The 57,671-nt window shown below is 71.0% G+C and carries 48 protein-coding genes (2 of these 48 running past the window's edge); 20 read left to right on the top strand and 28 right to left on the bottom strand.

Translation table 11 applies throughout. The features are described from left to right. From hemQ to hemE, 3 genes are all read right to left on the bottom strand, one after another. A protein-coding gene (gene hemQ / locus E1267_RS01070; protein WP_132328686.1) for a hydrogen peroxide-dependent heme synthase crosses the window boundary here: on the bottom strand, positions 1-680 show its 5' portion. It extends 31 nt beyond the left edge of the window; the window shows 680 of its 711 coding nt (coding positions 1-680); it begins with the start codon at positions 678-680; its stop codon lies off the left edge, out of view. Further along, a complete protein-coding gene (hemG, locus tag E1267_RS01075) occupies positions 677-2,080 on the bottom strand; it encodes a protoporphyrinogen oxidase (protein ID WP_246063321.1) in 1,404 nt (467 codons plus the stop codon). Before hemG ends, hemQ begins: the two co-directional genes overlap by 4 nt. Positions 2,081-2,456: 376 nt before the next feature. After that, positions 2,457-3,458, bottom strand: coding sequence for a uroporphyrinogen decarboxylase (hemE, locus tag E1267_RS01080; RefSeq protein WP_220449292.1), 1,002 nt, complete (start codon positions 3,456-3,458; stop codon positions 2,457-2,459). Positions 3,459-4,151: 693 nt separating this feature from the next. On the opposite strand from hemE, the gene E1267_RS01090 reads away from it, so the two are divergent. From E1267_RS01090 to E1267_RS01110, 5 genes are all read left to right on the top strand, one after another. Further along, a complete protein-coding gene (locus E1267_RS01090) occupies positions 4,152-4,733 on the top strand; it encodes a DUF3000 domain-containing protein (protein WP_132328692.1) in 582 nt (193 codons plus the stop codon). A gap of 111 nt (positions 4,734-4,844) precedes the next feature. After that, a complete protein-coding gene (locus E1267_RS01095; protein WP_132328694.1) occupies positions 4,845-6,071 on the top strand; it encodes a ribonuclease D in 1,227 nt (408 codons plus the stop codon). A 134-nt stretch (positions 6,072-6,205) separates the two neighbouring features. Then, complete coding sequence (locus tag E1267_RS01100; protein WP_132328696.1) at positions 6,206-7,351, top strand: Gfo/Idh/MocA family protein; 1,146 nt, start codon at positions 6,206-6,208, stop codon at positions 7,349-7,351. Then, positions 7,348-8,514 carry a dihydrodipicolinate synthase family protein gene (locus E1267_RS01105; RefSeq protein ID WP_132328698.1) on the top strand — a complete coding sequence of 389 codons (1,167 nt, stop codon included), beginning with the start codon at positions 7,348-7,350 and terminating at the stop codon, positions 8,512-8,514. The genes E1267_RS01100 and E1267_RS01105 overlap by 4 nt, the downstream gene beginning before the upstream one ends. After that, positions 8,511-9,479: a sugar phosphate isomerase/epimerase family protein gene (locus E1267_RS01110; RefSeq protein WP_132328700.1), complete on the top strand. Its 969-nt coding sequence runs from the start codon at positions 8,511-8,513 to the stop codon at positions 9,477-9,479. Before E1267_RS01105 ends, E1267_RS01110 begins: the two co-directional genes overlap by 4 nt. 18 nt (positions 9,480-9,497) lie before the next feature. Here E1267_RS01110 and E1267_RS01115 read toward each other — a convergent pair whose 3' ends face one another. The 5 genes from E1267_RS01115 to E1267_RS01135 form a co-directional block, all read right to left on the bottom strand. Beyond that, a complete protein-coding gene (locus E1267_RS01115; RefSeq protein ID WP_132328702.1) occupies positions 9,498-12,083 on the bottom strand; it encodes a PEP/pyruvate-binding domain-containing protein in 2,586 nt (861 codons plus the stop codon). Positions 12,084-12,162: 79 nt separating this feature from the next. Then, positions 12,163-13,083, bottom strand: coding sequence for an alkaline phosphatase family protein (locus E1267_RS01120; protein ID WP_132328704.1), 921 nt, complete (start codon positions 13,081-13,083; stop codon positions 12,163-12,165). Positions 13,084-13,091: 8 nt separating this feature from the next. Further along, positions 13,092-13,865, bottom strand: coding sequence for a sugar phosphate isomerase/epimerase family protein (locus E1267_RS01125; RefSeq protein WP_132328706.1), 774 nt, complete (start codon positions 13,863-13,865; stop codon positions 13,092-13,094). After that, on the bottom strand, positions 13,862-14,854 hold the full coding sequence (locus E1267_RS01130; protein ID WP_132328708.1) for a LacI family DNA-binding transcriptional regulator: 993 nt from the start codon (positions 14,852-14,854) through the stop codon (positions 13,862-13,864). Before E1267_RS01130 ends, E1267_RS01125 begins: the two co-directional genes overlap by 4 nt. A 116-nt stretch (positions 14,855-14,970) precedes the next feature. Beyond that, entirely contained in the window at positions 14,971-16,212 is a 1,242-nt protein-coding gene (locus E1267_RS01135) for a hypothetical protein (RefSeq protein WP_132328710.1), read from the bottom strand. A gap of 166 nt (positions 16,213-16,378) precedes the next feature. Here E1267_RS01135 and E1267_RS43985 point away from each other — a divergent pair, with 166 nt between their 5' ends. The 5 genes from E1267_RS43985 to E1267_RS01155 all read left to right on the top strand — a co-directional run bounded on the left by E1267_RS43985 (position 16,379) and on the right by E1267_RS01155 (position 21,098). Next, positions 16,379-16,528 (top strand): hypothetical protein, encoded by a 150-nt coding sequence (locus E1267_RS43985; protein ID WP_165959410.1) that lies wholly within the window; start codon positions 16,379-16,381, stop codon positions 16,526-16,528. 48 nt (positions 16,529-16,576) lie between these two features. Continuing rightward, a complete protein-coding gene (locus E1267_RS01140; protein WP_132328712.1) occupies positions 16,577-17,317 on the top strand; it encodes a hypothetical protein in 741 nt (246 codons plus the stop codon). A gap of 61 nt (positions 17,318-17,378) precedes the next feature. Further along, positions 17,379-18,542: a thiolase family protein gene (locus tag E1267_RS01145; RefSeq protein ID WP_220449294.1), complete on the top strand. Its 1,164-nt coding sequence runs from the start codon at positions 17,379-17,381 to the stop codon at positions 18,540-18,542. Beyond that, a complete protein-coding gene (locus E1267_RS01150) occupies positions 18,539-20,626 on the top strand; it encodes a 3-hydroxyacyl-CoA dehydrogenase NAD-binding domain-containing protein (protein WP_132328716.1) in 2,088 nt (695 codons plus the stop codon). Before E1267_RS01145 ends, E1267_RS01150 begins: the two co-directional genes overlap by 4 nt. Before the next feature lie 88 nt (positions 20,627-20,714). Then, positions 20,715-21,098: an SSI family serine proteinase inhibitor gene (locus E1267_RS01155; RefSeq protein WP_132328718.1), complete on the top strand. Its 384-nt coding sequence runs from the start codon at positions 20,715-20,717 to the stop codon at positions 21,096-21,098. Between the two features lie 41 nt (positions 21,099-21,139). Here E1267_RS01155 and E1267_RS01160 read toward each other — a convergent pair whose 3' ends face one another. Both E1267_RS01160 and dxs read right to left on the bottom strand, forming a co-directional pair. Further along, a complete protein-coding gene (locus E1267_RS01160; RefSeq protein ID WP_132328720.1) occupies positions 21,140-22,612 on the bottom strand; it encodes an amino acid permease in 1,473 nt (490 codons plus the stop codon). 62 nt (positions 22,613-22,674) lie between these two features. Further along, a complete protein-coding gene (dxs, locus tag E1267_RS01165; protein WP_425465057.1) occupies positions 22,675-24,588 on the bottom strand; it encodes a 1-deoxy-D-xylulose-5-phosphate synthase in 1,914 nt (637 codons plus the stop codon). A 159-nt stretch (positions 24,589-24,747) separates the two neighbouring features. Between dxs and E1267_RS01170 the strand changes: the two genes are divergently transcribed. Both E1267_RS01170 and E1267_RS01175 read left to right on the top strand, forming a co-directional pair. Continuing rightward, on the top strand, positions 24,748-25,599 hold the full coding sequence (locus E1267_RS01170; RefSeq protein WP_246063322.1) for a neutral zinc metallopeptidase: 852 nt from the start codon (positions 24,748-24,750) through the stop codon (positions 25,597-25,599). Positions 25,600-25,615: 16 nt separating this feature from the next. Further along, positions 25,616-26,365 (top strand): neutral zinc metallopeptidase, encoded by a 750-nt coding sequence (locus tag E1267_RS01175; RefSeq protein WP_132328724.1) that lies wholly within the window; start codon positions 25,616-25,618, stop codon positions 26,363-26,365. Between the two features lie 32 nt (positions 26,366-26,397). Here the strand turns inward: E1267_RS01175 and E1267_RS01180 are convergent, their stop codons facing one another. The 6 genes from E1267_RS01180 to E1267_RS47760 form a co-directional block, all read right to left on the bottom strand. Continuing rightward, entirely contained in the window at positions 26,398-27,600 is a 1,203-nt protein-coding gene (locus E1267_RS01180; protein WP_132328726.1) for an ROK family transcriptional regulator, read from the bottom strand. Positions 27,601-27,635: 35 nt separating this feature from the next. Beyond that, on the bottom strand, positions 27,636-28,898 hold the full coding sequence (locus tag E1267_RS01185) for a sugar ABC transporter permease (protein ID WP_132328728.1): 1,263 nt from the start codon (positions 28,896-28,898) through the stop codon (positions 27,636-27,638). After that, positions 28,895-29,659 carry an ATP-binding cassette domain-containing protein gene (locus E1267_RS01190; protein ID WP_132328730.1) on the bottom strand — a complete coding sequence of 255 codons (765 nt, stop codon included), beginning with the start codon at positions 29,657-29,659 and terminating at the stop codon, positions 28,895-28,897. Before E1267_RS01190 ends, E1267_RS01185 begins: the two co-directional genes overlap by 4 nt. A 56-nt stretch (positions 29,660-29,715) precedes the next feature. Further along, positions 29,716-30,828: a sugar ABC transporter substrate-binding protein gene (locus tag E1267_RS01195; RefSeq protein WP_132328732.1), complete on the bottom strand. Its 1,113-nt coding sequence runs from the start codon at positions 30,826-30,828 to the stop codon at positions 29,716-29,718. Between the two features lie 394 nt (positions 30,829-31,222). Beyond that, entirely contained in the window at positions 31,223-31,957 is a 735-nt protein-coding gene (locus E1267_RS01205) for a sulfite exporter TauE/SafE family protein (protein WP_246063323.1), read from the bottom strand. A gap of 19 nt (positions 31,958-31,976) precedes the next feature. Further along, positions 31,977-32,132, bottom strand: a complete 156-nt coding sequence (locus E1267_RS47760) for a type II toxin-antitoxin system PemK/MazF family toxin (RefSeq protein ID WP_132328734.1) — start codon at positions 32,130-32,132, stop codon at positions 31,977-31,979. A 63-nt stretch (positions 32,133-32,195) separates the two neighbouring features. Here E1267_RS47760 and E1267_RS01215 point away from each other — a divergent pair, with 63 nt between their 5' ends. Then, complete coding sequence (locus E1267_RS01215) at positions 32,196-32,603, top strand: neutral zinc metallopeptidase (protein WP_132328736.1); 408 nt, start codon at positions 32,196-32,198, stop codon at positions 32,601-32,603. A gap of 272 nt (positions 32,604-32,875) precedes the next feature. Here the strand turns inward: E1267_RS01215 and acnA are convergent, their stop codons facing one another. Continuing rightward, positions 32,876-35,605, bottom strand: coding sequence for an aconitate hydratase AcnA (gene acnA, locus E1267_RS01220; protein ID WP_132328738.1), 2,730 nt, complete (start codon positions 35,603-35,605; stop codon positions 32,876-32,878). A 233-nt stretch (positions 35,606-35,838) separates the two neighbouring features. After that, positions 35,839-36,567: a metal-dependent hydrolase gene (locus tag E1267_RS01225; RefSeq protein ID WP_132328740.1), complete on the bottom strand. Its 729-nt coding sequence runs from the start codon at positions 36,565-36,567 to the stop codon at positions 35,839-35,841. 310 nt (positions 36,568-36,877) lie between these two features. Here E1267_RS01225 and E1267_RS01230 point away from each other — a divergent pair, with 310 nt between their 5' ends. The 3 genes from E1267_RS01230 to E1267_RS01240 all read left to right on the top strand — a co-directional run bounded on the left by E1267_RS01230 (position 36,878) and on the right by E1267_RS01240 (position 39,238). After that, complete coding sequence (locus E1267_RS01230) at positions 36,878-37,603, top strand: PadR family transcriptional regulator (protein WP_132328742.1); 726 nt, start codon at positions 36,878-36,880, stop codon at positions 37,601-37,603. Positions 37,604-37,659: 56 nt separating this feature from the next. Then, the gene (locus tag E1267_RS01235; protein WP_165959411.1) at positions 37,660-38,136 is read left to right on the top strand and encodes a DUF1707 SHOCT-like domain-containing protein; all 477 of its coding nucleotides are present in this window, start codon (positions 37,660-37,662) and stop codon (positions 38,134-38,136) included. Positions 38,137-38,290: 154 nt separating this feature from the next. Then, on the top strand, positions 38,291-39,238 hold the full coding sequence (locus E1267_RS01240) for an NAD-dependent epimerase/dehydratase family protein (RefSeq protein WP_132328746.1): 948 nt from the start codon (positions 38,291-38,293) through the stop codon (positions 39,236-39,238). Here E1267_RS01240 and E1267_RS01245 read toward each other — a convergent pair. The 6 genes from E1267_RS01245 to E1267_RS01270 all read right to left on the bottom strand — a co-directional run bounded on the left by E1267_RS01245 (position 39,202) and on the right by E1267_RS01270 (position 47,157). Continuing rightward, entirely contained in the window at positions 39,202-41,622 is a 2,421-nt protein-coding gene (locus tag E1267_RS01245; RefSeq protein ID WP_132328748.1) for a glycoside hydrolase family 2 protein, read from the bottom strand. The genes E1267_RS01240 and E1267_RS01245 overlap by 37 nt on opposite strands. A 9-nt stretch (positions 41,623-41,631) precedes the next feature. After that, a complete protein-coding gene (locus tag E1267_RS01250) occupies positions 41,632-42,510 on the bottom strand; it encodes an ABC transporter ATP-binding protein (RefSeq protein WP_132328750.1) in 879 nt (292 codons plus the stop codon). Continuing rightward, positions 42,510-43,451: an ABC transporter ATP-binding protein gene (locus E1267_RS01255; protein WP_132328752.1), complete on the bottom strand. Its 942-nt coding sequence runs from the start codon at positions 43,449-43,451 to the stop codon at positions 42,510-42,512. Before E1267_RS01255 ends, E1267_RS01250 begins: the two co-directional genes overlap by 1 nt. Beyond that, positions 43,448-44,332 (bottom strand): ABC transporter permease, encoded by an 885-nt coding sequence (locus E1267_RS01260; protein WP_132328754.1) that lies wholly within the window; start codon positions 44,330-44,332, stop codon positions 43,448-43,450. Before E1267_RS01260 ends, E1267_RS01255 begins: the two co-directional genes overlap by 4 nt. Continuing rightward, complete coding sequence (locus E1267_RS01265) at positions 44,329-45,324, bottom strand: ABC transporter permease (RefSeq protein ID WP_132328756.1); 996 nt, start codon at positions 45,322-45,324, stop codon at positions 44,329-44,331. Before E1267_RS01265 ends, E1267_RS01260 begins: the two co-directional genes overlap by 4 nt. A gap of 75 nt (positions 45,325-45,399) precedes the next feature. After that, entirely contained in the window at positions 45,400-47,157 is a 1,758-nt protein-coding gene (locus E1267_RS01270; RefSeq protein WP_132328758.1) for an ABC transporter substrate-binding protein, read from the bottom strand. Between the two features lie 509 nt (positions 47,158-47,666). Between E1267_RS01270 and E1267_RS01275 the strand changes: the two genes are divergently transcribed. Further along, positions 47,667-48,479, top strand: coding sequence for a CAP domain-containing protein (locus tag E1267_RS01275; RefSeq protein ID WP_165959412.1), 813 nt, complete (start codon positions 47,667-47,669; stop codon positions 48,477-48,479). Positions 48,480-48,535: 56 nt separating this feature from the next. On the opposite strand, the gene E1267_RS01280 is transcribed toward E1267_RS01275, so the two are convergent. From E1267_RS01280 to E1267_RS01295, 4 genes are read right to left on the bottom strand one after another with little or no spacing between them, the layout of a single operon-like run. After that, positions 48,536-49,936: a sugar porter family MFS transporter gene (locus tag E1267_RS01280; RefSeq protein WP_132328762.1), complete on the bottom strand. Its 1,401-nt coding sequence runs from the start codon at positions 49,934-49,936 to the stop codon at positions 48,536-48,538. A gap of 55 nt (positions 49,937-49,991) precedes the next feature. Further along, positions 49,992-52,466, bottom strand: coding sequence for a polynucleotide kinase-phosphatase (locus tag E1267_RS01285; protein ID WP_132328764.1), 2,475 nt, complete (start codon positions 52,464-52,466; stop codon positions 49,992-49,994). After that, positions 52,450-54,024, bottom strand: a complete 1,575-nt coding sequence (locus E1267_RS01290; protein WP_132328766.1) for a 3' terminal RNA ribose 2'-O-methyltransferase Hen1 — start codon at positions 54,022-54,024, stop codon at positions 52,450-52,452. Before E1267_RS01290 ends, E1267_RS01285 begins: the two co-directional genes overlap by 17 nt. A 42-nt stretch (positions 54,025-54,066) precedes the next feature. Continuing rightward, the gene (locus E1267_RS01295) at positions 54,067-54,984 is read right to left on the bottom strand and encodes an LLM class F420-dependent oxidoreductase (RefSeq protein ID WP_132328768.1); all 918 of its coding nucleotides are present in this window, start codon (positions 54,982-54,984) and stop codon (positions 54,067-54,069) included. Positions 54,985-55,102: 118 nt separating this feature from the next. Between E1267_RS01295 and E1267_RS01300 the strand changes: the two genes are divergently transcribed. The 3 genes in view from E1267_RS01300 to E1267_RS01310 are tightly spaced (at most 48 nt apart) and all read left to right on the top strand, a layout consistent with a single transcriptional unit that may run on beyond the window. Continuing rightward, positions 55,103-56,107: a glycoside hydrolase family 18 protein gene (locus E1267_RS01300; RefSeq protein ID WP_132328770.1), complete on the top strand. Its 1,005-nt coding sequence runs from the start codon at positions 55,103-55,105 to the stop codon at positions 56,105-56,107. Between the two features lie 48 nt (positions 56,108-56,155). Then, positions 56,156-57,271 carry a sensor histidine kinase gene (locus E1267_RS01305; protein ID WP_132328771.1) on the top strand — a complete coding sequence of 372 codons (1,116 nt, stop codon included), beginning with the start codon at positions 56,156-56,158 and terminating at the stop codon, positions 57,269-57,271. Beyond that, positions 57,268-57,671 carry the start of a sensor histidine kinase gene (locus tag E1267_RS01310; RefSeq protein ID WP_132328773.1) on the top strand. It continues 700 nt past the right edge of the window, so the window shows 404 of its 1,104 coding nt (coding positions 1-404); its start codon is at positions 57,268-57,270; its stop codon lies off the right edge, out of view. Before E1267_RS01305 ends, E1267_RS01310 begins: the two co-directional genes overlap by 4 nt.

Here is a 57,671-nt window from a genome sequence, read left to right on the forward strand (position 1 = left end):
GGCTTGCGGGCCCCGGTGTAGAACGGGATCTCCACCCGGGTGTGCCTGCGGGCCTTCGCGCCGCGCAACGTGCGCATCAGGTCGACGATCCTGTGCAGTTCGTCGGCCTCGAACGCCAGCATCCACTCGTAGTCGTTGAGCGAGAAGCACGCCACCGTGTTGGCCCGCACGTCGGGATAGTCGCGCGCCATCCTGCCGTGCTCGGCCAGCATCGCCCGCCGCTCGGAGTCCTCCAGGAGATACCACTCGTACGAGCGGACGAACGGGTAGACGCTCACGTAGGCCCGCGGCTCCTCCTCGGCGAGGAAGGCCGGGATGTGCGACTTGTTGAACTCGGCCGGCCGGTGCAGCGCCATCGCCGACCAGACCGGCCTGCTGTGCCGGCCGAGCGCGGTGCGGCGGAACCCGGCGTAGACGTCCTGGAGGTCCTCGGGCGTGGGCGCGTGCCACCAGAACATGTAGTCGGCGTCGGCCCGGAAACCCGACACGTCGTAGACCCCCCTGGTCACGACGTCCTTCCCGGCCGCCTGGTCGAGCAGCTCGGTGACCTCGCGCGCGAGGCCGTCGCGGTCGCTCGGGCACGGCCCGGTCGCCTGGAAGACCGACCACATCGTGTAACGGATCACCTGGTTGAGATCGCGGGCCTTGAGCCGCGCGGCGCCCTCTGTCATGGTCCTCATTCTCCTCGCAGTGACAGGTGGTCCAGAATCTGGGCGGCCGCCGTACGCGCGGCGCCGACGCACGCCGGGACGCCGATGCCGTCGTAGGCCGCGCCGCACACGGCCAGCCCGGGCTGCACGGCCACCGCCGAGCGCACCCTGGCCACCCGGTCGAGGTGGCCCACGTTGTACTGCGGCAGCGCGCCTCCCCAGCGCGTCACCCGGCTGTCCACGGGCAGCCCGCGCACGCCCATCACGTCGCCCATCTCGGCCATGGCCAGCGACACCAGCTCGGTGTCCTCGCGCTGGAGCAGGTGCTCCTCGCCGATCCTGCCGATCGAGCAGCGCAGGATCACCAGGTCTCTCGCCAGGTGGGGCCACTTCACCGAGCTGAACGTGACCGCCTTGACCGGCCGGCCCTCCACGGGCGGCACCAGGTAGCCGCTGACGGCGGGCGGCTCGGGGAAGGCGTCGACCGGGTAGGCGAGCGTGACGACGGCCATGCTGGCGTAGTCGATCCTGGCCAGCTCGTTCGCCGCCTTGGGCGCCTCGTGCCCGAGCAGCCGGCTCGCCGCGGGCCCCGGCACGGCCACGATCACCGCGTCCGCCTCGATGGCCTCGGGCCTTGGCACGGGGCCCGTCACGAGCCGCCAGCCGTGCTCCGTCCTGTGCAGTTCGCGGGCGGTCACACCGGTCCTGACGTCGGCGCCGGACGCCTTCGCGACCGCCTCGGGCAGGCCGCCGACGCCGTTCTTGAGCGAGGTGAAGACGGGCCCCGCGTCCTTCGGCGCGTCCTCGACGAGCTGCCGGGCCGCGGACAACAGCGAGCGCTCAGAACGTGCCACGGCCGCCACGCGCGGCATCGTGGCCTCCAGCGACAACATGTCGGAACGGCCCGCGTACACGCCTCCGAGCAGCGGCTCCACCAGCCGCTCCACCACCTCCGAACCCATCCTGGCCCGGATGTAGGCGGCCACCGACACGTCGGTGCGCACCAGGGTGGGCGGCAGGAGTTGGTCGAGCGGCACGCGCAGCAGCCCGCCGGGCGAGACGATGCCGGACCTCGCCAGCTCGGCCAGGTCCGACGGCACGCCCATGACCTGGCCCTTCGGCAGGTGACGCAGCGTGCCCCTGGTGTAGACGGCCGAGCGCGTCGTGCCGGGGAACACCAGCTCCTCACCGAGCCCGACCGCCCTGGCCAGCTCGGCGCCCTCGGGCCGGCGGGCCAGCATGGCCTCCGCTCCCGCGTCGACGCTGACCCCGGCGACCTCCGAGGCGTACAGCTTGCCGCCGATGCGCGGCGAACCCTCGAGGACCGTCACCTTCACTTGCTCGCCGGCGCCCTGGCGGAGGTGCCAGGCGGCGGCCAGACCGGAGATCCCGCCACCGACCACGACCACGTGCGTCCTGTTCCCTTCCACGCCTCCCGACGCTACCGCCTGACGGCACCGCCCACCCGCCCGGGTAGGGGGACAACACAGCGAATCGGGGAGTGACGCCCCGGCCATGGGCTCCGCCCAGGCCCGGCCCGAGCAGCACGACGCCCGCCGGTCCCCAGAGCAGTCCACCGAGCGGTCCGGCTCGCAGGCGGACGGTGACGGCGTCGTCTCCGGCGTGACCGGTGCTGCCGTGGGTGGTCGCCCCGCTTCCGCTCGTCCTCCTGGTGGTCTATCTGGTACGCCGTGACCGCGCCGCGCGTACCCACGTCGTGTCCCCTCCCCGGGCCCGAAACCCGGCGGCCCGGACCCCACGGCCGCCTGAACAGCCGCCGGCTTGTCAGCTGTGGGGTGGGGCGGGTCAGGCCGCGCCGGATTCGTGGACGAGGTCGGTGAGGCGTCTGAGCTGGTGGGGGTCGGTCGAGGGCAGGACGCCGTGCCCGAGGTTGAACACGTGCCCCTCCGCCGCGCGCCCGCGCCGCAGCACGTCGCGGGCCTTGCGTTCGACGACGTCCCACGGCGCGAGCAGGATCGCGGGGTCGAGGTTGCCCTGCAGCGCCCTGCCGGGCCCGACCCGGCGGGCGGCCTCGTCGAGCGGCACCCGCCAGTCGACCCCCACCACGTCGGCCCCCGCCTCGCCCAGCACGCCCAGCAGCTCGCCGGTGCCCACGCCGAAGTGGATGCGGGGCACGTCCTGGACGCCTTCGAGAATGCGCCGGGTGTGCGGCAGGACGAACTCGCGGTAGTCGTCCGGCGCCACCGCCCCCACCCAGGAGTCGAAGAGCTGCACGGCCGAGGCGCCCGCCGCGATCTGGATGCGCAGGTGTTCCAGGACGATGACGGACAGGCGCTCCATGAGGGCGTGCCACAACTCGGGCGCGCCGTACATCATGGCCTTGGTCTTGTCGTGGTTCTTCGACGGGCCGCCCTCGATCAGGTAGGAGCCGAGGGTGAAGGGCGCGCCGGCGAAGCCGATCAGCGGCGTGCCGCCCAGTTCTCCGGTGAGCGCCTGGACGGCCTCGGTGACGTAGGGCACGTCGCCGGGCTCCAGCGGGCGCAGCGCGTCGAGGTCCTTGGCGTCGCGGACGGGGTCGGCCACGACGGGACCGACGCCCGGCTTGATGTCGAGGTCGATGCCGATGGCCTTGAGGGGGACGACGATGTCGCTGAAGAAGATGGCCGCGTCCACGCCGTAGCGGCGGACCGGCTGCATGGTGATCTCGACGATCAGCTCGGGCGTCGCGCACGCGGTGAGCATGGGCACGCCCTCGCGGACCTTGAGATATTCCGGCAGCGAGCGCCCGGCCTGGCGCATGTACCAGACCGGTGTGTGCGGGACGGGCTGACGGCGGCAGGCACGCAGGAACGCTGAGTCGGCGAGGTTCACCCCCCAAGCGTGCCACGACGGGGCACCGGTCCGGCCGGCAGGAGGGCGTACGGCGTGAGGCGGCGTACGGAGTGGTTCTGTGCCGGGTGACGGATTCCACGACACGACACGAAGCGACCGTGTCGGAAAAACATCCATTGGACCTAGCAAATCATGATCAGATAGCCAGATGAAGGTTTACCGGTCCGCTCGGCGCGGCATCCCACTCGGGTCGAACACACCCCATGCCCACCCAGAGAGCCGGTCTCGACTGAGCCAAATGTTCGCCAAGCAACCGCGCGGCATCGATTCAGCGACCACTTTCAGGACACGCCGAGCGCGTTGCGGGGAAATGTGAGCGGCTCGTGCCAACGTCGGAGCCACAACCCGAAGAAAGGCCCCGCTTCGATGACTCGTGCGATGCCCGCGTTGTGGAGTTTCCCAGAGCGCCGCAGTGAGTGTTGCCCGTCCTGTGCCGGTGTGCGCCCGTTCGAGCAGCCACCGTGTGCCGACGGGCACGAGCAGGGCGAGTGCCCCGAGTGGGCCTGCGCCGGGTGCGGCCACGCGATCCTGCTCGGCTCCGCCGAGTCCACCCGGCCCGTTCGCCAGCCTGTTACGGCAGCGGCTTGATCACTAAAGATGAGCACCCCCGTGGTCCCCTTCCGCCCGTCTTCGACCTACGCTTCGGCTATGACACTCGGTGACCAACCACCGCCCCCCGCCGAGTTCACGCGCGCGGCGGAGAGTCTGCGGCTGTGCGAGGTCCGGCCGGAGATCGAGCTCGAGGACCTGCCCGCGCCGCAGCGGCTGGCCCCCTACTCCGCCGCCATCGGCGCCTCGGTCTACCGCGACGACGACGAGCTCGCCGTGGGCCGACTGATCCTGCTCTACGACCCCGACGGCCAGCGCGGCTGGGAGGGCCCGTTCCGCCTGGTCGCCTACGTCAGGGCCGACATGGAGCCGGAGATCACCTCCGACCCGCTGCTCGGCCCCGTCGTCTGGAGCTGGCTGACCGAGGCGCTCGACGCCTACCAGGCCGGCTACTCCGCCGCCGGCGGCACGGTGACGCGAGCCGTGTCCGAGGGGTTCGGCAACAAGGCCGACGACCCGGTCACGACCGAGCTGGAGCTGCGGGCCTCGTGGTCGCCGGCGCAGGAGGACCTCTCCGGCCATGTCGCCGCCTGGTGCGACCTGATGTGCCTGGCTGCGGGAATGCCACCGCTCCCGCCCGACGTGGCCGCGCTGCCCCGCCGACATGACGACCAGACATGAGGCGCGCTCCGACGCCGGCCCGACCGGGCACGCACCACGTTTCCCCGCCTCGCTACGCTGGAATGCGCTTCCTCTCCGGCTGTGGGTCGGAGTAGCCACGGAAAAGGTCGAATGACAGAAGAACGCACAGTCGAGCCGCTGCTCGAACCCCGCGAAGGCATCCCGCCGGTCGTCGCGGACGCGGCCGGGCTGGCCACGGTCGTGGAGCGGTTCGCCGCGGGAGACGGCCCCGTCGCCGTCGACGCCGAGCGTGCCTCGGGCTACCGCTACGGCAACCGCGCCTACCTGGTGCAACTGCGCAGGGCCGGCGCCGGCACCGCGCTGATCGACCCGGTCGGCTGCCCGGACCTGTCCGCGCTCGATCGGGCCGTGGCCGACGCGGAGATCGTGTTGCACGCCGCCTCCCAGGACCTGCCGTGCCTCATGGAGCTGGGGTTCAGGCCGCGGGAGATGTTCGACACCGAGCTGGCCGGGCGGCTGCTCGGCTACGAGCGCGTGGGGCTCGGCACGATGGTCGAGACCGTGCTCGGGCTGCGGCTGGAGAAGGGCCATTCGGCGGCCGACTGGTCCACCAGGCCGTTGCCCGAAGACTGGCTGCGTTACGCGGCGCTCGACGTGGAGGTGCTGGTCGAGCTCCGCGACGTGCTCCACGAGCAGCTGGCGGAGAGCGGGAAGCTGGAGTGGGCGCGCGAGGAGTTCGCCGCCGTGCTCAACACCCCGCCGCCGGTGCCGCGGTCCGACCCGTGGCGCCGCACCTCGGGCATCCACAAGGTACGCAACGTACGCGCGCTGGCCATCGTGCGCGAGTTGTGGACCATGCGCGATCGCATCGCCCGCGAGGCCGACCTTGCGCCCGGCAGGGTGCTGCCCGACGCTGCGATCGTCACGGCGGCGCTCGAAGGACCCCGTACGAAGAAGGCATTGACCGAAATTTCGGCATTCACCGGGAGAAGTGCGCGACGGCACATGAGCGACTGGCTCGCCGCGGTGGCCAGGGCCCGCACGTTGCCCGACAGCCAGCTTCCCCAGCCCAGCACGCCGGGCGACGGGCCGCCGCCGCCCAACCGGTGGGCCGATCGCGATCCGGCCGCCGCCAAGCGGCTGGCGGCGGCGCGGGCGGTGGTTTCCACGCTGGCCGACGAGCTCCACATGCCGACGGAGAACCTGCTTCAGCCCGACGCCGTCCGCAGGCTGACCTGGGAACCGCCGGCCGAGATCACCGACGAGAGCGTGACCGCGCGGCTGCGAGAGCTCGGGGCGCGCGAGTGGCAGCTCTCACTCGCCGCCCACCCCATCGCCAAGGCGCTGGCCCGGCTGGAGCCGCGCGGCGAGCGCTGAGCACGGGCGGCTCCGAGCGGGGCCGCCGGCGGGCGTCCGGGCCTCCTGAGGGCCCGCGCCCCTTGACGCCTCGGGCCGCACAGCCGTACGGTTCGGGAAAGCGCTTTCCATCCGTTTGCCCTGAAGGGATCCTCATGAGCGTGCGCACCATAGGCGTCGTGATGAACGGCGTCACCGGACGAATGGGCTATCGCCAGCATTTGGTCCGCTCCGTTCTGGCCATCAACGAGCAGGGCGGTGTCGCGCTCTCGGACGGCGCAAAGGTCAGGCTCAAGCCCGTACTGGTCGGCCGTAATGCCGACAAACTTGCAGACATTGCTTCTAAACACAACATTTCGGATTTCACTACGGAACTGGATGCGGCCCTCGCCGACGACGACAACCTCATTTACTTCGACGCCCAGGTCACCAGCGCCCGCGTCAAGTCCGTGCTCAAGGCCATCGAGGCGGGCAAGCACATCTACGCGGAGAAGCCGACCGCCGAGTCGACCCAGGAGGCGCTCGCGCTGGCCGAGGCCGCCGCGGCCAAGGGCGTCAAGAACGGCGTCGTGCAGGACAAACTGTTCCTGCCGGGCCTGCTCAAGCTGAAGCGGCTGATCGACGGCGGCTTCTTCGGCCGGATCCTGTCGGTGCGCGGCGAATTCGGCTACTGGGTGTTCGAAGGCGACTGGCAGGAGGCGCAGCGGCCGTCGTGGAACTACCGGGCCGAGGAAGGCGGCGGCATCGTGCTCGACATGTTCCCGCACTGGCACTACGTGATGGAGAACCTGTTCGGCCGGGTCGAGTCGGTCTATGCCAGGGCGGTGACGCACATCCCCGCCCGCGTGGACGAGCAGGGCGCCACGTACCAGGCCACCGCCGACGACGCCGCGTACGGGATCTTCGAGCTTGCAGGCGGCGTCATCGCGCAGATCAACTCCTCATGGGCGGTCCGGGTGAACCGGGACGAGCTGGTCGAGTTCCAGGTGGACGGCACGCACGGCAGCGCCGTGGCGGGCCTGCGCAACTGCCGCGCGCAGCACCGCTCGGCCACCCCCAAACCCGTCTGGAACCCCGACCTGCCGGCCACGGCCCGCTTCCGCGACGGCTGGCAGGAGGTGCCGGACAACGCCGAGTTCGACAACGGGTTCAAGGTCCAGTGGGAGGCGTTCGTCCGGCACGTGGCGGAGGACGCGCCCTTCCCCAACGACTTCGCCTCGGGCGCCCGTGGCGTGCAGCTCGCCGAGCTGGGCATGCGTTCCAACGCCGAGGGCCGCAGGATCGAGGTGCCGCAACTGTGAGGATCGACCTGCCCGGCATCGGGGCGTACACCCTGAACGAGCGCACGTCCTGGCCGGCGCCGGACGCCCCGGCCACCAGCCGCGTCGTGTACGCCGCCGCGCACGTGGCGGCCGACCCGCTGGGCGACAACACGCCCGGCTCCCCCGCCGCCGTCGACTGGGAGGCCACCCTCCGCTTCCGCCACCACCTGTGGTCGTACGGAATGCGCGTCGCGGACGCCATGGACACCGCGCAGCGCAACATGGGCCTGGACTGGGCGGCCACCAAGGAGCTCATCCGCCGCAGCGCCGCCGAGGCGCGCACCGTCGGCGACCCCGCGACGCTGATCTCCTGCGGCGCGGGCACCGACCACGCGCCCCAGGCCACCGACCTCGGCACGATCACGGCCGCGTACGCCGAGCAGATCGAGACCGTGCAGTCCGCCGGTGCCGGTGTGATCATCATGGCCTCCCGGCAGCTCGCCCGCGCCGCGAGCGGCCCCCACGACTACCACCAGGTGTACGGCAAGCTGTTCGGCCTGGCGGACCGGCCGGTGATCCTGCACTGGCTGGGCGAGATGTTCGATCCGCAGCTGGCCGGCTACTGGGGCTCACGCGACGTGGCGGCGGCCACCGCGTCGTTCCTCGAACTCGTCCACGCGCACGCGCCCATGGTGGACGGCGTGAAGGTGTCGCTGCTGGACGAGGAGCACGAGGTGGGGTTGCGCGCCGCGCTGCCCGGCGGCGTCAGGCTGTACACCGGCGACGACTTCAACTACCCGTCGCTGATCAGGTCCGGCTCCCACGCGCTGCTGGGCATCTTCGACGCCATCGCCCCGGCGGCGGCGGCCGCGCTGCAGTCCCTCGACGCGGCCGCGGCCGCCCCTGACGACGCGGGCCGCGACCGGCTGCTGGCCTCGTACGACGAGATCCTGGCCCCCACCGTCCCGCTGTCCAGGAAGATCTTCGAGACGCCCACGTACCACTACAAGACCGGCATCGTCTTCCTGGCCTGGCTGAACGGTCACCAGGACGCGTTCGCCATGGTGAACGGCGCCCAGTCGGCGCGCTCGCTGCTCCACCTGTCGGAGGTGTTCCGCCTGGCCGACCAGGCGGGGCTGCTGACCGACCAGGAGCTGGCCGTACGCCGCATGAAGGCGCTGCTGGAGGTGAACGGACTGTGAGCCTGTCACTCAACCAGCGGACGACGCAGCGCTGGACCGTGGCCGAGGCCGTGGACGGATGCGTACGGCACGGGCTGGAAGCGGTCGGGTTGTGGCGGGAGGACGTCGCCGGGCAGGGCCTCGCGGAGAGCGTGAAGCTGGTCAGGGCGGCGGGGCTGCGTGTGTCGTCGCTGTGCAGGGGCGGATTCCTCACGGCCGGCGGGCTGCCGGGCGACGAGGGCCGCCGTGCCTTCGCCCGCGCGCTCGACGACAACCGGCGGGCCGTCGACGAGGCGGCCGAGCTGGGGGCGGCCTGCCTGGTGATGGTGGTGGGCGGCCTGCCGGGCGTGACCCCGGGCGAGCCGCTGCCGGCAGGCCTCCGGGACACGCGCGGCGCTCCGAGGGCGGGCGGCACGGGTGACGGTGGCGCGGGCGGCACCGGCGGCGGGAGTTACGGCGGCGTGGCGGCGGGCGGTTTCTCGCGGGACCTGGCCGGGGCGCGGGAGCGGGTGGCCGAGGCGCTGGCGGAGCTCGCCCCCTACGCCGGGGAGCGGGGCGTCAAGCTCGCCCTCGAGCCGCTGCACCCGGTCTACTGTCCCGACCGGGCCGTGCTGTCCACCCTCGGGCAGGCGCTCGACCTGAGCCTGGCCCACCCGGAGGAGCAGGTCGGCGTGGTGGTGGACACCTTCCACGTCTGGTGGGACCCGAGGCTGTCCGACGACATCGCCCGCGCGGGCCGCCGGATCGCCTCGTACCAGGTGTGCGACTACCTGCACCCGCTGCCCGCCGACGTGCTGCTCGGGCGGGGCATGATGGGTGACGGCGTGATCGCCTTCCCGCCGATCACGCAGGCGGTGCTGGCCGCCGGATACACCGGCGACATCGAGGTGGAGATCTTCAACGCCGACGTCTGGGCCGCCGACCCTGACGAGGTGGTGGCCACGATGAAGGCCCGCTACGAGGACGTGGTGCTCGCCGCCCGGTGAGCGGCGTGTGCCGTTGTGTCAGGACGGGAGCGTGATCGTGCCCGCGGCGCCGTTGACCGTGATCTCCTGGCCCGTGGTGATGCGGTGGGTGGCGTCGGCGACGCCGACGACGGCCGGGATGCCGTACTCCCTGGCCACCACCGCGCCGTGCGACATCGAGCCGCCCATCTCCATCACGAGCCCGCCCGCCGTCAGGAACAGCGGCGTCCAGCCGGGATCCGTCGAGGGGCAGACGAGGATCTCGCCCGGTTCCAGGTGCGCGCCCATCGGGTCCATCACCACCCTGGCCAGGCCGGTCACGGTGCCCGCCGACGCGGCCGTGCCGGTCAGCGCGCCGTCCGCGGCGGGCGTGGCCAGCGCCTCGGGCTCGGTGCCGTCGGAAAGGAGCATCCTGGGCACGTGCCTGCGGCGCGACTCACGTTCGTGCGCTTCGCGCCGCTCCGCCACCAGCCCGCGCAGGTCGCCGCCGCCCAGGGCGGCCCTGGCCTCTCTCAGGTCGAGGAAGAACACGTCACGCGCCGTGTCCAGCACGCCGAGGCCGACCAGGTGCTCCCCCACCTGGAGCAGGCTCCGCCGCACCCCGGCGAGCGACTTGACCACGTAGAACTTGGGCAGTTCCCGCAACCCCGCGTACATCCGTGTGCGCCCGAGCGCGAACCGCACCACGGCGGCCCGCCACCGGCCCTTGCGCCCGGCCTCGGCCGCCACGCGGGCGATCGCCGTCTCCGCCTTACGTGCGCCGTTGGCGAACAGCGCGGCGGGCGCGAGGCCGGCGTCGGCGTCCATGCGCAGGTAGTTGGCGATCACGCCGAGGATGTGGCCGGGCTCCTCCGACCAGCGGGGCACGCCCAGGTCGATCTCGGCGACGCCGCGATGTCCGTACGTGTCCAGAAATTTCGTGATCTCCCGCTGGGCGATGGGCGGGAGCGTCCCAGCGCGGTAGCGGCGCACCAGCTCGGCCACCGGTTCCTTCCGGAACGGCTCCGGCTCGACGCGGGTGGACAGGTCCCACAGCTCCAGGTCCATCTCCGTGGTGGGGTTGTGCGGCACGCTGCGCAAAACGTCCTGCATGTCGCCGAGCGGCACACCGGAGAGCCTGGACGACAGCGCGAACAGGCCGTAGCCCGTGATCACGATCGGCATGATCGAGACGATGAAGGGGAAGGCGTTCACGAGCACGCGCTGGGCGTGGTCCAGGCGCTGCTCCGGGGTGGCGTCCGCCGGCAGCCGGAGCCGCCGGTCGGTGACCTCGCCGACGCGGGCGGTGTACGCCAGGGCCTTGCGCGGCCTGGTCAGCGCGAGCAGCACCCGTGAGGGGGCGTGGATGCGGCCGGCGAAGCGGCGCAGGCCGCGGATCACGGGACGGCGGGAGGTGTACGCCAGCGACAGCCGGGGATCCGTCACCAGCTGATCGACGACCGGGCCCGTACGCGCCTCGCCGAGCTGCAGCATGCGCGGCATGATGACGCGGCCGGCCTTGCTGCGTACGGCGGTGGTGAGGTCCACCCACAACCGCTGCCCCGACTCGGTCATGAAGGCCGGGCCGTCGAGGGGGTCGGCGGGACCGTGGCCGAACATCCCGGCCCCTCCCGAGGCGACCGCCTTGAGCGCCGACGCCCCCATGGGGGTGAGCGGCCCCATGACGCCCTGGGCGACGTTGAAGGAGAAGTACGCTCGCAGGCCGGGCCTGGGGTCGTCCGGCAGCGGGTAGAGGGTGGTGATCGGGCGCGCCTGGGTGAGCCAGAGCCGGCCGTCGTGGTCGATGGCCCATTCGGTGTCCTGGGGGGTGCCGTAGTGGTCCTCGACGCGGGTGCCCAGCTCGGTCAGGGCGAGCACCTCTGCGTCGGTCAGGCAGAGCTCCTCGCCGGGCGCGTCGCCGGTGGCCTCGACACGTTCCGTGCCGCCACCGGGCAGCGCGCGGACCGCCAGCCGCTTGTCGCCCGCCCGGCGTTCGAGGATCTCACCCCCGTGGACGGTGAAGCGGTCGGGGTTCACGGCGCCGGAGACGACGGCCTCGCCGAGCCCTGGGGCCGCGTCGATGACGGCCTCGCGCCGGCGGCCCGTGACCGGGTTGGCGGTGAACATGACGCCCGACACCCGCGCGTCCACCATCGTCTGGACGACCACCGCGAGCCGTACGGCGGCGTGGTCGATGCCGTTCGACTCGCGGTAGGCGACGGCTCGGTCGGTCCAGAGCGAGGCCCAGCAGCGGCGTACGGCGTCGGCCACCGCGTCCGCTCCCACCACGTTGAGAAAGGTGTCCTGCTGCCCGGCGAAGCTGGCGAACGGCAGGTCCTCGGCGGTGGCGGAGGAGCGCACGGCCACCGGCACGTCGTCCCCGAGCGCGGTGTACGCCTTGACGATCGTCTCGTGCACGGTCGCCGGCACCGAGGCCTCCAGCAGGTGCCGCCTGGCGCGCTCGGCGAGCCCTTCGCCGCTCGTCTCCAGGCCAACGGCGACCTGACGGTACGCCTCCGTGGTCAGCACCCAGCCTGGGGGCACGGGCAGCCCCGCCCTGGTCAGCTCGCCCAGGTTGGCGGCCTTTCCGCCCACCTCGGCGAGCATCCCCGCGTCGATCTCGGAGAAATCCAGTGCCGTGTTCATCAGATGCACACCTGCCCTTCAGCGTCCTGACACGAGTGTCACGCTTTCCCGGCAAGAATTCAACACATGATGAAAGAAGTCACAGGGGCAGCGGCTCACCGTCCAGATCCCAGGCGGGATCGACGTTCGCCCCCACCAGGGCGAGCACCGTCGGAGCCACGTCGACCAGCCGGGGACCGCTCAGTCGACGTCCGCCCAGGTGCTCACCCAGCCGGCCGGCGATCACGAACACCCTGCGCTCCTCCTCCGAGTCTCCGCCGTGACCGCCCTCGTCCACGTGCCCGTGGTCGGTCGTGACGAGCACGGTCCAGCGCTCGTCCGCGTACGAGGGCCGGGCACGGACGGTGTCGAGCAGGCGCCCCAGGTAGGCGTCCTGGGTCTGGAGTGCGGCGGCGTACTCGGGGCAGTGCGGGCCGAGGTCGTGGGCCACGTCGTCGGTCTCGCCCAGGTAGACGAACACCGCGTCCGGGTCGCTCGTGGCCAGGTGCCGTACGGCCGCGGCGGCGACCTGCGTGTCGGCCTCGGCCCAGCCGATGGCGTAGCCGTCGCGCACGAACCGGTGGCCGGCCGCCGGGCCGAACGCGCCGTGCTCGGCGAGCGCCGCCCACGAGAAGAAGGCGGCAGTGGACAGCTCAGGGCGGACATTCTGCGCACGAGTCAGAAAATCCGGATATTTCTGGAACTGGGGCGCGGCGAAGCTGTTGTCTACGACGCCGTGTTTGTCGGGCCAGGCTCCGGTGGCGATGGACGACCAGCCGGGCCCCGAGTCCGTACGCGACCTGATCGTCCGGCCGCCGGTCGCCGGCTCAGGAGCCTTGGGCACGACCTCGCCCGCCGACTCCGTACGCGGCGTGCCGGCCTCACCATAGGGGAGCATGCTGGTGCCGTACGCACCGGAGGCCATCAGCTCCGCCAGCACCGGCGCGCCCACGGCCTGGAGCCGGTCGAAGCGCAGGCCGTCCATACCGACAACGAGGACTTTGTTCTTGGATGCGGACATCCCCCTATCTAAGCGGTGAAACGTCGCACCCAGTCGGCCGCTCCCGGCAGGATCTCCTCGACCGGAGCGACCTGGGGATACCACGTGCGCTCCCACTCCAGCGACACCCAGCCGCCGTAGCCGGCGTCGCGCAGCAGCCCGCCCGCCTCGTCGAGCGGCACGGACCCGGTCCACAGGGGCACCGGCGTGGTGTCGTGCGCCGACACGGCATCCTTGACCTGGACGTAGGCCAGGTGGGGCCCGAGCGCGGCGAGCGAGTCCGCCGGCGGCTCGCCGTTGCGCCAGGGGTGCAGCAGGTCCCACAGCGCGCCGGTGGTCTCGGGGCTGCCCGCCTCGGCGAGCAGGGCGGCCACGGCGGCGCCGGTGGCCATGGCGTCGTGCGTCTCGACGAGCACGCGGAGACCGAGGGCGCCCGCCGTACCGGAGACCGCCTTGAGCCTGCGGGCGCCGACGGCCGGATCGTCGCCGCGGGGGAAGACCCGCACGCCGGGAGCGCCCAGGTCGGCGGCGAGCCGCAGGTCGGCGAGGAGCACCTTGATGACGGGTTCGTCCGGCCCTGGCTCACAGATGCCGACATATCCGGCGAGGGCGGAGATCTCCAGGCCCGCCCGCTCCACCCGTTCCCGCACCGAGCGCCGCTCAGCGGCGTCCAGGCCGGAGTGCACGCCGGTGTCGGGGTGCAGGCGCAACTCCAGCCCCTGGCAGCCGCCTCCGGTCGCGATCTCGATCGCCCTGCCGAGCCCCTCGCCGGGCATGCCCAGCGTGCTGACCGCCAGTCTCACGTCATCCTCCGCACGCTCTCCCGCAGCACGACCTCGCCCGCGACCTGCTCGACCACGGCCGGATCTCCTTCGCCCAGCGCCAGCTCCAGCGCGCGGGCTCCCATGTCCTTCAACGGCAGGCGCACGGTCGTCAGCGCGGGCACGTGGTCACGCAAGGTGACGATGTCGTCGAACCCGGCCACCGAGACGTCATCGGGCACGCGTACGCCGCGTTCGCGGTAGGCCGCGAGCGCCCCGACCGCCATCACGTCGTTGACCGCGAACACGCAGGTCGCGTCGCCGGCCTGCGAGGCCGCGGCGTAGCCGCCGTCGCGGTCGAACGGCCCGTGGATCACCTGCGGCGCGGGCAGGCCCAGTTCCTCCAGCGCCTCGACGAACCCGGCGCAACGATCGGCCGCCGTCACCAGGTGCGGCGGCCCCGCCAGCACCGCGAAGCGGGTGTGCCCCAGGCCGGCCAGGGCCCGCGCCAGCTCGGCGGCGCCCTGCCGGTTGGCCGGCGCGACCGTGTCGACGCCGAGCAGGTCCTGGCCCACGCAGGCCGCCCGGCCGCCGCCGGCCTGGTATCGGGCCAGCTCGTCGCGCAGGCGCCCGGTGACGGCAGGATCGGCGACGCGTGAGCCGACGAGCAGCACTGCTCTGACGCGCTGGGCGTTGAGCGTCGCGACGTAGGCGATCTCCTGCTCGGGGTCGCGATGCGTGGTGCCCACCATGACGAGCAGGCCCTCGGTGGCCGCGGCCCGCATCGCCCCGTCGGCCAGGGCCGCGAAGTAGGGGTCGGTCAGGTCGTGGACGACGATGCCGATGACGTTGCTCGCGCCGCGGGCCAGCGTCTGGGCCGCGATGTTGGCGCGGTAGCCGAGCTCGTCGGCGGCCTGCTCGACGCGCGCCCGCAAAGCCGCGCCGACCTGGCGGGTGCTGCCGTTGAGCACGCGCGAGGCGGTCGCCAGTGAGACGCCCGCCTGCCTGGCGACGTCTTCAAGCGTGACCACGAGACCTCCTAGGAAAGCGGTTTCCAAGTCTGCCGGACCAGCACCTGGATCCGCATCCTACGGGTGGGCCGCGCTCGGCGGCCCACCCGGAGCGTGGTCTGTCCCGCGCCCAGGTCCTATGCCCAGGGGAACAGGATGTCGAGCAGGCCCTTGCCCTCCTCCTCGGTCGGCTCGGGGTCGGGCACCGGGGCCTGCGTCGTGGGCTGCGACGCGGGAGGCTGGTCCTGCGACTCCTGGCTGGTGTTCCGCGAATCCCGGTCCGGCTGCCTCTCGGTCGGAGTGTCGGTGTCCCGCATCTCATCCCGCGGGGCCAGGGTCGACCTGGGGCTGGCCTTGGTCGTCGGGTCGCCGATGTCGCGGGTGGGCGACGGCCGGCTCTGAGGCTCACGCGTCGCGCGGGTCTCCTCCTGCGGGCGGCTCTGCCGCGTCGGCTCCGTCTCGGTGGGCTCGTCCGTGGCCGTCTCGGTGGGCTCGGTCTCGGTGTCCTCCACCGGAGTCTCCTCCTCGGAGGGGACGGCCGAGTCGGACGGAGCGGTCACCTCACCGGCGCTGGCGCACCTGCCGCCGGCGCACGGGTCGTCGGAGGACGTACCGGTGAGCATCCAGCCCACGCCGACGCCGACCAGCACCACCGCGGCGGCCGCCACCAGCAGGACCCTGGTGCGGTGACGCACCTCGCCCTCGCCGCTGCCACCACCGGCGCCACCGCCTCCGCCGCGGGAGGAGCGCCCCCCGTCGCCGGAGTCGTCGGTCCAGCCGGAGCCGAGGAAGCCGCGCCTGGGCTTGTCGTCGTCCAGGTCGTCGGCCTCGTACCCCCGGTCGAGCGGGAGGTAGGGGGAGTCGTCGTCGGGATGGCGGGAGCCGCCGCGCTCGTCGAGCACCTCGTGCGGGCCGCTGTGCCCCCCGAAGTCGTGCGGACCACTCGGACCGCCGAAGTCGTGCCCGCCACTGGGCCCACCGAACTCGTGCGGGCCGCTCGGGCCACCGAACTCGTGCGGGCCGCTCGGGCCGCCGAACTCGTGCCCACCGGGACCGCTCAGCACGTCACGCTGGGAGTCGCTCCCGCCGCCCAGCACGTCATGGGGATCACTGCCGCCGCCCAGCACGTCACGCGAAGGGCTTCCCCCGTCGAGCACGTCATGTGAGCCGCCCGTCCCGCCGGCGTCGTACGCCGGGGACGTCCCGCTGAGCACGTCATGGTGACCGGGGTCGTCAAGGACGTCACGCCGCTCGATCAACTGGGGCTCGGCGCCCTTCTCCAGCGGGAGGATGTAGGTCTCGTTGCCGACCACCTGGATGGCGGGTTGTTCGTCGGTGTCCTCAGTGCTCCACCGCGGGGACAGCACATCACCCGTCATCTCCGGGTTTAACGACCTACCCTGCCCATCCTCGTATGGCCTGTCGTTCTCGTCGCGCGCCACGATGGAACCTCTCTAATACGAATACGACCCGCCCTTTCCTAGCAGACACGACCACCACTTGTCCGGAAATTTCACATGTTTCCCTAAAAACACGCTGTGTAACGTGCGTCCCTATCGTGGCACGTACGAGCGGACGAAGCCCCTCAGCAGCCGTGGTGGTGGGCGGCGCAGGCGGTCGACGACAGCGCTCCCCGGTGAGGCGGCGCAGGCCTGGACGGCACTGGACGGCGGCATCGAGGACTCCATCCAATGAGCGCGAATCACGGGCGTCGCTACGCCGGGTGACGCCATCATGACGGGCATGCTGTTGACCGAGATGGCGCCCCCTCCAGGCGCCGAGCAGGTGGCCGGGCTGCGGGCCCGCGCCAGGGCCGCCCGCCACCGCGCCTTCGTCGCGCTGTCCACCTCGATCGCGGTGCTGGCCACCGCCCAGTTGCTCGCCGACCGGGCTCCGACCAGGGAGCAGACGGTGCCGCTCGCGGTGCTGTCCCTGGTGGCACTGGTGGCGGCGCTGCCCACGATGGCCGTCACCCAGTACGCGTGGGGCGTCCGGGCCCGCCTGGTCCGGTGGCGCGAGCACGAGCTGTACGGCGCCGCGCACTCGGGCGGGACCCGGCCGTTCAGCCGGCTCGCCCTCGCCGCGGGCTGGGCGGTGACGCTGCTGCTCGGCGGCACCACGCCGGGCTTCTTCGACCAGGCCGCCCTGTACTCCGTCGCCGACGACCTGAGCTGGGCGGTCGAGGCGCTGGCGGTGACGAGCTGCGGGGCCGGGGTGTTGTTCCTGCTCTGGTGGGCCCGCGACGCGCTGTGGCTGCTGGCCCGCGCCCGGCGTTCGGGCGCCTCCCCGGGGGACCCGTGGGATCCGGGCCACGGCCCCCGCCCGCGCACGGGCACGCTGCGGACGGGCGCGCTCTGGGCGGGCGCGGCGGTGGCGGTGGCGGCCCTGCTCGCGGCCCGCGCCCATCTGTGGGAGCCGGCGACGGCGGCGATCTACGCGCTGCTGACCGCCGCTCTTGTGCTCGGAGTAGTTACCGACGAGTAGCATAGGCGCGGAACCCATCCAGCCAACGAGGAGCGAATCCGTGCCTTCCTCTCGTGACGTCGTGTTCGTCGACGGCGTGCGCACACCCTTCGGCCGGTCAGGGCCGAACGGGCTGTACGCGGAGACCCGCGCCGACGACCTGGTCGTCCGCGTCATCCGCGAGCTCATCAGGCGCAACCCCGGCCTGCCGCCCGAGCGCGTCGACGAGGTCGCCATCGCCGCGACCACGCAGATCGGCGACCAGGGCCTGACCATCGGCCGGTCGGCGGCGGTGCTGGCCGGGCTGCCGAAGAGCGTGCCCGGCTACGCCGTCGACCGCATGTGCGCGGGCGCCATGACCGCTGTCACCACGGTCGCGGGCGGCATCGCGTTCGGCGCGTACGACGTCGCCATCGCCGGCGGCGTCGAGCACATGGGCCGCCACCCCATGGGCGAGGGCGTCGACCCGAACCCGCGCTTCCTGTCGGAGAAGCTGGTCGACCCGAGCGCCCTGGTCATGGGCATGACGGCGGAGAACCTGCACGACCGCTACCCGTCGATCACCAAGGAGCGCGCCGACACGTACGCGGTGCTGTCGCAGGAGCGGGCGGCCAAGGCGTACGCCGACGGCAGAATCCAGCCCGACCTGGTGCCGGCCGCGATCAGGACGGCCGAGAAGGGCTGGGGCCTGGCCGTCGAGGACGAGGCGCCGAGGCCGGGCACCACCATGGAGGGCCTGAGCGCGCTCAAGACACCGTTCCGTCCGCACGGCAACGTCACGGCGGGCAACTCCTCCGGCATCAACGACGGCGCCACCGGCTGCGTCGTGGCGGCCGGGGAGGTCGCCGGCGAGCTGGGGCTGGCGCCGAAGATGCGGCTCGTGTCCTACGCGTTCGCGGGCGTCGACCCCGAGGTCATGGGCGTCGGGCCGATCCCGTCCACGGAGCGGGCGCTGCGCCTGGCCGGGCTGGACATCTCCGACATCGGGCTGTTCGAGATCAACGAGGCGTTCGCCGTGCAGGTGCTGGCGTTCCTCCAGCACTTCGGCATCGCCGACGACGACCCGCGCGTGAACCCCTACGGCGGCGCCATCGCCTACGGCCACCCGCTGGCCTCTTCGGGGGTCCGGCTGATGACGCAGCTCGCGCGGCAGTTCGGCGAGCGTCCCGGCGTGCGTTACGGCATCACCACGATGTGCGTCGGACTGGGCATGGGCGGCACTGTGATCTGGGAGAACCTGGCATGAGCGAGCTGGACAACTGGCGTGCGCTGCTGAGCGAGCGCGCCGCCGACGAGGTCGTCACCAAGGCGCTGGTACGCGACGTGCGCCTGCCCGGCGGCGCCGGCACGATGGCGCTGATCACCCTGGACAACGGCTTCGACCACACCAGACCGAACACGTTCGGCCCGCACGGCCTGTTCGCGCTGAACGGCGCCCTGTCGGAGATCGCCGAGCGCACCGACCTGGCCGCGGTGGGCGTGACGGGCAAACCGTTCGTCTTCGCCGTCGGCGCCGACCTCAAGGGAGCGGCGGCCCTGCGCACCCGTGAGGAGGCGCTGGCCGTCGCCCGGCTGGGCCACCACGTGTTCCGCCGGCTCGGCGAGCTGCCCATCCCGTCGTTCGCGTTCGTGAACGGCGCGGCCATGGGCGGCGGGCTCGAGGTCGCGCTGCACTGCACGTACCGGACGATCTCTTCCGGCGTGCCCGCGGTGGCGCTGCCCGAGTGTTTCCTCGGGCTGGTGCCCGGCTGGGGCGGCACGCAACTGCTGCCGCGCCTGATCGGCCCGGCGGACGCGATCAAGCTGATCATCGAGAACCCGCTGGCGCAGAACCGCATGACCAAGGGCAGGCAGGCGTACGAGCTGGGCGTCGCCGACGCCCTGTTCGAACCCGCCGACTTCCTGGAGGAGTCGCTGCGCTGGGCCGCCCAGGTGATCGGCGGCGAGGTGGTCGTGGAGCGGCCCGAGCACGACGGCTGGGACAAGGCGGTCGCCGACGCGCGGTTCCTGGTCGACATGAAGCTGCGCGGCGCGGCGCCCGCCCCCTACCGGGCGCTCGACCTGATCGCGCGGGCCCGCACCGCGACCCGCGACGAGGGGTTCGCCGCCGAGGACGAGGCGCTGGCCGACCTGCTGACGGGTGACGAGCTGCGGGCCGGGCTCTACGCGTTCGACCTGGTGCAGCGGCGCGCGAAGCAGCCGGCGGGCGCGCCCGACCCGGCGCTCGCCCGCAAGGTGGGCAAGGTCGGCATCGTCGGGGCTGGGCTGATGGCCTCGCAGATGGCGCTGCTGTTCGCCCGCCGGCTGGAGGTGCCGGTCGTGCTGACCGACGTCGACCAGGCGAGGATCGACAAGGGCGTGACGTACGTACGGGACGAGATCGGCAAGCTGCTGGCCAAGGGCCGCCTCTCGCGGGACCAGGCCAACCGGCTCACGTCGCTGGTGACCGGCTCGCCCTCCAAGGACGCCTTCGCCGACGCCGACTTCGTGATCGAGGCGGTCTTCGAGGACCTCGCGGTCAAGAAGCAGGTCCTCGCCGAGGTGGAGGCCGTCGTCGGCCCTTCCTGTGCGCTGGCCACGAACACCTCCTCGCTGTCGCTGACCGCGATGGGCGCCGAACTCGCTCGCCCCGAGCGGCTGGTCGGGTTCCACTTCTTCAACCCGGTCGCGGTGATGCCGCTGCTGGAGATCGTCGCAGGCGCCGCGACGGACGCCGCCACGCTGGCCACGGCGTTGGCGGTGGGCAGGACACTGAAGAAGTCGTCGGTGCTGGTCAAGGACGCCCCTGCATTCGTGGTCAACCGGCTGCTGACGCGCTTCATGGGCGAGGTCGTGGCGGCCGTGGACGAGGGCACGCCGCTGGAGACGGCCGAGCACGCGCTCGACGGGCTGGGCCTGCCGATGACGCCGTTCGCGCTGCTGCAGCTCGTCGGTCCGGCCGTCGGCCTGCACGTGGCGCGGACGCTCCACGAGGCCTTCCCCGAGAGGTTCGGCGTCTCGCGGAACCTGGCCGAGCTGGTCGCAGCCGGCAAGCCGGGCGTCTACCTGCCGGACCTGACGCTCGACGCGGAGGCGGTGGCGCTCTTCGCGGGCGGCGACCGGCCGTCCACCGCCGGGCAGGTGCGCGAGCGGGTGCTGGCGGCGCTGGCCGAGGAGATCCGGATCATGCTGGACGAGGGCGTCGTCGCGGCGGCGCAGGACATCGACCTGTGCATGATCCTCGGCGCCGGCTGGCCGTTCCATCTGGGCGGCATCACGCCGTATCTGGACAGGTCCGGTATCGCCCAGCCGCGCTTCCTTCCTCCGGGCGTGGCCTCGGTTCCCGCGTGATTTTACGGAGGCCCGCCCGGCGGGCCTCCCCACGCCGCACCCTCCTCCGTCGTAGCGTTTGGTGCCGTCCTACGAACGGAGAGTAACCATGATGAGAGCAGCCGGCACCATCGCGCTCTGCGGAGCCCTCCTGGCGGGCGCGTCGTCGCCCGCAGCGGCGGCGCGCGACCCCAAGGTGCAGCTCAAGATCGTCAACTCGGTCAAGGGCGGGGCCACGAAGACGGCCTGGCTCCGCTGCGCGCCCACCGGGGGCACCCATCCCGACGCGCGCACGGCCTGCCGCCAGCTGCGCCGGGTCGGAGGCGACCCGGCCAAGCTCAACGTCTCGCCCGGCACGGCCTGCACGAAGGAGTTCAGGCCGCACGTCATCGCGGTCGTCGGCCGGTGGTACGGCACGACGGTGAAGTGGGGGAAGGTCTTCCCCAACGGCTGCCAGGCCAAGGCCGCGACCGGAGCCGTCGCCGCGCTCTGACCCCGGCACGGGGGTGGTCCGCGCCCCACCCCCGGCGTTGCTCAGCGGTCGCTCTTCTGCCAGGGCATCGCCGTCCTGCTGTGCCAGTAGCCGTACGAGAAATAGAGCACGACACCGATGATCATCCAGATGACGAACCGCAGCCATGTCTGCGCCGGCAGGTTGAGCATCAGGTAGAGGCAGGCCAGCACGGACAGGATCGGCAGCACCGGCACCAGCGGTGCCCTGAACGCCCGCGGCAGGTCCGGCCTGGTGTGCCTGAGCACCACCACGCCGATCGAGACCACCACGAACGCGAAGAGCGTGCCGATGTTCACCAGCTCGGCCAGCTCTCCGAACGACACGAACCCGGCCAGCGCCATCGTGACCAGCCCGATGAGGACCGTGAGCCGGAACGGCGTGCCGAAACGCGGATTGACCCTGGCCATCGAGCGCGGCAGCAGCCCGTCGCGGCACATCGCGAAGAGCACCCGGGTCTGGCCCAGCAGCAGGACGAGCACCACCGTCGTCAGGCCGGCCAGCGCGCCCACGCTGATGATGCCGGCCAGCCACGGCTGGCCGACCGCGATGAAGGCGTCCGACAGCGGCGCCGACGTGCTCAGCTCGCTGTAGCGCTGCATGCCGACGACGACGATGGAGACGGCGACGTACAGGAGCGTGCAGATCCCCAGCGAGCCGAGGATGCCGCGCGGCACGTCGCGCTGCGGCCTCACGGTCTCCTCCGCGGCGGTGGCCACGATGTCGAAGCCGATGAACGCGAAGAACACGATGGCCGCGGCCGAGAAGATGCCGATCACGCCGAACGCGACCGGCGTGATGCCGAACAGCAGCTGGATCAGCGGTGCCTTCGTGCCTTCCACACGCGGCGTGGCCACCGCCTCGGGGATGAACGGCGTGTAGTTGGCGCCCTTGATGAAGAACAGCCCGGCCACGATGACGAGCAGCACCACGGCGACCTTCGTGATCACCAGGATGAGGTTGACGCGTGAGGACAGCTTGATGCCGACCGCCAGGACCGTCGTGAGGACGGCGACGATGACGACGGCGGGCAGGTTGACCACGGGATCGTCACCGGCGATCGTGGCGGGCAGCCCCAGGCCGGCGGAGGCCAGCATCGAGGCGAAATAGCCCGACCAGCCCACCGCCACCACGGCGGCGGCCAGCGCCAGCTCCAGGACCAGGTCCCAGCCGATCACCCACGCGGGGAACTCTCCCAGTGTGGCGAAGGAGAAGGTGTAGGCGGACCCCGCCACCGGGATCGTGGAGGCGAACTCGGCGTAGCACAGCGCCGCCAGGGCGCAGACGACGGCCGCGACGACGAAGGAGAGGGCCACCGCCGGGCCGGCCAGTTCCTTGGCAACCTGGCCGGTGAGCACGAAGATTCCTGTGCCGACGATCACGCCGATGCCGAAGACCGTCAGGTCCGTGGCCGTCAGGCGTTTGCGCAGCTGGTGTTCGGGGGCTTCGGTGTCGCTGATCGACTGCTCGACGCTCTTCGTGCGAAAGATGTCCACGATCAGCGATCCTTCCCACGCCCCCGGCCGTCATGCGCCGCCGGGGGCATGGTCGGGGGTGTTCAGTGGCGGGCGGGCTCCTCTGCCTGGGCGCGCCTGGCGACCGCCTCGGTGATCTGGCGAGCGAGGTCCTGGCCGGTCAGGCCGATGCGGCTGAGGATCGCGGCCCGCTTGGCGTGGTCGAGGAACTCCTGCGGGATGCCGAAGGTGCGGACGGGCACGTCGACGTCGGCGTCGCGCAGCAGGCGGGCCACGGCGTCGCCGACCGCGCCCACCCGGCCGTTGTCCTCGACGACGGCCACCAGCTTGTGCTGCTCGGCCGCCGGCGCGAGCGCCTCGTCGAGCGGCTTGACCCAGCGCGGGTCGACCACGGTGGTCGCGATGCCCTGGGCGTCGAGCAGGACCGCCGCCTCCATGCAGACCTGCGCCATCGGGCCCACGCCGACCAGCAGCACGTCGGGCTCGGGCTCCTGCCCGCCCTCCGCGTCGCCCTTCGGGGCACGCAGCACGTCCATCTCGCCCAGCCGGCCGACCGCGTCGAGCGTCGCGGCGATCGGGCCCTTCGGGAAGCGCAGCACGGTCGGGCCGTCGGAGACCTCCACGGCCTCGCGCAGCAGCTCGGTCAGCCGGTCGCCGTCGCGCGGCACCGCGACCCTGAGGCCGGGCACCACCTGGAGGATGGACAGATCCCACATGCCGTTGTGGCTGGCGCCGTCGTCGCCCGTGACGCCCGCCCGGTCGAGCACGACGGTGACCGGCAGCCGATGCAGGGCGACGTCCAGGAGGAGCTGGTCGAACGCGCGGTTGAGGAAGGTGGCGTAGAGGGCCACCACCGGGTGCAGGCCGCCGAGAGCGAGACCTGCGGCGCTGGTGAGCGCGTGCTGCTCGGCGATGCCGACGTCGTAGATGCGGTCGGGGTAGGCCTCGGCGAAGCTGTTGAGGCCCGTCGGGTGCAGCATGGCCGCGGTGATCGCGACCAGGTCGTCGCGCTCCTTGCCGAGCCGGACCAGCTCCTCGCTGAACACGTTGGTCCAGATGCGGCCCTTGGGCTTCTCCGCGCCGGTGGCCCGGTCGAAGGCGCCGGGCGAGTGGAACTGGTCCTCGTCGTGGTCCTCGGCGGGGGCGTAGCCGCGGCCCTTCTGGGTGAGCGCGTGCACGATGACGGGCCCCCGGAAGCCGCGGGCCTTGCGCAGCGCCGCCTCCATGGCCTGCTCGTCGTGGCCGTCGATGGGCCCGACGTATTTCAGGCCGAGGTCCTCGAACATCACCTGCGGCGCGATGACGTCCTTGACGCCCTTCTTGAAGCCGTGGAGCGCGTCGTAGAGGACCGGAACGTTGCCGATCTTGTCTTTCACGTATTCGAGCACGTCCTCGTAGTGGCGGTTGACCCGCAGCGAGGACAGGTGGGAGGCCAGGCCGCCGATGGTGGGCGAGTAGGAGCGGCCGTTGTCGTTGACCACGATGACGACCGGCAGGTCCTTGATGGCGGCGATGTTGTTGAGCGCCTCCCAGGCCATGCCGCCGGTCAGCGCGCCGTCACCGATCACGGCGACCACCGTGCGGTCGCGCTCGCCGCGCAGCTTGAACGCCTTGGCCAGGCCGTCGGCGTAGGACAGCGCGGTCGAGGCGTGGGAGTTCTCGACGAAGTCGTGCTCCGACTCGGCCCTGCTCGGGTAGCCCGACAGGCCGCCCTCCTGCTTCAGCGCGTCGAACCCGGACGCGCGGCCGGTGAGGAGCTTGTGCACGTACGCCTGGTGGCCGGTGTCCCAGACGACCGGGTCGGCCGGCGAGTCGAAGACCCGGTGCACGGCGATGGTCAGCTCGACCACGCCGAGGTTGGGGCCCAGGTGGCCGCCGTACTTCGCGCACGAGTCGACGAGCAGGTCACGGATCTCCCCCGCGAGCCGCGGCAACTCCTCCACAGTGAGCCGTTTGACGTCCTGCGGTCCCTTTACCGAGCCCAGCAACCCGCTCACGGATCCGACTCCCCTCTGCTCTTGTCCGCCGATTCCCCGAGTGTAGTTCGCGGACGCCTCACTGACTCCATCAAGTCAAACCCACCCCGGTATGTCCGATCTTGACCTACTCTTTCGTTACCTATGAACTCCGTCCACAAAACTAAACTCGCAGCACTTGTGGCCGCCGCACTGGCTCTTTCCCTGGCAGCGGCCGGTCTGGTGCTCGTCTTGGTGGACGTGACCATGACGCCGGAGGGGTTACGCAACGAGGCCCAGCAGCTCGCCGCCCCTCCCTCACGTGCCGCGGGCCAGCAGGCGCGGGTGCCCGACCTCGGCAAGGCGGCGGCGATCCGTAATCCGCTCTACAGGACCGGGCGGCTCACCGACGTCGACTGCCGCCCCGGCCCCCTTCCCGCCAGGAGCATCACCGCGTACCGGCGTTTCCTGACCCGCGTGACCGCGTGCCTGAACCGGGTGTGGGGCCTGCAGTTCCGCAAGGCGGAGATGACCTTCGCCAAACCGCGGCTGCGCATCATCACCCGGAGAGTCAAGACGCCCTGCGGGGTGTGGAACGCCGGCGCCGACGGCGTCTACTGCTCCACCGACCGCACCATCTACCTCATGATCAGCAAGGACCAGCTACGCAACCCGTTCCCCCTCGGGATCACCCGGCTGATCGCCCACGAGTACGGCCACCACGTGCAGCAGATCTCCGGTATCTGGAACTATTACTGGACGGCCAGAACCCTCGCGGGCAAGACCAGGCGGCTGCTGCTCTCACGCAAGTCCGAGCTCCAGGCCGAGTGTTTCTCCGCCGCCTTCATGCGCACGATGCGGGGCTCCGAGCTGGTCTCCACCGCCGACTGGGCCTACACCGTGGAGTGGTTCAGGAAGAACGGCGCCAAGGGCTGGCCCCAGAACGACCACGGCAAGGGGCCCACGCAGGCGGCCTGGATGTCACGCGGGTTCAAGCGCGGCACACCGGGCGCGTGCAACACCTGGGCCACCGCGTCCCGTAACGTCAGATGATCTAAGATCCGCCATCGTGCGCTTATCCCACTTAGCGGCAGCCGTGTGCGTGGTCGCCGGTCTGCTCCTGCCGGGCCCCGCCCGCGCGGCGCAACGAGAGGCGCCCGCCGGGCTGCCCGGAGAGATGAGCGGCACCGGCCTGCCGCTCCTGTGCGACATTCCCGACATCCGACTGGGCAGCGTGGCCTCGCTCAGGTCGTTCCACCGCGCGATGGCCGACTGCGCCGACCGGTTCTGGGCCGTCACGTTCGCCGTGGCCGGACTGGCCTACACGCCGCCCGAGCTGTCCGTCACGACGGGAACCGGCTCGGTGTGCGGCGCGATCACCGACCACGGCGCACAGTACTGCCCGGACCAGCAGACGATCGTCGTCCGGATCATGCAGGACGAGCTGCGCGACCCGTTCAGGATGAACATCGCGCACTCCGTCGCCCACGAGTGGGGACACCACGTGCAGCGGCTCACCGGCGTGCTCGACGCGTACAACGCGCTGTACCAGCCGGCCTCCGGACAGGCGCGGAACCTGCTGAACCACCGGCTGGAGATGCAGGCCGAGTGCTACGCGGGCGTCTTCTACAGCGCCGCGCTGGACTCGATCGGCCCCGGCATCGCGTGGGAGGCGTGGCTCAGGGCCGTGAGCGAGGCGGACGAGAGCCAGGCCCACGGCAGGCCCGGCAACCTGGCGGCCTGGCAGGACCGCGGGTACCGCGGCGGGGCGACCGGCCACTGCGACACCTGGACGGCGGGCGACTCCGCGGTCGCCTGATCGCGGGCACCTGACCACGGACGAGGCGGCCCTCAGGCGTTGGCGCGGGCCAGGACCTCCAGCGGGTCGGACAGCACGTGGGCGAAGGCGAGCTCGGCCGCCCCCACCAGGGTCGCGGCGTCGCCCAGGGCCGACGTGCGCAGCCGCAGCCGGTCGCGCTGCGGCGCCATGGCGTGCAGCGTGAGCTGCGTGCGCACCTGCGCGGCCGAGCCGAGATAGATCTCCCGCAACATCCCGCCGAAGATCAGCATCTCCGGGTTGAAGATGTTCACCAGGTTCGCGACGCCGAGCCCGAGCCACTCGCCGACCCTCTTCAGGCCCTCCTGCGCCCCGATGTCGCCGCGGTCGGCGGCCTCCACCACGGCCCTGACCGCGTCCCTGCCCTGCTGAGCGCCGAACCGGCCGGCCGACTCCAGCAGCGCCCGCTCTCCCACCTCCGCCTCCAGGCAGCCGCTGGAGCCGCAGCCGCAGGCGCGGCCGCCCGGGTTGACGACCATGTGGCCGACCTCCCCGCCGTAGCCGTCGTGGCCGCCGAGCAGATGGCCGCCCGCGATGATCCCGCCGCCGATACCGACGTCGCCGTGCAGGTAGATGAGGTCCTTGACGGCCGCGCCGACCCCGCGGCTGTGCTCGGCGAGCGCGCCCAGGTTGGCGTCGTTGCCCACACTGACCGGCAGCCCCAGGCCCAGCCTGCGGTCCAGTTCCTCGCCGAACGGCACCTCCCCGTCCAGCAGGTTGGGGCCGAACGTCACCACGCCGTCGGCCTTGCGCACGCCGCCGGACACGGCCGCCGCCGCGCCGACGCACACCGTGTCGGCCCTGGTCCTGCGCCGCATCTGCCGGGCGAACCCTGACAACGTCGCGGCCAGCTCGTCCAGCTTGAACCGGCTCCGGTCGCGCGGGACCTCCCTGCGGTCGAGGATGACCCCGCCCAGCCCCACACGTGCGACCGCGAGCCGGTCGGGGCCCACGTCGAACGCGAACACGTAGACCCGCGCCGACTCGGGCCGCACCACGAGCGAGGGCCGCCCGGCACGGCGCGTTTCGCGCGGCAGTTCCTCGCGTACCAGCCCCGCGGCGGTGAGGTCGGAGGTCAGGGCCATGATGGTGCTCCGGTTGAGCCCCATCCTGGACGTGAGCTCGGCGCGCGAGATCGGCCCGCCCAGGTGCACATGCCGGAGCAGCGCGCCGAGATTGTGGCGCCTGATGTCCTCTTGAGACGGTCCGGCACGCATGGTCTGGAGTTCCTTCAGGGGCTGCGAGTCGCTGATCACCTTAATCCAGCGGCCGCCGCCCGCTTGCGCGCCAGGGCGTCGACACCCGCGGCGAGCAGCAGGACGGATCCGGTGACCAGGTATTTCACACTGGCCCCGTACCCCATCAGGCCCATGCCGTTCTCGATCACGGCCACCACCGCGCCGCCCATCACGGCGTCCAGCACCCTGCCCTTGCCGCCGAACAGGCTCGTGCCGCCGATGACGGCCGCGCCCACCGCGTACAGCAGGACGGAACTGCCGCCCGTGTTCGGGTCGACGGAACTTGCCCTGGACGCGGCCACGATCCCGCCGATCGCGGCCATCGAGGAGCAGATCACGAACGCGTAGATCTTGATGCGGTCGACCGGGATGCCCGCTCGCCTCGCGGCCTCGGCGTTGCCTCCGACCGCGTACAGGTGCCGGCCGAAACCGGTGCGGCGCAGCACCAGCGTCCACACGACCAGCAGCACCAGGATGAGCGGCACCACGATCGGCACGCCCGTGAGCGAGACCAGCTCGGGGTTGCGGCTGCGCTCCAGGTTGAGCGCGAAGACCGCGAGCCCGGCGAACAGCGCCAGCATGCCCACGCGGATCGCGATCAGCGACATCGGGTCGGCGATCAGGCCGCGCTTGGCGCGGGATCTGGCCCGCCTGAGCTGCACGCCCGCGAAGACCGCCACGCAGACCGCGTAGAGCGCCCAGCCCAGCCACGGGGGCAGGTTCCTGTTCGCGATGGCGACGATCACGCTGTTCCTGATGGAGATGTTCGTGCCCTCGTCGACCAGCACCAGGACCAGGCCCTGGAAGGCGAGGAATCCCGCCAGCGTCACCACGAACGACGGTATGCCGACCTTGGCGACCAGCCCGCCGAGCACCGTGCCGATGAGCACACCGGTGAGGATCGCGGCCACCACGCACACGTACCAGGGCAGGCCCGCGCTGGTCAGCGTGACGGCGAGCACCGCCGCGCACACGCCGCTGGCGAAACCCGCCGACAGGTCGATCTCGCCGAGCAGCAGCACGAACACCAGGCCCATCGCGATCAGCGTGATCGCGGCCCCCTGGGTGAACAGGTTCGCGAAGTTGATCGCGGTGACGAACGAGGGCCGCGCGGCCGCGAAGACCGCGCAGAGCACCACCAGGCCGATCACCGCAGGCAGCGCGCCCATGTCGCCGCCGCGCACCCGCTGGACGTAGGCGAGGAAACTGTTGCCGATCGACGGTGACTGCGTCGCCGCGACGATCGCCTCGCCCGGTAGTTCCTTGACCTTGTTCATGGCGTGACCCCGTTCTTGAGGCCGAGATCGCCGCTGCGGCCGGAGGTGATCAGTTCGACGACCTGCGCGTGCGTCACGTCGGCGGTCTTGACCTGCGCGGCCGTCCTGCCGAGGTAGAGCGCCGCGATCCGGTCGGAGACGGCGAACACGTCGTTCATGTTGTGCGAGATGAGCACGACGGCCAGCCCCGTGTCGGCCAGCCTGCGCACCAGTTCCAGCACCTGCGCGGTCTGGGCCACGCCCAGGGCCGCGGTCGGCTCGTCGAGAATGACGACCTTGCTGTTCCACAGCACGGCCTTGGCGATGGCCACGGTCTGCCGCTGCCCGCCGGACAGGCTGGAGACCTGCTGCCTGATGGACTTCACCGTACGCACGGACAGGCTGCTGAGCGTGCGCTCGGCGAGTTCCTCCATGCTGTCCTCGTCGAGCAGCGGGCCTCGCCTGCGCTCCCTGCCGAGGAACATGTTCTGCACGATGTCGAGGTTGTCGCACAGGGCGAGGTCCTGGTAGACGATCTCGACGCCCAGCTCGCCCGCGTCGCGCGGACTGTGGACCTGGACCGGGCGGCCGTCGAAGAGGATCTCGCCGTCGTCGATCGGGTAGATGCCGCCGACGCACTTGACGAGCGTCGACTTGCCGGCGCCGTTGTCACCGACGAGCGCCGTGACCTCGCCGGCGTACGCCGACAGTTCGACCTGGTGCAGGACCTTCACCGGGCCGAAGCTCTTGTCTATCCGGCGCGCTTCAAGGAGGGGGGTCATGGGGCTCCCTAAGGAGGGCACGGCCGCGCGCGTGGCGCGGGCCGTACCCCTTGGTCTTATTCGATTCCTGCCTCGGTGCACTTCTCGGCGAAGTCACCCGTGCACAGTTCCTCCTTGGTCACGAACCCGTCGGCCACCACGTCCTTGATGTTCTCGAAGTGGATGGCCTGCGGCTCCATCAGCTCCGCGGGCACGTCCTGGCCGCTCTCCGGGTCCTTGACGCTGCTGCCCGCCGTGGGCTTCTCGCCCTTGGCCAGCGCCACCGCGAGCTTGGCCGCGGCGTCGGCCTCCTTCTTGACGGCCTTGTAGACGGTCATGCACTGGTCGCCGGCGAGGATGTTCTGCAGGCCCTGCACGGTGGCGTCCTGGCCGGTGACCGGCACCTTGCCGTTGAGGTTGTTCTTCTTCAGCACGGTGATGGCGGCGTTGCCGAGGCCGTCGTTGGCGGCCAGCACCCCGGCGATCTTCGGCTCCTGGGTCAGCATCTGCTCGAAGAGCGTCGCGGCCTGGGTGTTGTCCCAGTCGGGCACCGACTGCTCCGGGCCCTTGACGTACTCTCCGGCGTCGAACTTCGGCTTGAGCACGCCGTCGTACCCGGCCTTGAACAGGGTGGCGTTGTTGTCCGTCGGCGAGCCGTTGAGGTAGGCGACGATCGGCTTGTCCGCCTCCTTGTCGGTCAGGCACTTGGCCAGGCCCTCGCCCTGGAGCTGGCCGACCCTGGTGTTGTCGAAGCTGACGTAGTAGGCGGCGCCGCCGCCGAGCGTCAGCCGGTCGTAGTCGATGGTGGGCACGCCCTGCGCTTTGGCCTTGTCGATGACGGTCTTGCCGGTGCCGCTGTCCAGATTGACGATCATCAGGACGGTCGCGCCGTTCGTGATCATCTGGTCGGCGATGGTCTGGAACGCCGTCTTGTCGTTCTGGGCGTTCTGGATGTCGTACTGGACGCCGGCGGCCTTGAACGCCTCTTCGAGGTACTTGCGGTCCGCCGTCTCCCACCGGGCCGAGGACTTGCTGTCCGGCAGGATGACACCGACCTTGCCCGCCGGGGCCTGTGAGGCGGTCGCGGAGTCCGTCGACGAAGTGGTCTGACCGCTTTCGCCCCCGCAGGCGGTGAGACCGAGAGCGAGCGCGGCTGCCGCGGCGGTCATGCTGAGGATCCCCTTGCGCATGGTGCAGGGTCCTTTCTTCCGGAGGGGCCGGATGAATGTTGTTTGCGGCAACGTATTCCGGGATCCTCTGCTTTGGAAGACCCACTCGCGCGGTAGTTTGTTGTTTCTAGTAACAATCAGGAAACATGAGGCCCGGTCCGGGGTCGCACGTACGGGAGCCCGCGGCTCGCTAACGTGGGCCCATGATCGTATGGATCAACGGCACCCACGGCGCGGGCAAGACGACCACCGGCGCACTCGTGCAGCCGCTGCTTCCGGACGCACGGGTGTTCGACGCCGAGAAGGTCGGCGTGACCCTCACGGACATCCGGCCGGGGCTTCCCTCGACGGACAACTTCCACCGTGTCCGGACGAGAAAGGCACGGGATCCCCCACGGCCGTCACGGCGGGCCGGTCAGGGCAGGCCGATGACGACGTTCTGGGCGATCAGGCTCAGCGCCGAGGCGGTCGCCACCACGAGCACCGCCATCCGGGCCCTGCCGCCGTCGAGGTAGCGCCGCAGCGGCCCCGACGCCAGGAACCCGATGGCCATGGGCACGACCAGCGTCGCCCCAGCCGCCACCGCCTGCACGGGCAGTTCGCCCACCAGTGCCAGGATCCCCAGCGACTGCAGCGCGCTCAGGCAGAAGAACATCGCGAGCGTCGCCCTGATCTGCGGGCCCTGCGCGCTCTGGTACACCAGCGCGACGGGAGGCCCGCCGATGCCCGTCGCGGTGCCGGTGATGCCGGAGACGAAACCGGCGCAGGTGAGCGTCACGCCGGTGCGCGGCACGCTCATCGCCCTGGCGGTCAGGAGCACGGCGATCACCACCATGACCGCCACGAAGACGCTCCTGGCGTATATGGATGTGTAGACAATAATGAGTGCACCGATGACACTCCCCGGCAGCCTGCCCAGCAGCGCGAACCCCACTCCGCGCCACTCCACCCGCCGCCACTCCGAGGCCAGCGTGAACAGCGGCATCGCCAGGTTGACCACCTGGACGGCGCCCGGCATCAGGTCGGGCTCGATCATCGTCAGCACGGGCACGGCCACCAGCCCCAGCCCGAAACCCACCCCGCCCTGCACGATCGCGCCCGCAAGAACCGCCAGTCCACCCACGGTGAGCAGCAATGCCGCATCAGTCATGCAGGAGAGTCAACCATCTTTACTCTCTGTCGCCATTCCTGCGCCAAGGGTGACCGGCCAGCGACTGGTTGAGCTTGTCGTTGCTGACGATCAGAGAGGGACGGTCGAAACCCTGCTCGCGACCGGTCGGACTGCTGAACCTAGTGAACCAGATATCACCTTGCGTCAGTTTCATCTTTCTCCTCGGGAAATGTGAGTAGACCGCGCCGACGCCTTCTACTGCACCCAGCGCGCCACCGTGGTCTTCCCGCTGACCGGCCGGTGGATCGAGAACAGGACCGACCTGTTCCCGTTCAAGGTGGCCGCCCACGAGTACGGTCACCACCTCCAGAGCCTGCTCGGCATCCGCCGCTCCTACGAGGCCAGGGCACACGGTACGCACACGGACCGGTTGAAGCGCCGCTACGAGCTCCAGGCCGACTGCCTGTCCGGAGTGTTCCTGGGCAGCGTCTGGCGCTCCCTGGATCGCTCGGAGCACGACTGGGCGGCGCTGCTCGACGCGACCCGGGCGAGCGGCGACGACGATGACGGCCACCGCACCCACGGCAAGGGATCCAGCCGGGCCTACTGGCTCAAACGCGGCTACGGCGCCGTCTCCCCCTCCGCCTGCGACACCTGGTCCGCACCCGCCGCCAGAGTCGCCTGACTGCGAGCCCAGCGACCTGTTCGGTGAGATGGCGGCGGGTGCGACGCCGGCCTGCGACGAGACGGGATCGACCGCCACCAGCTCCGTGATCCCCGGCGGAAGGCGGCCTGGGAAAACGAGAAGCCGCCCGGCGGAGGGTGTTCCGCCGGGCGGCTCTCAGGGTGTCGGGTGGTTCCCCCGAAACGGGCGCGTGAGGATCGCGCCCAACCCCGGCGACGAGCCGGGCTCCGTCACTCCCGGCCGGCTCTTGGCCGGACGGGAGTTCGGGACGTTCACTTGGCCAGCAGCGAGCGCAGAACGTACTGCATGATGCCGCCGTGCCGGTAGTAGTCGGCCTCGCCCGGCGTGTCGATGCGCACCACCGCGTCGAACTCGACGTCGCCGGCCTTGACGTGCACCGTCCGGGGGATGCCGCCCTTGTTGAGCTCCTCGACGCCCGTGAGGTCGAACGTCTCCTCTCCCGTGAGGCCGAGGCTCTCCGCCGAGGCGCCCTCGGGGAACTGCAGCGGGAGCACGCCCATGCCGATGAGGTTGGAGCGGTGGATGCGCTCGTAAGACTCGGCGATGACGGCGCGGACGCCCAGCAGCGCCGTGCCCTTGGCCGCCCAGTCACGCGAGGAGCCGGAGCCGTATTCCTTGCCCGCCAGCACCACCAGCGGCGTTCCCTGGGCCGCGTAGTTGACCGAGGCGTCGTAGATGAACGACACCGGGCCGTCGGGCTGGGTGAAGTCGCGGGTGTAGCCGCCCTCGGTGCCGGGGGCGATCTGGTTGCGCAGGCGGATGTTGGCGAACGTGCCCCTGATCATCACCTCGTGGTTGCCACGACGCGAGCCGTAGGAGTTGAAGTCCTTCACCTCGACCCCGTGGGCCTTCAGGTACTGGGCCGCGGGGGTGCCCACCTTGATGGAGCCGGCGGGCGAGATGTGGTCGGTGGTGACCGAGTCGCCGACCTTGACCAGCACGCGGGCTCCGGTGATGTCCGCCACCGGCTCCGGCTTCTCCGGCATGCCGTCGAAGTAGGGGGCCTTGCGGACGTAGGTCGAGTCAGGGTCCCACTCGAAAGTGTCGCCGGTCGGGATCGGCAGCGAGCGCCAGTGGTCGTCGCCCTTGAAGACGTCGGCGTAGTCGCGCTCGAACATGTCGCGCCCGATCGAGGAGTTGACCACCGCCGCGATCTCGTCCGGCGCGGGCCAGATGTCGCGCAGGTAGACCGGCTCGCCGTCACTGCCGAGGCCGAGCGGCTCGGTCTCGAGGTCGAGGTCCATGGTCCCGGCCAGCGCGTACGCCACCACCAGCGGCGGCGAGGCCAGGTAGTTCATCTTGACGTCGGGGTTGATGCGGCCCTCGAAGTTGCGGTTGCCCGACAACACGGCGGCGACGGCCAGGTCGTTGGCCTGCACGGCCTCCGAGATCTCCGGCAGGAGCGGCCCCGAGTTGCCGATGCAGGTGGTGCAGCCGTAGCCGACGAGGTTGAAACCGATCTTGTCGAGGTACGGCTGGAGCCCCGAACGCTCGAAGTAGCCGGTGACGACCTGCGACCCGGGGGCCAGCGAGGTCTTGACCCACGGCTTGCGGGTCAGGCCCTTCTCCACGGCGTTGCGGGCCAGCAGCGCCGCGCCGAGCATGACGTACGGGTTGGAGGTGTTGGTGCACGAGGTGATCGCGGCGATCGAGACGATGCCGTGGTCGATCTCGAACGTGGTGCCGTCGGCCAGCGTGACCGGCACCGGCTTGTGCGGCCGGCCGCCGTTGGCCGTGGAGTTGGAGGCCGGCGAGTCGCTGGCCGGGAAGGACTCCTTGGACGCCTCGTCGACGCCGTCCTCCACGTAGTTCTCGACGTCGTGACGCCAGGTCTCCTTCGCGGCCGACAGGGCGATCCGGTCCTGCGGGCGCTTGGGCCCGGCGATGGACGGCACGACCGTGGCGAGGTCGAGCTCGATGTACTCGGAGAAGACGGGCTCGGGCGCGGACGGGTCGAGCCAGAGGCCCTGGGCCTTGGCGTACGCCTCCACGAGGGCGATCTGCTCCTCCGAGCGCCCGGTCAGGCGGAGGTAGTCGATGGTCTGACCGTCGATCGGGAAGATCGCGCAGGTGGAGCCGAACTCGGGGCTCATGTTGCCGATCGTGGCCCGGTCGGCCAGCGGCACGGACGCGACACCCTCGCCGTAGAACTCGACGAACTTGCCGACCACGCCGTGCTTGCGCAGCATCTCGGTGATCGTCAGGACCAGGTCGGTGGCCGTCGCGCCGGCGGGCAGCTTGCCGTTGAGCTTGAAGCCGACCACGCGCGGGATCAGCATCGAGATCGGCTGGCCGAGCATCGCGGCCTCGGCCTCGATGCCGCCCACGCCCCAGCCCAGGACGCCGATGCCGTTCTCCATCGTGGTGTGGGAGTCGGTGCCGACACAGGTGTCGGGGTAGGCCTTGCCGTCGCGGGTCATGACCACGCGGGCCAGGTGCTCGATGTTGACCTGGTGGACGATGCCCGTGCCGGGCGGCACCACCTTGAACTCGTCGAAGGCGGTCTGACCCCAGCGCAGGAACTGGTAACGCTCGTGGTTGCGCTCGTACTCGCGCTCGACGTTGCGCTGGAAGGCGTCAGGGTGGCCGAAGTAGTCGACGATGACCGAGTGGTCGATGACCATCTCGGCGGGCGCGAGCGGATTGATCCTGGCCGGGTCGCCGCCGAGATCGCGCACGGCCTCGCGCATCGTGGCCAGGTCGACCACGCACGGCACGCCCGTGAAGTCCTGCATGATGACGCGCGCGGGCGTGAACTGGATCTCCACGCTCGGCGCCGCCTTCGGATCCCATCCTCCGAGCGCGCGAATGTGGTCGGCGGTGATGTTGGCGCCGTCCTCGGTGCGGAGGAGGTTTTCCAGCAGGATCTTCAGACTGTACGGGAGGCGTGCGGCGCCCTCGACGGGGTCCAGCCGGAAGATCTCGTATGACGCGTCGCCGACGCGTAGCGTGTCACGGCTGCCGAAGCTGTTCGCGGACACGGTGGTTCGCCTCCTCCATCAGACATCTTTCAGGCTTGCGGGTGGCTCCCCGCTCCTCACTCACTTCGCGCAACCCCTCCTGCGTGGGGTCTCCACTCCGTTCGCTGCGTCGGGTTCACTCCCCAAATCCTGCCGCACGCGCGGACGAGTAAGCACGTTAGGTACGCCTAAGTCGCGGCCGTGCGGCAGGTGTCTCGATATCAAGATATCTGGAAAAGTATCTCGACATCAAGTTAAACGGGCACCAGGCGCCAGTACAGCAGACCGATGATGGCCACGGACAGGACCGGCGCGAGGATCTTCTGCTCGAACTTCCTGCCCGTTTTGATGCCGATCTTCCATGGCAGCAGGAACTTCGTCCCGAGCGGCCACAACACGGGGCAGCCGCGTTCGGTCATGCAGTCGCCGACGACGTGGGTGAAACTTCCGACCGCGACGGCCAGCCCGAGCCAGGCGTACCCCACTTCGAGGGAGAGGAACACGGCGTAGAGCCCGGCGGTCATGCCGATGTTGATCATGGCCGAGCCGAGCTTGTTCCCGGGGATGCCGACGCCGATGGCGCGCAGCGCCAGGCCGATGAGCAGCACGACCATGACGTCGCGCCCGATGGGATAGGTGTTGGCCAGCCAGTGCGCCCCGAGACCGATGGCCACGGCGAAGATGAGCGAGTGGGTGGCGCCGCGGTGGCCGCCGCCGAGCCAGGACACGCATTTGCTGAGAGCCCAGGTCAGCGGCCCGAACGTCTGAGCGATCGTCGCGCTCGGATGGTCGAGGTCGGGCAACATCGCGGCGCCCGCGCAGATGATGGCGCCGGCGATCAGTTCGGAAGGACTGAGCGCCGTGGCCATGATCCCGGTCTCCACGAACCGGGTGGACTCGTTCAGCAGCGGCAGTGCGGCAAGGGGCGGCGCCAGCCCCAGCCAGGCGATGGCCCCGGTCATCGCATGCGTGTGCCCCATCATGATCCGGACTGTACGGCAAAGACCTTCTTTACGCGGCGAGGCATGCCGTGCGACCGGGCCACCAGGGCGTTGCCCCGAGGAGAAAGCATCCGCAAACGCAGACGAGGTCGTCTCCGCGGCGACAGCACCCCCCAGCCCTGCCGACGCGGAACGACCTCGTCTGCTGTGAACAACGCCCGCCTCCCCCGGACTGTTCCCAGATTCCGCAACTTTTCCGTGATGTGGCTCACACCCTTTCGTGACTTGCCGAACGTCATTTCATCGATATATCTTTGACCCATCGAGAACAGATCGCGATATAGGGGGAGAAATGAGTTCAGCGCAGGCAGCGGGCGGCCCCTGGCCGGGCGCACACGCGTACAAGCGCGCGGCCCGCGAGGCCGTCAGGGCCATGACCGACGCGTTCGACCAGCTGGGCGGCCACCACCACCGCGGCCCGCACGAGCACCACCACCGCGGCAGGAGGGGCGGCCCCGGGTTCCCGTTCGACTTCGGGCGCGGCCCGTGGAGCGGCCCCGGCGGCCCCTTCGGCGGCCCATGGAGCGGCGGGCACCGCGGCTGGGGCGGCAGGGGCCGCAAGGCGAAGCGGGGCGACGTGCGCGCCGCGATCCTGGCCCTGCTCTCCGAGGAGCCGCGCAACGGCTACCAGATCATCCAGGAGATCGCCGAGCGCAGCGAGGGCGGCTGGAAGCCCAGCCCCGGCGCCGTCTACCCGGCGTTGCAGCAGCTCACAGACGAGGGCCTGGTGATCTCGGAGGAGCACGAGGGCCGCAAGGCCTACCGTCTCACCGAGCAGGGCAGCGCCTACGTCGAAACGCACGCCGACGAGGTCAGGGCCCCTTGGGACGAGATGCGCCCCGACATCGACGACAACACCGCCGACCTCTGGCACATCGCGCGGCAGTCGGCGTTCGCCATGATGCAGATCCTGCAGACCGGCAACGACGCACAGATCCGCGAAGCGCGTAAGACTCTGGTGGAGACCCGGCGCAAGCTCTACCAGATCCTGGCCGACGACGAGCCGGGCGAGGAATGACGACGCGGACGGCCGGCGCACGCGACGACCGGCTCAGAGACAGCGAGGAGCCGCACATGGACCGCAACGATCTCCGCATCGGCGACGCCGAGCGCGAGCAGACGATGGCCGCCCTGCGTGAGCACTTCGCCGAGGGCCGCCTGACCCACGAGGAGCTCGACGAGCGCGTCGACCGTACGCTGGCCGCCAAGACGGCCCGCGACCTGGCGGGCATCACGGCCGACCTCCCCGGCCCCGGCCATCACGCTCCGGCGCCGCAGCCCGGCATGGACGACTGGCGGACGGCGATGCACGCGCATCGTCGGCAGATGCAGGAGATGCGCCACGCGCACCGCGACCTGCGCCGCCAATGGTCCCACCAGCACTCCTGGCGGCGCCACCGCGGCCCTCACCCGATCGTGCCCCTGCTGTTCGTGGCCATGATGGCGGGGCTGTTCTTCGGCGGGTTCGGCATCTTCAAGGTGCTGCTCGTGGTGTGGGTCGTGGCCGTGGTCGTCAGCATGGCCCGCCGCCGGCGCCGGCACCGCCGCTGATCACCCCACCGCCGAGGCCATGACCCGTCCGGCGGCCCGTTGACAAACGGAACACTGATCCGTATCTTTTCGGAACAACGATCCGTTTATCGCGGAGCCCGCCGCGGCGCGTGCACCTGTGCGCGGCCCGCGGGCTTCAGCCGGGAGTCCCGACATGATTCTGGTAACCGGCGGTCTCGGGTTCATCGGCTCTCACACCGTCCAGGCGCTCGTCGACATGGGCGAGGAATGCGTGCTGGTCCAGCGGAGCAAGACCGAGCCGCCCGCCTACCTCGCCGGCGCGAAGGTGGCGGTGGAGCAGGCCGACATCACCGACCTGCCCACCCTGCTCGACGTCGGCGAACGCCACGAGGTCACCGGCATCGTGCACCTCGCCGGGTCCATGCCGTGGCCGCCCGATCCCGACCGGCCCGTCGAGGCCACCCGCAAGGCGCTCGGCGGCCTGCTCAACGTCATGCAGGCCGCCCGCGACTGGGGAGTGCGGCGCGTGGGCGTCGCCAGCACGATCGGCGTCTACTCCGGCCTGACGGATCAGGGCGCTCTCCATGAGGACATGCCCCTGCCCATGACGTCGTTCCACCCGATCCCGGCCTTCAAGAAGATCGGCGAGCTGCTCGGCGGGCACCTGGCCGACGCCACCGGTGTCGAGGTCGTCAACTACCGCATCTCGGCCACCTGGGGACCGCGCGACCCCCATGGGGCGCTGTTCTTCGCGGCCCCCGAACTCGTCCACGCCGCCGCCCGCGGGACCGAGCCCGACCTGTCGGCTCTCCCCGCGCCGGCGCACGCGGAGGACTCGATCGACCTGTGCTACGTGAAGGACACGGCCCGGGCCATCGCGCTCCTCCAGCTCGCCGACCGGCTGAACCACCGCACCTACAACGTGGCGTCCGGGCGCGCGACGTCCAACGCCGAGGTCATCGCGGCGATCAGGAAGGCCGTCCCCGACGCCCGGATCGGCCTGCCCACCGGCGGGAGCGGCCCGCGGACCCACCTCGACATCACCCGGCTCCAGCGGGACACCGGCTTCCGGCCCGCCTACGACGTCGAGCGCGCCGCCGCCGACTACATCACCTGGCTGCGCGCCGGCAACGAGCGCTGAGCCCGGCCCGCGGGGGCGCGCTCGTTGACGCAGCGCAGCACGGGGAAGCGGGTCAGCGCGCCGGTGTCCAGCTCCCGTTCCGTGGTGACGTGGAAGACCGCCCTCTCCCCCGGCAGCAGCGTGACGAGCTGGTCGTCCACGACCGCGCCCGGGTCCAGCCGGTCGGGGAAGAGCACCAGCTCGCGCAGCACGCTGCCGGCGGTGACCGTCACCCGGTAACCGCCGGGCACACGTTCCGCGCGGGCGTCGTAGACGGCCTCGGGGAATGCCATGGCGGTGTCCTCGGCGTAGCAGTAGGTGGTGCGGACCGTGTCCAGCTCCGCCGTGAGCAGCTCGCGCGCCGGGTCGCCAGGGGTCACGACGGAGCCGGGCAAGGCCACCCTGAGCACCGACCTCGGCGCGGCCCGGACCGCCACGACCTCCTTGGCCAGCGGCTCGCCCGTCAGCCGCCGCCGTACGAAGCGCAGGTCGCCCGACCACGGCTCGCCGCTGTCGTTCACCACCGCCAGCGCGCCGTCCTGGACGCTGAGCAGCCGGTCGGCGTAGGCGCGGCGCAGCGCGTACCAGAGCGGTTTGAGCCGTCCGTCGCCGTCGACCGCCGACCAGGAGGTGACCGGCCAGCAGTCGTTGAGCTGCCAGACGATCGTCCCCATGCAGTACGGCATGAGGGCACGGAAGCGCTCGATCCCGAACGCCATGGCCCGCGCCTGGTTGAGCTGGGTCAGGTAGTGCCAGTCGTCGAACGTCTCCGGCGCCGGCAGGTGCTCGCCCAGCCCGCGCAGCAGCTTGCCCTGCCCGTCGTCGGCCTTCTGGTGGGAGGAGCCGGGCGTCAGCGGCTCGTCGGAGGAGGCGCGGCGCACGGTGGCGTACGCCGGCGGCCCCTGGAAGCCGAACTCGGCCACGAAGCGGGGCCGGTAGGCGGCGTAACGGGTGTAGTCCTCGCGGTTCCACACGTCCCAGATGTGAACCGTCCCGGTGGACGGGTCGTTCGGGGGCTGGCCGGGCGCGCCGGAGTAGGGGCTGCCCGGCCAGTACGGGCGGGCCGGGTCGAGCTCGGCCACGATCGACGGCAGCAGGTCGTAGTAGAACCCTGCGCCCCAGCTGCGGCCCTCCAGCCGCTCCTGCCAGCCCCAGTCCGCGTGGCCCTCCAGGTTCTCGTTGTTGCCGCACCACAGCACCAGGCTGGGGTGCGGGGCGAGTCTGGCGACGTTCTGCCTGGCCTCGGCCTCGACCTCGGAGCGGAACGGCTCCTCCTCCGGGTAGGCGGCGCAGGCGAACGGGAAGTCCTGCCAGACGAGCAGGCCCAGCTCGTCGGCCAGGTCGTAGAAGGCGTCGCTCTCGTACCGGCCGCCGCCCCAGACGCGCAGCAGGTTGACCCCGGCGGCGGTGGCCTGGCCGAACCGCTCGGCCAGTCGCTCCCGGGTGATCCGGGGGGCGAAGCAGTCGTCGGGGATCCAGTTGACGCCCCTGACGAAGACGGGCACCCCGTTCACGCGGATCCCGAACGCCTCCCGGTCCAGTTCGACCGAGCGGAAGCCGATCCGGCCGCGCCACTCCTGCGGGCCGAGGCGCACGGTCAGGTCGTAGAGAGGCTGGCCGCCGTACCCCCGGGGCCACCACGGCTCCGGGTCGGGCACCCGCAGCGCCAGCACGGCCGCGCGCCCGCCGACGTGCTGCTCGGCGCTCACCCCCGCGACCTCGGCGGTCACGGTGACCGGCGCCTCGGTGACCCGCTCGACCCGTACGTGCACCTCCACCCGGCCGTCTGCGTGCGCGATCGGCCGCACCTCGGCCAGACGGGCGCCGCTCCAGCTCTCCAGCCCGATCGGGCGGCTGATCCCGGCGGTGACCACGGTCGGCCCCCAGTCCCAGCCGAAGTTGCAGGCGGCCTTCCTGACGAACATGTACGGCTCCGCGTACGAGGCGGGCCGCTCGCCGAGCGCCGCCCTGCGTTCCTCGGCGTAGTCATAGGCCGAGTCGAAGCGCACGGTGAGGGTGTTGTCGCCGTCGCGCAGCAGGTGGCGTACCGGGAAGCGGTAGGAGCGGTGCTCGTTGGCCGTGGCCGCGAGCCGCACCCCGTTGAGCTCGACGGTGGCGACCGTGTCGAGGCCCTCGCACACCACGTCGGTGCGCTCGTGCTCGTCCGGCGACCAGGCGAAGGAGGTCCGGTAGACCCAGTCCGTGCGCCCGATCCAGGCCTGCCGTCGCTCGTTGTCGTCGAGGTAGGGGTCGTCGATGAGACCGGCGGCGAGCAGGTCGGTGTGCACACACCCGGGTACGGTCGCGGGCACGCTGCCCGCGGTGACAGGGGCGGGCACGTCCGCCGGTCCCCCCGGGACGGCCGACAGGATCCAGCCGTCGTGCAGCGGACGGTACGAGCTCACAGGCAACTCCTAGGGGCAGGTGTCCAGCCGGGCGCACGCCACGAAGTGCCCCGGCTCGGCCTCGATCAGGGCGCCGGTGGCCCCGCGCTCGTGGTAGACGCAGGAGTCCACCGGCGTGGCGTCGTCCCAGGCCTGGTTGAGGCGCGGCACGGCGGACAGCAGCTCGCGCGTGTAGGGGTGCAGCGGGTCGCCGAAGACGCTGCCGGTCAGCCCCATCTCCACGATGCTCCCCCGGCGCAGCACCATAGTGCGCTCGGCGAGGTAGGTGCCGAGTGACAGGTCGTGCGTGATGTAGAGCACGCCCAGCCCCCTGGTCCTCAGCTCGGCCAGCAGGTTGAGCACGTCGATGCGGGTGGAGGCGTCGAGCATGCTGGTGATCTCGTCGGCGACCAGCAGCTTGATGTCCAGCAGCAGCGCGCGGGCGATGAGCAGGCGCTGCAGCTGGCCGCCGCTCAGCTGGTGGGGATATTTGCCGAGCACCTGGCCGGGGTTGAGCCGCACGTCGCGCAGCGCCGCCTCGACGCGCTCCTCCCACTCGGGTTCGGAGACGGCCGGGTAGTACGTCTCCTTGATCATGTTGTAGACGCGGTCGGCCTTGAACACCGGGTTGAACGAGCTGAACGGGTCCTGGAAGATGCCCTGGATGTGGCGGTAGTACTCCTTGTCCGCCCGCACGGGCCGCCCGTCGAAGGTGATCGAGCCGCGGGTGACCGGGTTCAGGCCGAGGATCATCCGGCCGATCGTGCTCTTGCCGCTGCCGCTCTCCCCGATCAGCGAGACGACCTCGCCGGGGGCGACCTCGAAGCTCACCTCCCGTACGGCCGTGACGCTCTTGCCGCCGAAGGCGCCGATCCTGAATTCCTTGGTGACGTCGTCGAGTCTGAGCATCAGGCCTTCCAGCAAGCGACGTGGTGGTCGGGGGCGAGCTCGGCCACCGGCGGGTCCTGCGCGCACTCGTCTCCCGCGATCGGGCAGCGGGCGCGGAAGCGGCAGCCGGCCGGCGGGTCGAGCAGCGAGGGCGGGCTGCCGGGGATGCCCTCCAGCCTGCGGTCGGCGTGCCGGACGCCGACCTCGGGCAGGGAGTCGAGCAGCAGTTTCGTGTACGGGTGGCGGGGCGCCTTGACGATCACGTCGGCCGGCGCCTTCTCGGCGAGCCTGCCCGCGTACATGACCATGATCGTGTCGGCGATGTGGTGCGTGAGCGCGATGTCGTGCGTGACGAAGATCATGCTCTTGATGTAGCCGCTCTCGCGGAAGCCGAGCAGGGCGCGGGCGACGGCCTTCTGCGTGGAGACGTCGAGGGCCGAGGTGACCTCGTCGGCGATCAGCAGCGACGGGTCGAGCAGCGTGGAGATCACCATGACCATGCGCTGCTTCATGCCGCCCGACAGCTCGATCGGGTAGCGGTCGAGCACCTCGCGGGGCAGTCCGACCTGGTCCATCCGGCGCTCCAGCTCGGCGGTGTCCACCTCCGCGCCTCTCGACCTGAGCAGTTCGGTGACCATTCTGCGCAGCTTGCGGGTCGGGTTGAGCGCGCTCATGGCGTACTGCGGGATGAGGGAGACCTCGCGGAAGCGGAAGTCGTTCATCGCGCGGTCGTCGCCGATCGGCAGTTCCCGATCGTCGAGCACGACCGTGCCGCCGACGTGGCGCATGCGGCCGTCCATGCGGATGAGGCTCTTGCCCAGCGTGCTCTTGCCGCAGCCGGACTCGCCGACCAGGCCGAGGATCTCGCCGTCGCCGAGCTCGAAGGTCATGCCGTCGAGCGCGCGCACCTCGCCCTTGAGCGTCCTGTAGTAGACCTTCAGCTCGCTGACCTGCAGACTCATGTCTCCCTCAGTTTCGGGTTGAAGACCTCGTCGAGCCCGACGTTGGCGACGTACAGGGCGCCGACGATCGCCGTGATGCCGGCTCCCGGCGGCACGAACCACCACCACATGCCGAGCTGGAGCGCGCTCCACTGGTTGGCGTTCTGCAACATCAGGCCGAGCGAGACGCCCTCTGTCGGGCCGAGGCCGATGAAGTCGAGCGAGGAGGCGATGAGGATCGCGCCGCCGAACAGCAGGATGAACGTCATGAACAGGTAGGAGCTCATGTTGGGCGCGATCTCCCTGGAGATGATGCGCCAGGTGCCCGCTCCGCTCATCCGCGCCAGGTCCACGAACTCGCGGGTGCGCAGCGAGAACGTCTGCGCCCTGATCGCCCGCGCCGCCCACGGCCACTGCGTCAGGCCGATGAACAGGCCCTGCACGGCCACGCTCCGGATGCCCAGGTAGGCGTTGATGATCAGCAGCACGGCCAGCGTGGGGATGACGAGGATGACGTTGGTCAGCATGTTGAGCACCTCGTCGACCGCGCCGCCCCGGTAGCCGGCCACGAATCCCACGAGCATGCCGATGACCGCCGCGATGCCGCCGCCGATGACGCCCACGAGGAAGGTGGCGCGCAGGCCGTGCACGAACTGCAGGAAGATGTCCTGGCCGAACGTGGTGGTGCCGAGCCAGTGCTCGGCCGAGGGCGGGCTCATGGGGCGGGTGCCGTAGTCGTTGGGTGTGCCGCCCGCCAGCAGCGGCCCGACCATGCCCAGCACGAGCAGGACGACCACGATGCCGAACCCGGTCACCAGCTTGGCGTTGCGCACCGCGAAGTGCAGCGCCTCGCGGCGCATCCCCTCGCGCTCGCGCGGCTCGCTCTCCTGAAGGGTCGTCATGCCTGCGCACCCGCCATTCCCGCCCTGGTCCGCGGATCGACCACGACATAGACGATGTCGATGATGAAGTTGGCGATCAGCACGCCGAGCACGATGAACAGGAACGTGCCCTGGAGCAGGAAGAAGTCCTGGTTCTGGATCGCCTTGAGAATCAGGCTGCCGAGCCCCGGGTAGGCGAAGACGATCTCGGTGACGAGCGCTCCCGCCACGAGCACGCCCAGTTGCAGGGCCAGGCCGGTGATCTGGGGCAGGACGGCGTTGCGGAAGGCGTACCTGCGGATGAGCCGGGCGGGCGCGCCGAGCGCCGACAGGTAGTTGGAGTAGTCGGACTCCAGCTCATAGATGATCATGTTGCGCATGCCGATGGCCCAGCCGCCCAGCGCCACCAGGAACAGCGACAGGAACGGCAGCGTCCAGTGGTGCAGCAGGTCCAGCGCGAAGGTCCACGACCAGTTGGGCCGCATCGAGAAGCTGTAGCCGCCGGCGACGGGGAAGAGGCCGGCGATCACGCCGAGCGCCCAGGCCAGCAGCACCGCCAGCCACATGTACGGCATGGCCGTCAGCACGTAGCCGACGGGCAGCACGGTGTTGTCCAGCAGCTTGCGCCGGGCGGCGTAGGCGCCGAACCGGTTGCCCACGACCCAGCTGAGCAGCACCGACGGGATGATCAGACCCAGCGTGTACGGCACCGCCCCGTTGATCACGGTGCTGACCGGGGTCGGGAACAACCAGATGCTGATCCCGAAGTCGCCCTGGAACATGGCGCCCCAGAAGTTCACGTACTGCTGCCAGAGCGGCTGGTCGAAGCCGAACAGGTCGTTGTAGTAGGCCCGCATCGCCTCGACGGCCTCGGGCTGGGCGACGTTCGCCCGCGCCACCATGCTCGCCACCGGATCACCCGGCATGAAGCGCGGGATCAGCCAGTTGACCGTGACGGCGACGAAGAAGGTCAGTCCGTAGATGAGGAGTTTCCTGCTGAAGTAGCGACGCACGCGTGTTCTCCGAGAGGGCCCTCCGCCCCCTGGCGGACTGTGCCGCGAGCGGGCGGAGGGGCGGACGGTCAGAGGTCAGGAGCCGGCGGGCTGGAGCTGGGTGAGCGTCTCGAAGCCGCCCAGCTCGAACCAGTTACGCCACATGACGGCGCCGGTCTTGGGTGCGTTGCCCTCCGCGGACGGCCAGTTCTTCCACACGCTGGTGCTGTGCTGCGCCCACAGGCCGTTGTACCAGAGCGGGATGATCGGCATGTCGTCGAAGTGGATCTGCTGGAGCTGCGAGATGACCTTCTGCATGCCGGCGGTGTCGTCGGTCCTGACCTGGTCGAGCTGCTGCACGAGGTCCCAGGCCTTCTCGTTCTCGTAGCGGGCGAAGTTGACCGTGTTCTGCTGCTTCCTGACCGGCAGCTGGAACATGTACTCGTAGTAGGTGTACGGCGAGTTGGACAGCTGGCGCTCGTTGTTGAGGAGCAGGTCGAAGTCGCCCTCGGTGCGCTTCTCCACCAGGGCGTTGAAGTCGGGGAAGTCGGGCGTGATCTGGATGCCGGCGGTCTTGGCGCTGGCCGCGATCGACCGGGCCGACTCCATCCAGTCGGTCCAGCCCGACGGCACGATGAGCGTCAGGCTGATCTTGGAGCCGTCCTTGTTCTCCACGAACCCGTCGCCGTCGCCGTCCTTGTAGCCGGCGTCGGCCAGCAGCTTCTTGGCCTTGCCGGTGTCGAAGGCGAAGCCGGAGGAGGAGACCACGTTCTGGTCCACGTACGTGTCCCACTGCGGGAGCAGACCGGTCGGGCTCGACGCCTTGACGAGGTTGCCGTACACGCTTTCCACGATCTTCTTGACGTCGATCGACGAGGCCAGCGCCTTGCGGAAGGCGGGGTCGTCCATCGGCTTCTTCGTGGTGTTGGGCACCAGCCAGGCGGTGTTGGCCGACAACATGAACGGAGGCTCTTTGTAGTAGGTGGTCAGGCCGAAGTTGCCCTGCACCAGGTTGGCCACGCCGGGCAGGAAGTTGTTGCTGAGGTCGAGGCCCTTCTGCAGCAGCATGCCCATCGCGACCTCGTTGCTGGGCGTGGCGATGTCGACGATGTAGCGGGGCTTGGGGTCCAGGTTGAGTGCCCCCTTGCCCCACCAGTCGTCACGCCGCTGCAGGACCACGCGGTCCTGGTCCTTGCTCATGAACGTGTACGCGCCCGTCGCGACCGGGTTGTCGTTGGTGCCGTCGAGCACCTCCTTCTCCGAGCGGTCCTTCCAGACGTGCTCGGGGACCATGGCCCGGCTGTAGAGCATGTAGTCCCACTCCTGGTAGTTCGCCTTGGAGAAGGTGAACGTCACCGTCCGGTCGTCGGTGGCCTTGACGCTCTCCAGCCAGTTCCAGAGGTTGTGGAAGGGGATCGTCTCCATCTTGCCGAGCTCGAAGGTGTAGACGACGTCCTTGGCGCTGAACGGCTGGCCGTCGGACCACTTGACGCCGTCACGGAGCTTGAGCTCGTAGGTGGTGTCGTCGGTCCAGGAGCCGCTCTCGGCCAGCCACGGGACGAGCTTGGCCGCGTTGGTGTCGTAGTGGAACAGCGTCTCGTACACCAGGCCCTTGGTGCCAACAGCGGAGTCCCACTCCCGGATGGGGTTGTAGTTCAGTGGCGGACCCCATTGCGTGCCGGTCGTGTACAGGGTCTCGTTGCGCGGCAGCTGATCGGGGTCGGCGCTGGCCGCGCCGGCCTGGCCCTGCGGCTGTGTGGCCGGGGGGTTCGGCGTGGATCCGCCGCCGGTGCAGGCCGTGGCCAGCAGGCCGGCCGCCACGAGCGGGATGAGGATCCGAGCCCGGATACGCATCGCTTCTCTCCTTCCTCCGCGCTCAGGCGCGAAGGTTCGCACGTCTGCTGGACACCCCGACGAGCCGGCCGCGGACGGGGCCGCAACCCTTGGGAGCGCTCCCAAGGGTAAGGCGAACGCGCTTCCGCCCGTCGGCCGGTGAGCGATCATCACTTCTTCATGACTCACAGGCCGTCAAGGCCCGCTGAACCGGATAAGTACCGCGAACGTAAATTCCTGGTGACGGTTACGTCAAGGGCCGTGACGCTTTCGAGACGTGCCCCGGAAGCCGTATGCCTGCGGAGCCGTACGCGTCCAGGGACGATGCGCCGCTGCCGGCGACCAGGGCCTAACCGGTTCAATCGGCGGCCCGGCCGGGGCACTCCTCCCACAGGAATACGTGATCGCCACTGACGTCCCTGGAGCCACCCCGGTTTACCTGCATTTATCGCGATTCGATGACAAATCGGTCGCTTTCCCGCCAGAATGCGGTCCCATCCAGCGTCTATCGCAACTGGAGGCACACCCTTATGCGTAGACCCCTTGGGGTAATCGCCGGTCTCGTGACCGTGGCGGCGCTGGGCGCGCCGCTCGGCACGGCGCAGGCCGCCACCACATCCGAGGCCGCGTGCCGGGTGAGCGTGGCCAAGCCCCGGCTCGACAGCGAGGCACAGAAGATCACGGCGTTCGCCGTGCGCCGCGGGTGCTCCGGCCCCGCGCTCCTCCGCATCCGCATCAAGCGCGCCGTGCCGGGCCGGGATCCGGTCGTCAAGAGCGGCGCGACCAGGGACGGCCGCATCACCCTGAAGGCGGGCTGCCGTCCGGGCACCTATTACGCCTTCGCCACCGACTACCGCGGCCACACCGTCAAGTCCAAGGCCGCGAAGCTGACCTGCTCCCCGGGCGACGCCGCCTCCAGACCGTCGACACCGCCCCCGTCCTCCGGCTCCGTGGGCACGACCGTGGAGAACGAGGTCGTCAGGCTGACCAACGCCGAACGCGCCAAGGGCGGCTGCGAACCGCTCAGGCACGACCAGAAACTCCGTGCCGCCGCCTTCGGCCACTCATCCGACATGGCCGAGCAGGGCAAGATGGCGCACAAGCTCCCCGGCCGCCCCGACCTCCAGCAGCGCATCGAGGCGGCGGGCCTGACCGGGTTCAGGGCGTGGGGCGAGAACGTCGCCTGGGGCCAGCCCTCCGCCGCGTCCGTGGTGCGGGCCTGGATGAACAGTTCCGGCCACCGGGCCAACATCATGAACTGCCGGTACAACCTCATCGGTGTCGGCGCGAAGAAGGACGGCCAGGGCCGGATCTACTGGACCCAGGACTTCGTCACGAAGTGATTCCCCCGCCGGCGAACACGGACGTGGCCGGGGTCGCCTGCCCCGGCCACGCCGTCTCAGCCCATCTCTTCCAGCTTGCGGCCCTTGGTCTCCTTGACCCACTTGGCGACGAACAGGAAGGAAAGCACGGCGAACAGCGCGTACGCGGCGTACGTGAGCGACAGGTTCCACTCCGACAGCGCCGGGAACGACACCGTGATCAGCCAGTTGGCGATCCACTGCGCCCCGGCGGCGACGCCCAGGGCGGCGGCGCGGATGCGGTTGGGGAACATCTCACCGAGCAGCACCCAGACCACCACGCCCCAGGACAGCGCGAAGAACAGCACGAACACGTTCGCCGCCACGAGGGCGATCGCCCCTTGCGGGTTGGGCAGGGACACCTCTCCCTCCACCAGCCGCGCCGCGCTGAACGCCCACGCCGCGGTGGCGAGCGAGATCGCCATCCCGGCCGAGCCGATCATGAGCAGCGGCCGGCGGCCGATCTTGTCGACCAGCGAGATCGCGATGAAGGTGCCGATGATGTTGATGATCGAGCTGGAGAAGCTGATCAGCAGCGAGTCGGACTGGTTGATGCCGACCGACTGCCACAACACGGACGAGTAGTAGAAGATCACGTTGATGCCGACCAACTGCTGGAAGGCCGACAGGATGATGCCGATCCAGACGATCGACAGCAGCCCGAGCGTGGGCCCGCGCAGGTCCTTCAGCCCCGGCACCTTCTCGGTGCGCAGCACGTGCTGGATCTCCGCCACCCGCGCGTCGAGGTCGACATCGTCGCCCTCGACCTCGGCCAGCACCTCGCGGGCCTTCCTGCTCCGTCCCGACATGATCAGATAACGCGGCGACTCCGGGATGGTCAGGGCGAACAGCAGGTAGAGCAGGGCGGGTACGACACATGCCCCGAGCATCCACTGCCAGGCCTGCAGCGGCCCGAGATGATAGTTGACGTTGCCGCCGGCGATGCTGGCGATCACATAGTTGACCAGCTGCGAGACCGCGATGCCAAGCACGATGGCGAGTTGCTGGAACGAGCCCAGCCGCCCGCGGTAGGCGGCCGGGGCCACCTCGGCGATGTACGCGGGACCGAGCACCGACGCCATGCCGATGGCGAACCCCGCGGCGATCCGCCAGAACCCCAGGTCCCAGACGGTGAACGGCAGCATCTGCCCGATCGAGCTGATCGCGAACAACACCGCCGCCACCTGCATGGACCGGGTGCGTCCCAGCCGGTCGGCCAGCCGGCCGCCCATCCACGCGCCCACGGCCGAGCCGAGCAGCGCGATCGCCACCACGAACCCGATCTCGAACGCCCCGACGCGGAAGTGGTTCTGGATCCCCACGACCGCGCCGTTGATGACCGAACTGTCGTAACCGAACAGGAACCCGCCCACGGCCGCCGCCGCCGTGATGAACACGACGTGGCTCAGATGCTCTTGATGAGTGCGCTGAGTAGCCATGCAGGTCCTTCCCCCGGGCCCGGGGAACTACCCGCAGATCACCCACGTATGCCCGTCACAGGCGGGGGTCGACCGGCTCCGACTCCAGAGCCAGCACGGCGAAGACCGGCTCGTGGACACGCCATCCCGGCTCGCCGTCGGCCAGCCGCGACAGCGCCTCCAGCCCCAGCGCGTACTCGCGCAGCGCCAGCGAGCGCTTCTTGCCGAGAAAGCGCCTGCGCAGCACGTCGAGCGACTCCGTGTAGTCGGGGCCGTAGATGATCCGCAGGTATTCGCGCCCTCGCACCTTGACCCCCGGCTGCACCCGGCCCGGCGTGTGGACGGCCGGCTTGACCACCATGCCCTCGCCGCCCGTCGCCGTCATCGACTCCCACCACGCGGTGGCCGCGGCCCTGGACTCGGGCGAGTCGAGCGTCACGAAGACATGCTCGGTCCTGGCGATCAGCGGGGAGTCGAGCAGCCCCAGCGTGGACAGATGCCAGGCGTGCGGCTCCAGCGCCGTGGCCCTCCCCTCGCAGGCCAGGATCTGGAACGGCGCCACCTTGATGCCCTCCAGCCCGTCGACCGGCCAGCAGTAACGCGCGTACGCGTCGCGGAACAGTGCGGCGTTGCCGGCGCGGCGCCGGGTGCGGTCGAGCAGGCCGTGCACCTCCAGCCCGCGACCGGCCGCCGCCTCCAGGGCCGCCACCGCCTCGGGCAGCGCGGCACGGGCGGCCGCTCCGACGGAGGCGTACTGCGACCTGATGAGCTCGCCCGCCTTCGCCGACCAGGGCAGCAGCTCGCAGTCGAGCACCACCCAGTCGGAGCCCAGCTCCGCCCAGAGCGGCTCGCACGCCTCGCGCAACCGGGTCACCAGGGGCTCGGTGTCGGCGAAGAACGGCCGGCCCGTACGCGTGAAGACCGCGCCCGCGCCACCGTCGGTCACGCCGAAGCGGGCCGCCGCCACCTCCGGCGTCCTGGCCAGCACGGCGACGGCCCGCGAGCCCATGTGCTTCTCCTCGCACACGACCTCACGCACCCCGGCGGCGGCGAACTCCTCGAACGCCTCGTGCGGGTGCTCCAGGTAGCCGTCCAGCGTGGAGGTCTCCGGCGGCGCCATGGTGGGCGGCAGGTAGACCAGCCAGCGCGGGTCGACCGCGAACCGGCTCATGACCTCCAGCGCGGCGGCCGCGTTCTCCTCCATGACCTTGACCCGGGGACCGAACCTGGTCTCGACGTGCCGGGTGCCGATCACGTCGTTGATGTCGAGCATGCCGGGATCGCGTACGTGAGCGGCGCCGAGCGGCTTTGCCGGTTCGTACCACACCTTCTCTGCCGGGACCTGGACGATCTCGCGTTCCGGGTAGCGCAGCGCCGTCAGGTGGCCACCGAACACGCAGCCGGTGTCGAGGCAGATGGTGTTGTTCACCCACTCGGGGCTGACCGTGGGCGTGTGGCCGTAGACCACCATGGCCCGGCCCCGATAGTCGTCGGCCCACGGGTAGCGGACCGGCAGGCCGTACTCGTCGGTCTCGCCGGTCGTGTCGCCGTACAGGGCGAACGCGCGCACCCGGCCCGAGGCGCGGCCGTGGTAGGCCTCCTTCAGGCCCGCGTGCGCGACGACGAGCCGGCCGCCGTCGAGGCGGTAGTGGCTGAGCAGGCCGTCCATGAACGTCTTGGCCCGCTCGGCGAACCCGGGCGGCTGCGCCGCGAGCTGGTCCAGCGACTCCTGCAGGCCGTGGGCGACCTTGACCTTGCGCCCGTTCAGCGCGCGCACCAGCTTCTGCTCGTGGTTGCCCATCACGCAGATCGCGGTGCCCGCTTCGACCATGTCCATGACCAGGCTCAGCACGCCCGGCGTGTCGGGCCCGCGGTCCACCAGGTCGCCGACGAACACGGCCGTTCGGCCCCCGGGGTGCGCGTACCCCTGCGGGCCGCGCACCCAGCCGAGCTCGCCCAGCAGGGTCTCCAGCTCCGAGCGGCAACCGTGGACGTCGCCGATGATGTCGAACGGCCCGGTCAGCTCCGTCTTGTCCGACCACGCCTTCTCGTAGCCGATCGTGGCGGCCTCGATCTCGTCGAGGCCGCGCAGCACGTGGACCTTCCTGAAGCCGTCGCGCGAGATCTTGCCGAGCGAGCGGCGCAGGTCCTTACGCTGCCTGATCACCACGCCGGCGCCGAAGTCACGGTCGGGGCGGGAGGCGTTGCGCTCGATGGCCACCTCCTCCGGCACGTCGAGCACGATCGCGTCGGCCAGCACGTCGTGCTGCCGGGCCAGGTCGATGAGGCTCCTGCGGGCGGCGTACTGGACGTTGGTGGCGTCGACGACGGTCAACAGCCCCCTGGACAGGCGCACGCCGACGATGTGGTGCAGCAGGTCGAACGCGGCCGGGGTGGCCGACTGGTCGTTCTCGTCGTCGGCGACCAGGCCGCGGCAGAAGTCGGAGGAGATGACCTGGGTGGGCGCGAAGTGCCGGGCCGCGAACGTCGACTTGCCGCTGCCGGAGACGCCGACGAGCACCACGAGGGAGAGCTCAGGAACGCTGATCACGGGTGAACACTCCCATCTGGGTGGGCGGACCGACCTCGGGGTCGTCGTCGCCGACCGGTTCGAACCCGACCTGGTAGCCGTGCTCCCCCGCCACCCGGGTGGCCCAGGCGGCGAACTCGGCGCGGGTCCACTCGAAGCGGTGGTCGGGGTGACGCAGCCCGGTCAGGAACTCGTAGCGGACGTTGTGCTCGATGTTGGGCGTGGTGACGAGCACGTGGGCCGGTCTGGCGTGGGCGAACACCACCCGTTCGAGCGCGGCCAGCCGGGGCGGGTCGACATGCTCGATCACCTCCATGAGCACGGCGGCGTCGTAGCCGGACAGCCGCTTGTCGGTGTAGGTGAGCGCGCCCTGGAACAGGGTGAGCCGGGCGCGCCTGCTGTCGGGCATGCGGTCGAGGCGCAGCTTGCGGGCCGCGATGGTGAGGGCCATCGACGAGACGTCCATGCCGCCGACCTTGGCGAACCGGGGGCGGGCCAGCAGCGCGCCGACCAGCTCGCCGTGGCCGCATCCGAGGTCGATCACGCTGGCGGCGCCGAGCTGTTCCAGCCTGGCCAGCACGGCCTCGCGCCGCCGCGCGCTGAGGGGCCTGCCCTTGGGCTCGCCGACCGCGCCCCCGGGCCCCTCGGCGCCCGGCCCCTCCGCCGGTACGGCGTCCTGCGCCGCGTCGACGCCGGTCTGCGGCCGGGCGTCCCGGCCCTCGGCGGCCCGGCCCTCGGCGGCCGGGGCCTCGGTGGCGGCCTCGGTGGCGGCCTCGGTGGCGGCTGTGATCCCGGCGGGCGCGTCCTCCTCGACGGCGGGCTCCAGCTGCTCCTCGGTCTCGTCGCCCAGCTCGGCCAGGCGCGCCAGCGCGGTGCGGGTCAGCGTGGAGCGCCGCCCCAGGTAGCGCCGGGTGATGAGGCCGCGCTCCGGGTGCCCGTGGAGCCAGCCCTCCCCGGCCCTGATCAGCTTGTCGACCTCGTCGGGCGCGATCCAGTAGTGCTTGCCGTCGTCGAGCACCGGCAGCAGCACGTACAGGTGGTTGAGCGCGTCGGCCAGGCGGGCGGACCCGCTCAGGGTGAGCCGTACGTAACGCGACTCCCCCCACTCGGGGAAGCCGGCGTCGAGCACGATCGGCTGCGCGGCCACCTCCCAGCCGAGCGGCTCGAACAACCGCCGCGCGAGGTCGGGCCCGCCCCGGCAGGGCAGCGCCGGCAGCCGCAGCTCCAGCGGCAGCGCCGTGCCGGGCAGTTCGGGCCTGGCCCCGCACCGGCCGGCCCGCGCGGTGCGGAACACGTCGGCCAGCGCCACAGCCAGCAGCGAGGAGGCGGCGTAGGGGCGGTCGTTGACGTACTGCGACAGGCTGAAGTCGGGCGAGCCCTTGCCCCGCGACCTGGCCAGCGCGATCGGGTCGACCTCGAGCATGAGCGCCACGGTGCAGCGTTCGCCGCCGGCCTCGGGGTAGAACACCGTGGCCGTGCCGAACGACTGGCCGAACTCCTGCACGCGCTCGGGATGCTTGTGCAGGAGGAAGCCGAGATCGGTGGCGGGCCTCGCGGTGGTGGTGATCGTCAACAGCACCCGCCCAAGTGTGCCGTAACCACGCGAAGGTCCGCCAACCGGTTATGCCACGCGCGGAAGCACCTCGGCCGCGATCAGCTCCAGGTGCTCCAGGTCGGCGAGGTCGAGGATCTGCAGGTAGACCCGCTCCGCGCCCAGCTCGCCGAACTTGGCGAGTTTCTCCGTCACCTCGGCCGGGGTGCCGGCCAGGCCTCTCTCTCGGAGGGTGTCGGATTTCTCGCCGATGGCCGCCGCGCGCCGCTCGACCTCCGCCCGGTCGGCTCCCACGATCGTGGTCTGCGCCGCCGACAGCAGCACGGAGCGCCCGGTGCTCTCGCACGCCTCGCGTACCCGGTCGAAGGCGTCCTTGGTCTCGGCCAGGGTGCGGAACGGCACGTTGTACTCGTCGGCGTACGTCGCCGCCAGCCGGGGCGTGCGCTTGGCGCCGAACCCGCCGATGATGATCGGCGGCCTGGGCCGCTGGACGGGTTTGGGCAGGGCGGGAGAGTCGGCGAGCCGGTAGTAGCTGCCCTCGAACGAGTAGGTCTTCTCCGCCGTCCACAGGCCCGTGATGATCTCGAGCTGCTCCTCGAAGCGCGCGAAACGCTCGCCCGTGGGCGGGAACGGGATGCCGTACGCGGCGTGCTCGCCGTCGTACCAGCCGGTGCCGAAGCCCAGCTCGGCCCGGCCTCCGCTCATCTGGTCGACCTGGGCCACGCTGATCGCCAGCGGCCCCGGCAGCCGGAACGTGGCCGGGCTCACCAGCGTGCCCAGCCGGATCCTGGAGGTCTCCCTGGCCAGGCCGGCGAGTGTGATCCACGCGTCGGTCGAGCCGGGACCCGGGTCGCCGGGGCCGATGCGCTGGTAGTGGTCAGACCGGAAGAAAGCGTCGAAACCCAGGCGTTCGGTCGCCTGTGCGACGGTGAGCAGGTCGTCATATGTCGCGCCCTGCTGGGGCTCGGTGAAGATCCGCAGCTTCATGCCCACATTATCCGCACACAACGGACGCGAACCCGAAAATGGCCGCGCCGCGCCGCCATGGTTGGTAACGTGCAGCCGCCAGCGCTGTACGTAGCCGACCGAACACACGGGGTGGCCTATGCCGCGGCACACCAGGGAGCCCGGCCTGCTCCCGAGACCTCTGGCGATCCTGGCGGCGCTCGCGCTCGTCGCGGGCACCGGCGCGGCGATCCGCCAGCTTCCGTCGGGTCGATCGTCCCCTCCGCAGCCGTCGACCCCGGTCGCCCAGCCGTCGCCGTCGCCGTCGCTGTCGCCCGTGGTGGCCGAGGAGCCGCCGACGACGTTCGTGGCGTTCGTCGACACCGCCCGCGAGCCCGAGTTCGACCTTCCCGCGTCGTCACGCCGGACCGGCGTGCGCCGCTACGCGCTCGGCCACCTCGTCGCCGACGCCGGGGCGGCCGGCGACGGCTGCGTGCCCACGTGGACGGGCTCCCCCGCCCCCGGCAAGCCGATCGGCCGCCTCAGGGCGCTGGGCGGCGACGCCGCGCTCGTGTTCGGCGGATCTGGCGGGCGCGCGCTGGCCACGGCCTGCACCCGTCCCGGCGGGCTCGCCACCGCCTACCGCCGGATCATCGGGGCGTACGACGCCGGCGCCGTCGACTTCGAGGTCCGCGACAGCGCCGACAAGGCCGCGGTGCTGCGCAGGGCACGCGCCATCCACGCCCTGCAGCAGGAGCGCGACCTGCGGGTGAGCTTCACCCTGCCGCTGAGGCCGGGCGGGCTGAGCTCCGCCGACGTGGCGATGTTGCGCACGACCCGCCGGGCGGGCGCCGACATCGGCACCGTCAACCTGCTGGCCCCTCTCGAACGGCGCGCGGCCCACCGCGGCCGGCTGGGCAGGGTGGCGACGGCCGTGCGGGCCGCCCGTGTCCAGATCGCGCGGGCGCAGGGGGTGGACGATCCCGGCGAGGCGTGGGAGCGCATCGCGCTGACCCCGGTGCTGGCCAGGGGCTCCGACCTCGGCGCGTCCGACGCCCGCACCCTGGCCGCGTACGCCACCCGCCACCGGCTGGCCTGGTTGTCGCTGCGCGGCGCGGAGCCGTCGCAGGGCGTCTCACGGATTCTCTCGCGAGCGTTGTCCTGAAATAGGATCCCGGGAAGCGGTGAGGATTGTCAGCAAGAGGAGGGCGTGATGGCGGCACGTCCCGACATGGCCAGAAAGCTCCTCATCTACTGGATGGACGCCGTCATGGCCGGCATGGCCGTGGTGTTCGCCGCGCTCACCATCGCCGAGACGGCGGCCGGCACGATCTCCGTCGCCCGCGGGGCGTCCGTCCTCATGTGCCTGCTCGGCTTCTTCGGGCTCTATCCCTTCCTCCTCAGGCAGGCCTTCGACCACCGGCCGAGGCCCACGCCCAAGCTGGCGCTCGCGGCGGTGTTCGCGTTGGGCATGCTGGTGCTCATGCCGCACAACGGCGACATCGCCAGCCTGCGCTGGGAGAGCGTCACCCTGTGGTTGTCGGCCGCCGCGCTCTACCTGCCGCTGTGGGCGACGGTCTGCCTGGGCACGGCCTCGGTCGCCATGTCCACCGTGTTCCTCGCCCACACGACCGGCCAGGCGTGGCCGGGTATCCTCCTCAGCGAGACCGCCGTGGCCGTCGTCCTGATCGCGGCCATGCTGCTGTGGCGCTGGCTCTGGTGGATGATCAGGGACGCGCACAAGAGCCGCGAGGCGAAGGCGAGCCTGGCCGTCGCGGAGGAGCGGCTGCGCTTCGCCCGCGACCTGCACGACCTGCTCGGCCACAGCCTCGCCGTGATCACGCTGAAGAGCGAGCTGGCCGCCAAGCTGGCCACCAAGGACGCCGCGAGGGCGTCCGCCGAGATGGCCGCCGTACGCGAACTGGCCGGCGAGTCGCTGGCCGAGGTGCAGCAGGCCGTGCACGGTTACCAGCGGCTCGACCTGGAGGAGGAGCTCGACGGCGTACGCGTCGCCCTGGAGGCCACGGGCGCCCGGTGCGAGATCCGGGCCAGAGCCGACGGGCTGGGGCCCGAGGCCAGGACGCTGCTGGCGTGGGCGGTGCGCGAGGGCGGCACCAACGTGCTCAAGCACAGCAGGGCCACCCGCTGCGCCATCACGATCGACGGAGGCGTGCTGGAGATGGTCAACGACGGCGTGAACGGCCTGCCGGGCACGCCGGGAAACGGCCTGCGCGGCCTTTCGGAGCGGCTGGTCGCGGCGGGCGGCTCGTTCTCCGCGGCGCCCACCAGGTCGGGCGAGTTCCTGCTGCGCGCGGCGGTGCCGTCGTGAGGGCGATCACCCGGATGCGGAACGCGACGAAGCTCGACAAGGCCCGCTGGCTGATCGTCTGCTCCTCCGACACGCTCATGGTTGTGGCCCTCGTCGGCTTCGTCCAGCTGTACTTCGGATGGCAGCAGGGCTTGCCCTGGCAGCTGGCCGCGACCGCCGCCCTGCTGCTGCTGACTCTCGTCGTGCTGAGCACGCGGCCGTTCAGGATCGCCGTCAGGGGCGGGAAGCGGCCCACGGCGATCATCGCCGTGGCCGGGGTGATCGTCCTGCTCCTGTCGTTCGTCCCGGTCTTCTGGGCGACCGCGACGTGGCTGGGGATGGTCGCGACGTTCGCCCGCAGGAGGACCGTCGTCGCCCTGTCCGTCGCGTCGATCGTGGTCACCAACCTGTACGTGACACT

The sequence above is a fragment of the Nonomuraea longispora genome (assembly GCF_004348345.1).
In the GTDB taxonomy this organism is placed as follows: Bacteria; Actinomycetota; Actinomycetes; order Streptosporangiales; family Streptosporangiaceae; genus Nonomuraea; species Nonomuraea longispora.

What these genes read in the sequence shown, in the direction of transcription:
- E1267_RS01235 (WP_165959411.1), top strand. Translation starts at nt 37,660, where the DNA reads ATGGACCGCAACGATCTCCGCATCGGCGACGCCGAGCGCGAGCAGACG.
- E1267_RS01190 (WP_132328730.1), bottom strand. Translation starts at nt 29,659, where the DNA reads ATGACCCCCCTCCTTGAAGCGCGCCGGATAGACAAGAGCTTCGGCCCG.
- E1267_RS01230 (WP_132328742.1), top strand. Translation starts at nt 36,878, where the DNA reads ATGAGTTCAGCGCAGGCAGCGGGCGGCCCCTGGCCGGGCGCACACGCG.
- E1267_RS01115 (WP_132328702.1), bottom strand. Translation starts at nt 12,083, where the DNA reads ATGAACACGGCACTGGATTTCTCCGAGATCGACGCGGGGATGCTCGCC.
- E1267_RS01195 (WP_132328732.1), bottom strand. Translation starts at nt 30,828, where the DNA reads ATGCGCAAGGGGATCCTCAGCATGACCGCCGCGGCAGCCGCGCTCGCT.
- E1267_RS01225 (WP_132328740.1), bottom strand. Translation starts at nt 36,567, where the DNA reads ATGATGGGGCACACGCATGCGATGACCGGGGCCATCGCCTGGCTGGGG.
- E1267_RS01260 (WP_132328754.1), bottom strand. Translation starts at nt 44,332, where the DNA reads ATGACGACCCTTCAGGAGAGCGAGCCGCGCGAGCGCGAGGGGATGCGC.
- E1267_RS01180 (WP_132328726.1), bottom strand. Translation starts at nt 27,600, where the DNA reads ATGCGTGCCGGACCGTCTCAAGAGGACATCAGGCGCCACAATCTCGGC.
- E1267_RS01150 (WP_132328716.1), top strand. Translation starts at nt 18,539, where the DNA reads ATGAGCGAGCTGGACAACTGGCGTGCGCTGCTGAGCGAGCGCGCCGCC.
- E1267_RS01240 (WP_132328746.1), top strand. Translation starts at nt 38,291, where the DNA reads ATGATTCTGGTAACCGGCGGTCTCGGGTTCATCGGCTCTCACACCGTC.
- E1267_RS01295 (WP_132328768.1), bottom strand. Translation starts at nt 54,984, where the DNA reads ATGAAGCTGCGGATCTTCACCGAGCCCCAGCAGGGCGCGACATATGAC.
- E1267_RS47760 (WP_132328734.1), bottom strand. Translation starts at nt 32,132, where the DNA reads ATGAAACTGACGCAAGGTGATATCTGGTTCACTAGGTTCAGCAGTCCG.
- E1267_RS01155 (WP_132328718.1), top strand. Translation starts at nt 20,715, where the DNA reads ATGATGAGAGCAGCCGGCACCATCGCGCTCTGCGGAGCCCTCCTGGCG.
- E1267_RS01120 (WP_132328704.1), bottom strand. Translation starts at nt 13,083, where the DNA reads ATGTCCGCATCCAAGAACAAAGTCCTCGTTGTCGGTATGGACGGCCTG.
- E1267_RS01090 (WP_132328692.1), top strand. Translation starts at nt 4,152, where the DNA reads ATGACACTCGGTGACCAACCACCGCCCCCCGCCGAGTTCACGCGCGCG.
- E1267_RS01135 (WP_132328710.1), bottom strand. Translation starts at nt 16,212, where the DNA reads ATGACGGGTGATGTGCTGTCCCCGCGGTGGAGCACTGAGGACACCGAC.
- E1267_RS01095 (WP_132328694.1), top strand. Translation starts at nt 4,845, where the DNA reads ATGACAGAAGAACGCACAGTCGAGCCGCTGCTCGAACCCCGCGAAGGC.
- E1267_RS01280 (WP_132328762.1), bottom strand. Translation starts at nt 49,936, where the DNA reads ATGGCTACTCAGCGCACTCATCAAGAGCATCTGAGCCACGTCGTGTTC.
- E1267_RS01305 (WP_132328771.1), top strand. Translation starts at nt 56,156, where the DNA reads ATGGCGGCACGTCCCGACATGGCCAGAAAGCTCCTCATCTACTGGATG.
- E1267_RS01185 (WP_132328728.1), bottom strand. Translation starts at nt 28,898, where the DNA reads ATGAACAAGGTCAAGGAACTACCGGGCGAGGCGATCGTCGCGGCGACG.
- E1267_RS01270 (WP_132328758.1), bottom strand. Translation starts at nt 47,157, where the DNA reads ATGCGTATCCGGGCTCGGATCCTCATCCCGCTCGTGGCGGCCGGCCTG.
- E1267_RS01250 (WP_132328750.1), bottom strand. Translation starts at nt 42,510, where the DNA reads ATGCTCAGACTCGACGACGTCACCAAGGAATTCAGGATCGGCGCCTTC.
- E1267_RS01205 (WP_246063323.1), bottom strand. Translation starts at nt 31,957, where the DNA reads ATGACTGATGCGGCATTGCTGCTCACCGTGGGTGGACTGGCGGTTCTT.
- E1267_RS01300 (WP_132328770.1), top strand. Translation starts at nt 55,103, where the DNA reads ATGCCGCGGCACACCAGGGAGCCCGGCCTGCTCCCGAGACCTCTGGCG.
- E1267_RS01100 (WP_132328696.1), top strand. Translation starts at nt 6,206, where the DNA reads ATGAGCGTGCGCACCATAGGCGTCGTGATGAACGGCGTCACCGGACGA.
- E1267_RS01255 (WP_132328752.1), bottom strand. Translation starts at nt 43,451, where the DNA reads ATGAGTCTGCAGGTCAGCGAGCTGAAGGTCTACTACAGGACGCTCAAG.
- E1267_RS01140 (WP_132328712.1), top strand. Translation starts at nt 16,577, where the DNA reads ATGCTGTTGACCGAGATGGCGCCCCCTCCAGGCGCCGAGCAGGTGGCC.
- E1267_RS01275 (WP_165959412.1), top strand. Translation starts at nt 47,667, where the DNA reads ATGCGTAGACCCCTTGGGGTAATCGCCGGTCTCGTGACCGTGGCGGCG.